The organism is Rhizobium sp. AB2/73, from assembly GCF_020871915.1.
GTDB lineage: Bacteria > Pseudomonadota > Alphaproteobacteria > Rhizobiales > Rhizobiaceae > Rhizobium > Rhizobium dioscoreae.
In genome coordinates this window covers 2,042,125-2,097,737 of sequence record NZ_CP067071.1, presented here as the reverse complement: position 1 = coordinate 2,097,737, position 55,613 = coordinate 2,042,125, and the positions used below count along the sequence as shown (strand labels likewise).

General features: G+C 58.2%; 55 protein-coding genes, 1 tRNA gene and 1 pseudogene (1 of these 57 running past the window's edge). 36 read left to right on the top strand and 21 right to left on the bottom strand.

Annotated features, from left to right (window positions below; all coding sequences use genetic code 11):
* Window positions 1-34: 34 nt before the first annotated feature.
* Entirely contained in the window at window positions 35-856 is an 822-nt protein-coding gene (locus I8E17_RS10415) for a LytTR family DNA-binding domain-containing protein (RefSeq protein ID WP_069612627.1), read from the bottom strand.
* A gap of 85 nt (window positions 857-941) precedes the next feature.
* On the opposite strand from I8E17_RS10415, the gene I8E17_RS10410 reads away from it, so the two are divergent.
* Both I8E17_RS10410 and I8E17_RS10405 read left to right on the top strand, forming a co-directional pair.
* Window positions 942-1,433, top strand: a complete 492-nt coding sequence (locus I8E17_RS10410; protein ID WP_069612626.1) for a DUF2306 domain-containing protein — start codon at window positions 942-944, stop codon at window positions 1,431-1,433.
* A 93-nt stretch (window positions 1,434-1,526) separates the two neighbouring features.
* Window positions 1,527-2,450, top strand: coding sequence for a neutral zinc metallopeptidase (locus tag I8E17_RS10405; protein ID WP_069612625.1), 924 nt, complete (start codon window positions 1,527-1,529; stop codon window positions 2,448-2,450).
* A gap of 51 nt (window positions 2,451-2,501) precedes the next feature.
* Here I8E17_RS10405 and I8E17_RS10400 read toward each other — a convergent pair whose 3' ends face one another.
* A complete protein-coding gene (locus tag I8E17_RS10400; RefSeq protein ID WP_069612624.1) occupies window positions 2,502-3,494 on the bottom strand; it encodes an aldo/keto reductase in 993 nt (330 codons plus the stop codon).
* Between the two features lie 121 nt (window positions 3,495-3,615).
* Between I8E17_RS10400 and I8E17_RS10395 the strand changes: the two genes are divergently transcribed.
* The 4 genes from I8E17_RS10395 to I8E17_RS10380 all read left to right on the top strand — a co-directional run bounded on the left by I8E17_RS10395 (window position 3,616) and on the right by I8E17_RS10380 (window position 8,153).
* On the top strand, window positions 3,616-4,527 hold the full coding sequence (locus tag I8E17_RS10395) for a LysR family transcriptional regulator (protein ID WP_069612623.1): 912 nt from the start codon (window positions 3,616-3,618) through the stop codon (window positions 4,525-4,527).
* A gap of 160 nt (window positions 4,528-4,687) precedes the next feature.
* Entirely contained in the window at window positions 4,688-5,944 is a 1,257-nt protein-coding gene (locus tag I8E17_RS10390; RefSeq protein WP_069612849.1) for a TCR/Tet family MFS transporter, read from the top strand.
* Between the two features lie 147 nt (window positions 5,945-6,091).
* On the top strand, window positions 6,092-7,489 hold the full coding sequence (locus tag I8E17_RS10385; protein WP_069612622.1) for an MATE family efflux transporter: 1,398 nt from the start codon (window positions 6,092-6,094) through the stop codon (window positions 7,487-7,489).
* Window positions 7,490-7,580: 91 nt separating this feature from the next.
* Complete coding sequence (locus I8E17_RS10380; RefSeq protein ID WP_069612621.1) at window positions 7,581-8,153, top strand: EVE domain-containing protein; 573 nt, start codon at window positions 7,581-7,583, stop codon at window positions 8,151-8,153.
* A gap of 115 nt (window positions 8,154-8,268) precedes the next feature.
* Here I8E17_RS10380 and carA read toward each other — a convergent pair whose 3' ends face one another.
* Entirely contained in the window at window positions 8,269-9,477 is a 1,209-nt protein-coding gene (carA, locus tag I8E17_RS10375) for a glutamine-hydrolyzing carbamoyl-phosphate synthase small subunit (protein ID WP_069612620.1), read from the bottom strand.
* 299 nt (window positions 9,478-9,776) lie between these two features.
* Here carA and I8E17_RS10370 point away from each other — a divergent pair, with 299 nt between their 5' ends.
* Entirely contained in the window at window positions 9,777-10,229 is a 453-nt protein-coding gene (locus I8E17_RS10370; protein WP_069612619.1) for a GatB/YqeY domain-containing protein, read from the top strand.
* Here the strand turns inward: I8E17_RS10370 and I8E17_RS10365 are convergent.
* The gene (locus I8E17_RS10365; protein WP_219510692.1) at window positions 10,210-11,112 is read right to left on the bottom strand and encodes a hypothetical protein; all 903 of its coding nucleotides are present in this window, start codon (window positions 11,110-11,112) and stop codon (window positions 10,210-10,212) included. The two genes, I8E17_RS10370 and I8E17_RS10365, sit on opposite strands and share 20 nt — an antisense overlap.
* A gap of 348 nt (window positions 11,113-11,460) precedes the next feature.
* Window positions 11,461-11,694 carry a hypothetical protein gene (locus I8E17_RS10360; RefSeq protein WP_069612617.1) on the bottom strand — a complete coding sequence of 78 codons (234 nt, stop codon included), beginning with the start codon at window positions 11,692-11,694 and terminating at the stop codon, window positions 11,461-11,463.
* A gap of 569 nt (window positions 11,695-12,263) precedes the next feature.
* Here I8E17_RS10360 and dnaG point away from each other — a divergent pair.
* Complete coding sequence (gene dnaG / locus I8E17_RS10355; RefSeq protein WP_069612616.1) at window positions 12,264-14,249, top strand: DNA primase; 1,986 nt, start codon at window positions 12,264-12,266, stop codon at window positions 14,247-14,249.
* A 7-nt stretch (window positions 14,250-14,256) separates the two neighbouring features.
* Window positions 14,257-16,137 (top strand): DNA helicase RecQ, encoded by a 1,881-nt coding sequence (gene recQ, locus I8E17_RS10350; protein ID WP_069612615.1) that lies wholly within the window; start codon window positions 14,257-14,259, stop codon window positions 16,135-16,137.
* Between the two features lie 38 nt (window positions 16,138-16,175).
* On the opposite strand, the gene I8E17_RS10345 is transcribed toward recQ, so the two are convergent.
* Window positions 16,176-16,946 carry an SDR family oxidoreductase gene (locus I8E17_RS10345; protein WP_069612614.1) on the bottom strand — a complete coding sequence of 257 codons (771 nt, stop codon included), beginning with the start codon at window positions 16,944-16,946 and terminating at the stop codon, window positions 16,176-16,178.
* A 260-nt stretch (window positions 16,947-17,206) separates the two neighbouring features.
* Between I8E17_RS10345 and I8E17_RS10340 the strand changes: the two genes are divergently transcribed.
* The 10 genes from I8E17_RS10340 to I8E17_RS10295 all read left to right on the top strand — a co-directional run bounded on the left by I8E17_RS10340 (window position 17,207) and on the right by I8E17_RS10295 (window position 29,909).
* Entirely contained in the window at window positions 17,207-18,394 is a 1,188-nt protein-coding gene (locus I8E17_RS10340) for a glycine C-acetyltransferase (RefSeq protein WP_069612613.1), read from the top strand.
* Window positions 18,395-18,415: 21 nt separating this feature from the next.
* On the top strand, window positions 18,416-19,453 hold the full coding sequence (gene tdh / locus I8E17_RS10335) for an L-threonine 3-dehydrogenase (protein WP_069612612.1): 1,038 nt from the start codon (window positions 18,416-18,418) through the stop codon (window positions 19,451-19,453).
* 449 nt (window positions 19,454-19,902) lie between these two features.
* Window positions 19,903-21,963, top strand: coding sequence for an RNA polymerase sigma factor RpoD (rpoD, locus tag I8E17_RS10330; protein WP_069612611.1), 2,061 nt, complete (start codon window positions 19,903-19,905; stop codon window positions 21,961-21,963).
* A gap of 101 nt (window positions 21,964-22,064) precedes the next feature.
* The gene (locus I8E17_RS10325) at window positions 22,065-22,865 is read left to right on the top strand and encodes an APH(3')-II family aminoglycoside O-phosphotransferase (RefSeq protein WP_069612848.1); all 801 of its coding nucleotides are present in this window, start codon (window positions 22,065-22,067) and stop codon (window positions 22,863-22,865) included.
* A gap of 235 nt (window positions 22,866-23,100) precedes the next feature.
* Window positions 23,101-24,543, top strand: coding sequence for a DUF930 domain-containing protein (locus tag I8E17_RS10320; RefSeq protein WP_069612610.1), 1,443 nt, complete (start codon window positions 23,101-23,103; stop codon window positions 24,541-24,543).
* 137 nt (window positions 24,544-24,680) lie between these two features.
* Window positions 24,681-25,658 carry a DMT family transporter gene (locus I8E17_RS10315; protein ID WP_069612609.1) on the top strand — a complete coding sequence of 326 codons (978 nt, stop codon included), beginning with the start codon at window positions 24,681-24,683 and terminating at the stop codon, window positions 25,656-25,658.
* A 92-nt stretch (window positions 25,659-25,750) separates the two neighbouring features.
* The gene (locus tag I8E17_RS10310) at window positions 25,751-26,557 is read left to right on the top strand and encodes an AraC family transcriptional regulator (protein ID WP_069612608.1); all 807 of its coding nucleotides are present in this window, start codon (window positions 25,751-25,753) and stop codon (window positions 26,555-26,557) included.
* Between the two features lie 81 nt (window positions 26,558-26,638).
* Window positions 26,639-27,370, top strand: a complete 732-nt coding sequence (locus tag I8E17_RS10305) for a phenylalanine--tRNA ligase beta subunit-related protein (RefSeq protein WP_069612607.1) — start codon at window positions 26,639-26,641, stop codon at window positions 27,368-27,370.
* Window positions 27,371-27,464: 94 nt separating this feature from the next.
* Window positions 27,465-28,694, top strand: coding sequence for an MFS transporter (locus tag I8E17_RS10300; protein ID WP_069612606.1), 1,230 nt, complete (start codon window positions 27,465-27,467; stop codon window positions 28,692-28,694).
* Between the two features lie 288 nt (window positions 28,695-28,982).
* Window positions 28,983-29,909, top strand: a complete 927-nt coding sequence (locus tag I8E17_RS10295) for a LysR substrate-binding domain-containing protein (RefSeq protein ID WP_069612605.1) — start codon at window positions 28,983-28,985, stop codon at window positions 29,907-29,909.
* A gap of 13 nt (window positions 29,910-29,922) precedes the next feature.
* Here the strand turns inward: I8E17_RS10295 and I8E17_RS10290 are convergent, their stop codons facing one another.
* Window positions 29,923-30,315: a GNAT family N-acetyltransferase gene (locus tag I8E17_RS10290; protein ID WP_069612847.1), complete on the bottom strand. Its 393-nt coding sequence runs from the start codon at window positions 30,313-30,315 to the stop codon at window positions 29,923-29,925.
* 137 nt (window positions 30,316-30,452) lie between these two features.
* On the opposite strand from I8E17_RS10290, the gene I8E17_RS10285 reads away from it, so the two are divergent.
* The 4 genes from I8E17_RS10285 to I8E17_RS10270 all read left to right on the top strand — a co-directional run bounded on the left by I8E17_RS10285 (window position 30,453) and on the right by I8E17_RS10270 (window position 32,382).
* A complete protein-coding gene (locus tag I8E17_RS10285) occupies window positions 30,453-30,806 on the top strand; it encodes a DUF1428 domain-containing protein (protein WP_069612604.1) in 354 nt (117 codons plus the stop codon).
* Window positions 30,807-30,887: 81 nt separating this feature from the next.
* The gene (locus I8E17_RS10280; protein WP_069612603.1) at window positions 30,888-31,313 is read left to right on the top strand and encodes a secondary thiamine-phosphate synthase enzyme YjbQ; all 426 of its coding nucleotides are present in this window, start codon (window positions 30,888-30,890) and stop codon (window positions 31,311-31,313) included.
* 177 nt (window positions 31,314-31,490) lie between these two features.
* A complete protein-coding gene (locus I8E17_RS10275) occupies window positions 31,491-31,796 on the top strand; it encodes a hypothetical protein (RefSeq protein WP_069612602.1) in 306 nt (101 codons plus the stop codon).
* 247 nt (window positions 31,797-32,043) lie between these two features.
* Window positions 32,044-32,382: a hypothetical protein gene (locus tag I8E17_RS10270; RefSeq protein ID WP_069612601.1), complete on the top strand. Its 339-nt coding sequence runs from the start codon at window positions 32,044-32,046 to the stop codon at window positions 32,380-32,382.
* A 119-nt stretch (window positions 32,383-32,501) separates the two neighbouring features.
* Here the strand turns inward: I8E17_RS10270 and I8E17_RS10265 are convergent, their stop codons facing one another.
* Complete coding sequence (locus I8E17_RS10265; protein WP_069612600.1) at window positions 32,502-33,245, bottom strand: SIMPL domain-containing protein; 744 nt, start codon at window positions 33,243-33,245, stop codon at window positions 32,502-32,504.
* Window positions 33,246-33,408: 163 nt separating this feature from the next.
* Between I8E17_RS10265 and I8E17_RS10260 the strand changes: the two genes are divergently transcribed.
* Window positions 33,409-33,484, top strand: a tRNA-Ile gene (locus I8E17_RS10260).
* Window positions 33,485-33,683: 199 nt separating this feature from the next.
* Here I8E17_RS10260 and I8E17_RS10255 read toward each other — a convergent pair.
* The 3 genes from I8E17_RS10255 to I8E17_RS10245 all read right to left on the bottom strand — a co-directional run bounded on the left by I8E17_RS10255 (window position 33,684) and on the right by I8E17_RS10245 (window position 36,594).
* On the bottom strand, window positions 33,684-34,196 hold the full coding sequence (locus tag I8E17_RS10255) for an N-acetyltransferase (RefSeq protein WP_069612599.1): 513 nt from the start codon (window positions 34,194-34,196) through the stop codon (window positions 33,684-33,686).
* Entirely contained in the window at window positions 34,197-35,639 is a 1,443-nt protein-coding gene (locus tag I8E17_RS10250; protein WP_069612598.1) for a hypothetical protein, read from the bottom strand.
* Window positions 35,640-36,417: 778 nt separating this feature from the next.
* Window positions 36,418-36,594: a hypothetical protein gene (locus I8E17_RS10245; RefSeq protein WP_162711786.1), complete on the bottom strand. Its 177-nt coding sequence runs from the start codon at window positions 36,592-36,594 to the stop codon at window positions 36,418-36,420.
* 5 nt (window positions 36,595-36,599) lie between these two features.
* On the opposite strand from I8E17_RS10245, the pseudogene I8E17_RS10240 reads away from it, so the two are divergent.
* Window positions 36,600-36,830: pseudogene (locus I8E17_RS10240) on the top strand (LuxR C-terminal-related transcriptional regulator); the annotation flags it as partial.
* A 67-nt stretch (window positions 36,831-36,897) separates the two neighbouring features.
* Here the strand turns inward: I8E17_RS10240 and I8E17_RS10235 are convergent.
* From I8E17_RS10235 to I8E17_RS10225, 3 genes are all read right to left on the bottom strand, one after another.
* Complete coding sequence (locus tag I8E17_RS10235; RefSeq protein ID WP_083258173.1) at window positions 36,898-37,293, bottom strand: DUF4440 domain-containing protein; 396 nt, start codon at window positions 37,291-37,293, stop codon at window positions 36,898-36,900.
* Between the two features lie 47 nt (window positions 37,294-37,340).
* Window positions 37,341-37,628, bottom strand: a complete 288-nt coding sequence (locus I8E17_RS10230) for a hypothetical protein (protein WP_229002015.1) — start codon at window positions 37,626-37,628, stop codon at window positions 37,341-37,343.
* A gap of 428 nt (window positions 37,629-38,056) precedes the next feature.
* Window positions 38,057-38,845 carry a LexA family transcriptional regulator gene (locus I8E17_RS10225; RefSeq protein ID WP_069612595.1) on the bottom strand — a complete coding sequence of 263 codons (789 nt, stop codon included), beginning with the start codon at window positions 38,843-38,845 and terminating at the stop codon, window positions 38,057-38,059.
* A 158-nt stretch (window positions 38,846-39,003) separates the two neighbouring features.
* Between I8E17_RS10225 and I8E17_RS10220 the strand changes: the two genes are divergently transcribed.
* The 5 genes from I8E17_RS10220 (at window position 39,004) to I8E17_RS10200 (ending at window position 40,901) form a co-directional block, all read left to right on the top strand.
* Window positions 39,004-39,210, top strand: coding sequence for a hypothetical protein (locus I8E17_RS10220; RefSeq protein WP_069612594.1), 207 nt, complete (start codon window positions 39,004-39,006; stop codon window positions 39,208-39,210).
* Window positions 39,207-39,413, top strand: coding sequence for a hypothetical protein (locus I8E17_RS10215; RefSeq protein WP_069612593.1), 207 nt, complete (start codon window positions 39,207-39,209; stop codon window positions 39,411-39,413). Before I8E17_RS10220 ends, I8E17_RS10215 begins: the two co-directional genes overlap by 4 nt.
* A 92-nt stretch (window positions 39,414-39,505) precedes the next feature.
* On the top strand, window positions 39,506-39,790 hold the full coding sequence (locus tag I8E17_RS10210) for a hypothetical protein (RefSeq protein WP_069612592.1): 285 nt from the start codon (window positions 39,506-39,508) through the stop codon (window positions 39,788-39,790).
* Between the two features lie 54 nt (window positions 39,791-39,844).
* Complete coding sequence (locus I8E17_RS10205) at window positions 39,845-40,261, top strand: hypothetical protein (RefSeq protein WP_069612591.1); 417 nt, start codon at window positions 39,845-39,847, stop codon at window positions 40,259-40,261.
* Window positions 40,236-40,901 carry a DUF6362 family protein gene (locus I8E17_RS10200; protein WP_219511509.1) on the top strand — a complete coding sequence of 222 codons (666 nt, stop codon included), beginning with the start codon at window positions 40,236-40,238 and terminating at the stop codon, window positions 40,899-40,901. The genes I8E17_RS10205 and I8E17_RS10200 overlap by 26 nt, the downstream gene beginning before the upstream one ends.
* A gap of 61 nt (window positions 40,902-40,962) precedes the next feature.
* On the opposite strand, the gene I8E17_RS10195 is transcribed toward I8E17_RS10200, so the two are convergent.
* Window positions 40,963-41,610 (bottom strand): 50S ribosomal protein L11 methyltransferase, encoded by a 648-nt coding sequence (locus I8E17_RS10195; protein WP_229002014.1) that lies wholly within the window; start codon window positions 41,608-41,610, stop codon window positions 40,963-40,965.
* Window positions 41,611-41,962: 352 nt separating this feature from the next.
* Here I8E17_RS10195 and I8E17_RS10190 point away from each other — a divergent pair, with 352 nt between their 5' ends.
* The 3 genes from I8E17_RS10190 to I8E17_RS10180 are packed head-to-tail and all read left to right on the top strand — an operon-like array spanning window position 41,963 to window position 45,032.
* Window positions 41,963-42,310 carry a hypothetical protein gene (locus I8E17_RS10190; protein WP_069612589.1) on the top strand — a complete coding sequence of 116 codons (348 nt, stop codon included), beginning with the start codon at window positions 41,963-41,965 and terminating at the stop codon, window positions 42,308-42,310.
* Entirely contained in the window at window positions 42,267-43,751 is a 1,485-nt protein-coding gene (gene terL, locus I8E17_RS10185) for a phage terminase large subunit (protein ID WP_176728008.1), read from the top strand. Before I8E17_RS10190 ends, terL begins: the two co-directional genes overlap by 44 nt.
* 48 nt (window positions 43,752-43,799) lie before the next feature.
* Window positions 43,800-45,032 carry a phage portal protein gene (locus I8E17_RS10180; protein WP_229002013.1) on the top strand — a complete coding sequence of 411 codons (1,233 nt, stop codon included), beginning with the start codon at window positions 43,800-43,802 and terminating at the stop codon, window positions 45,030-45,032.
* A 184-nt stretch (window positions 45,033-45,216) separates the two neighbouring features.
* On the opposite strand, the gene I8E17_RS10175 is transcribed toward I8E17_RS10180, so the two are convergent.
* From I8E17_RS10175 to I8E17_RS10165, 3 genes are all read right to left on the bottom strand, one after another.
* Window positions 45,217-45,423 (bottom strand): hypothetical protein, encoded by a 207-nt coding sequence (locus I8E17_RS10175; RefSeq protein WP_069612588.1) that lies wholly within the window; start codon window positions 45,421-45,423, stop codon window positions 45,217-45,219.
* 308 nt (window positions 45,424-45,731) lie between these two features.
* Window positions 45,732-46,028: a hypothetical protein gene (locus I8E17_RS10170; protein ID WP_069612587.1), complete on the bottom strand. Its 297-nt coding sequence runs from the start codon at window positions 46,026-46,028 to the stop codon at window positions 45,732-45,734.
* Window positions 46,029-46,159: 131 nt separating this feature from the next.
* Window positions 46,160-47,128, bottom strand: a complete 969-nt coding sequence (locus I8E17_RS10165) for a polysaccharide lyase (RefSeq protein WP_069612586.1) — start codon at window positions 47,126-47,128, stop codon at window positions 46,160-46,162.
* A 621-nt stretch (window positions 47,129-47,749) separates the two neighbouring features.
* Here I8E17_RS10165 and I8E17_RS10160 point away from each other — a divergent pair.
* The gene (locus I8E17_RS10160) at window positions 47,750-48,583 is read left to right on the top strand and encodes an ATP-grasp fold amidoligase family protein (protein WP_069612585.1); all 834 of its coding nucleotides are present in this window, start codon (window positions 47,750-47,752) and stop codon (window positions 48,581-48,583) included.
* A 59-nt stretch (window positions 48,584-48,642) separates the two neighbouring features.
* The gene (locus I8E17_RS10155; RefSeq protein ID WP_069612584.1) at window positions 48,643-49,131 is read left to right on the top strand and encodes a heme-degrading domain-containing protein; all 489 of its coding nucleotides are present in this window, start codon (window positions 48,643-48,645) and stop codon (window positions 49,129-49,131) included.
* 42 nt (window positions 49,132-49,173) lie between these two features.
* Here the strand turns inward: I8E17_RS10155 and I8E17_RS10150 are convergent, their stop codons facing one another.
* On the bottom strand, window positions 49,174-50,430 hold the full coding sequence (locus I8E17_RS10150; RefSeq protein ID WP_069612844.1) for an AGE family epimerase/isomerase: 1,257 nt from the start codon (window positions 50,428-50,430) through the stop codon (window positions 49,174-49,176).
* A 268-nt stretch (window positions 50,431-50,698) separates the two neighbouring features.
* Here I8E17_RS10150 and metH point away from each other — a divergent pair, with 268 nt between their 5' ends.
* Complete coding sequence (metH, locus tag I8E17_RS10145) at window positions 50,699-54,475, top strand: methionine synthase (RefSeq protein ID WP_069612583.1); 3,777 nt, start codon at window positions 50,699-50,701, stop codon at window positions 54,473-54,475.
* 129 nt (window positions 54,476-54,604) lie between these two features.
* Here the strand turns inward: metH and I8E17_RS10140 are convergent, their stop codons facing one another.
* Window positions 54,605-55,369: a GntR family transcriptional regulator gene (locus tag I8E17_RS10140; protein WP_069612582.1), complete on the bottom strand. Its 765-nt coding sequence runs from the start codon at window positions 55,367-55,369 to the stop codon at window positions 54,605-54,607.
* Window positions 55,366-55,613, bottom strand: partial view of a BadF/BadG/BcrA/BcrD ATPase family protein gene (locus I8E17_RS10135; protein WP_069612581.1) — the end only. It continues 637 nt past the right edge of the window; the window shows 248 of its 885 coding nt (coding positions 638-885); the start codon falls outside the window, past its right edge — the gene reads right to left on this strand; the stop codon is at window positions 55,366-55,368. The genes I8E17_RS10140 and I8E17_RS10135 overlap by 4 nt, the downstream gene beginning before the upstream one ends.

Here is a 55,613-nt window from a genome sequence, read left to right as displayed (position 1 = left end):
GGAATCGACATGAATTCTGCCGGCTTCGTCGTCATCAGCCGAAACGGCACCGGACCGCCTCGGCATAGGAACGGCTGACGGGCATCTCCGTACCGTCGCGGGCGACGACAAAAAGCTTGCCGTTGCCGCGTTTCAGGCCGGCAACATGATCCGTCGCAACCCAGTGTGATCGGTGCAGGCGGATACCCTCCGTATCGCCGAGTTCCGTAAGCGCATCGCCAAAGCGCAGCAGGATGAGTTCGCGCCCACGGCTTGTGACGACCTCGGTATAGTGATCGCGAACGGTAAGCCTTATCAGGGCTCCCCGATTTTCCGGCTTCAGGCGCAAGAGAATCGGCGGCTGCGATGCCGGCGGTTTATGCTCAGTCGCGAGGGATCGTGTCTTTGTCTCCTCGAACCCTGTTCCTCCAGTTGGGATCGCTATTTGCCCATGCATCGTCATGTAGGCGAGAATACAGAAGAGTGCGCAGAGGGGTATTGATCCGAGGGACTGGTGCAGGCCGCCGACTACCGTGGGCATTGTGCCGAAGAATGCAAAATCGACGAGCGTGATGCCGAAGCCGATCGGCAATGCGGCTTCGACGGAGCCGATCATCATCCGGGCGAACATGCTCGCCACATATCTCCGCAGCAGGATTTCGGCGACGATGGAGAAGACGATCGCGATCGACCACGCCATGGCATGCAACGCAAGCCAGTAGCCCAGTCTTGCTCCCGGCATCAGCCGGTCAAGGGTCCCATAGGGGCCGGTCAGCGCAAAGATCAGGACGATCGTGACGAAGGTCGCCCAGAAGCGCGGGGAACGCTGGATGACCTGCAATTCGCGAAGCGTGGACTGCAGAAAGGTGTGATCCACGAAGATGTCTCGTCTTTTGCGCAATTTCGGTTGAGAGAACAGTACTATTGCGAAAAGGCTCGATAAACTCAACCGGATAGAGATCATGACGTTCGAGCCGCTTTTTGATGCCCCAATCGCGATCCAGATCCATGTCGCGGCGGTCGTTCCGGCCGCCTTGCTCGGAGCTTATCTTCTTGTCAGGCCCAAGGGGACGTCGAGACATCGCCTGCTGGGCAAGATTTGGCTGGTCCTGATGGTCGTGACCGCGCTATCGAGCTTTTTCATCCATCAGATCAACATGTTCTACGGCTTCAGTCCCATCCATCTGCTCTCCATATTCGTTCTCTTCGGTTGCTGGGGAGCGATCGCAAATGCGCGCAAGCACAATATCGAGGCGCATAAGCGCATCGTCAGAAGCCTTTACTTCGGCGGCATCGTGGCGGCCGGGGCTTTTACCTTTCTTCCGAGCCGGATCATGAACGAGGTGGCCTTTGATGGCGATGAAACGGCGCCGTTTCTAGTGGCTGCGGGTATAGCCATCGCGCTTTTATGGCTGATGTCCAAAGAAATAAGGCAGCGGCGGCGTTTAAGCTGATGTTCTGTCGATAGCCAACTGGCTTTGTTGCACTTCCTGCATATATAAATGCCTCAAGGGACTTTGATTTTAGGCATCGCCAGGAGGTGCACTATGGATTGGAAGGGGCGTCGGCAATCCGACAATATCGAAGACGAACGCGGCTCATCGCCGATGGGCGGCGGGATGGGTGGCGGCGGCTTCCGGTTTCCGGGCGGAGGGATCGGTGGCGGTGGCTTGAGCTTCCGCACCATTATCGTGCTTATCGTGATCTTCCTGATCCTTAGGGCCATGGGCGTCGATGTCATCGGCCTGCTGCAGCAGAGCGGCATGCTGGAGGGCGGCGGCTCCGGATATCAGCAGAGCACCTCCAATAGCAGTGGCGGCGGGCAGCCGGCCAATGACGAGATGAAGCAGTTCGTCGCAACCGTTCTTGCCGATACGGAAGACACGTGGACCGGCATCTTCAAATCGATGGGCCAGACCTACACGGATCCGAAGCTGGTGTTGTTTTCCGGCAGCTTCCCTTCGGCTTGCGGTCAGGCTTCGGCGGCCACGGGTCCCTTCTATTGCCCGAGCGATCAGAAGGTCTATCTCGATATGGCCTTCTTCCAGCAGATGAAAGATCAGTTCGGCGCATCCGGCGATTTTGCGCAGGCCTATGTGATCGCACATGAGGTCGGTCATCATGTGCAGGACCTGCTCGGCATCCTGCCGAAATTCAATCAGGCCCGCCGCAACATGAGCGAAGTGGATGCCAACAAGATGTCAGTGCGCATCGAACTGCAGGCGGATTGCTTTGCAGGCATCTGGGGCAAGTTCACCCAGCAGAAAGGCATTCTGCAGGCCGGCGATCTCGAAGAGGCGCTGAATGCAGCTCAGCAGATCGGCGATGACACGCTGCAGAAGCGCACGCAGGGTTATGTCGTCCCCGACAGCTTCAATCATGGCACGTCGGCGCAACGCGTGAAGTGGTTCAAACAGGGCTTCGATTCCGGCAAGCTCTCGGATTGCGATACGCTGAACAATCCGGTCTAATCTTGCTTGCCCGCTGCCGTGATACCGGCGAGCGGGCAAGCCTTTGGCGCATTATTTCTCGCTGTCGAGATGCGTCAGCTGTGCTTCCGGATAACGGCCGCCGGCTGCAGCGTCTTTCGGGATCAGGCGTTCGATTGCTGCCATATCGGCTCGTGACAATTCAACCGAGAGCGCTCCCAGGGCTTCCGTCAGGCGATCGCGGCGACGGGCGCCGATGACAGGGACGATGTCTTTGCCCTTGGCTGCGACCCAGGCGATTGCGATCTGCGCGACGCTGGTGCCTTTCGCCTCGGCGATCCCGCGCAAAGCTTCCACCAGCTCCAGGTTCTTTTCGACGTTTCCCGCCTGAAAGCGCGGACTTATCGTGCGGAAATCGCCCTTTTGAACATTATCTTTCTGCCAGTGGCCACTGATGAGACCGCGCGAAAGCACGCCGTAAGCGGTGACACCGATCCCTAATTCACGGCAGGTCGGCAGGATCTTGTCTTCTATGCCACGCGATATCAGCGAATATTCGATCTGCAGGTCAACGATCGGATGGATGGCAGCGGCGCGGCGGATGGTGTCGGCGCCGACTTCCGACAGGCCGATATGCCTGATGTAGCCTGCCTTGATGAGATCCGATATCGCGCCGATCTGATCTTCGATCGGTACGTTCGGGTCGAGACGGGCAGGGCGGTAGATATCGATGTGATCGACCCCGAGCCGCTGCAGCGAATAGGCGACGAAATTCCGGATCGCCGCCGGCCGGGCATCGTAACCGAGCCATGCGCCGGAGGGATCGCGGAGTGCGCCGAACTTGACGCTCAGCAGGAAATCGTCCCGCTTCAATCCCTTGATGGCTTCGCCGATCAGCATCTCATTGTGGCCCATGCCGTAGAAATCACCGGTATCGAGCAGGTTGATCCCGGCGTCGAGTGCGGCATGGATGGTGGCGATGCTCTCAGTGCGATCGGACGGGCCATACATGCCCGACATGCCCATGCAGCCGAGGCCAAGTGCCGATACCTGCGGTCCGGTTCTTCCCAGTTGATGCTTTTCCATCGTTACTCTCCTTGGTTGGGCGTGCTTTCGTCTTCACAAGCCTCTATCGCATAGGTTTACTCCTTCATCCTCTGTGCGATAATCCCGGCAAATCGAAACGGGTCGTTTGGAATTTCGCACAATGGATGATTTGCCACTGGCCGATCTGGTTGCCTTTACTGCAGTTGCCCGCGAGCGCAGCTTTCGTGAGGCAGCGCGCAAGCGCGGCGTTTCCGCCTCGTCATTGAGCGAAGCGGTTCGCCGGCTGGAGGAGCGGCTGGCGGTCCGCCTGCTCAATCGCACCACTAGGAGCGTCACGCCGACGGAGGCGGGAGAGCGGCTGATGGAGCGCCTGACGCCGGCCATGAGCGAGATCGCCGTCGCGCTCGATGACATCAACAGCTTTCGCGACAGCGTCGGGGGGACTTTGCGGCTGAATGTGCCGACTGTTGCTGCCATAGTGGTCATGCCCGACATCATCAGCCGCTTTCTGAGGGAATATCCCGCGATCTCGGTCGAAATCGTCGCTGAAGACAGTTTCATCGATGTCGTGGCGGCCGGTTACGATGCCGGGATTCGCTATGACGAGCGGCTGGAAAAGGACATGATCGCCGTACCGATCGGGCCTCGGCACCAGCATTATATCACCGCCGCGGCGCCGGCCTATCTGGCTGTAAACGGCACGCCACAGCATCCGCGCGATATACTCGATCATCGCTGCATTCGTCATCGCTTTCTGAGCGGATCCGTCGTTCCCTGGGAGTTCGAAAGGAAAGGCGAGACGCTCTTCATTACACCGCCGATGGTCGTCGCGACGAATTCGATCGACATCGAGCGCAGCGCGGCGGTGGCTGGATTGGGCATCATCAGAACATTCAAAGAGTTCCTTGCGCCGCAGATTGCCAGCGGAGAATTGGTGGCGATCCTGGAAGAATGGGATACGGAATTTTCCGGTCCGTTTCTCTATTATGCCAGCAGGCGCCACATGCCGGCGCCACTCAGAGCCTTCGTCGACTTTCTCAATCGAGAACAGCGGCGCGGTCGCGACAGATAGTCGCTTTTCTGCCGAGGATCAAAAAAAGCGTTCGATTAATCAATAGGATTGAAGCGTTCACGCATTGTTTCCGCCAAAATCTTTATGTATGGGGGACGCACCGGTTTTTCGTTCACGTTCTGTCTCTTTCGTCGAGGCGGAGCCGCCAGAAGGCATCTCCATGATCGATCAGAAATTCGCCCGTCGAGGCTTGTTCCTCGTCTTCCTTATCCTCTTCCTCGACGTCATCGGCATTGCGATCATCATGCCTGTCATGCCGAAATATCTGGAAGAGTTGACGGGTGCCTCGGTCAGCACGGCGGCAACCGAGGGCGGCTGGCTGCTGCTGGCCTATGCCGGCATGCAGTTTCTGTTTTCACCGTTGATCGGCAATCTAAGCGATCGGTATGGCCGCCGGCCGCTGCTACTGGCCTCCGTGCTGACCTTCGCCATCGACAATTTCATCTGCGCGATTGCCGGCTCCTACTGGATGCTATTCGTCGGCCGCATTCTTGCAGGCATCAGCGGCGCAAGTTTCTCGACCTGCTCGGCCTATATCGCCGATATCAGCAATGACGAGAACCGTGCGAAGAATTTCGGCCTGATCGGCATGGCTTTTGGCGTGGGCTTCGTGCTCGGTCCCGTCATCGGCGGCTTCCTCGGTGAATTCGGTCCACGCGTGCCATTCTACGGCGCGGCGGCTCTGGCCTTTCTGAATTTCGTCGGCGCCTATTTCCTCTTGCCGGAAACCTTGGATGCCAAGAATCGCCGGTCTTTCGAGATCACGCGCGCCAATCCGTTCGGCGCGCTGAAGCACATGCGCCGCTACCAGGGTATCGGCTGGGTCTGTGTCGTGATGTTTTTGAATTGGCTGGCGCACGGCGTCTATCCGGCGGTCTGGGCTTTCGTCACCTCCTATCGCTATGACTGGAGCGAAGGGCAGATCGGCTTCTCACTCGCTGTCTATGGGATCGGCGCCGCCATCGCCATGGGTCTGGTACTGCCACGGCTGGTGCCTCTGCTCGGCGAGTGGAAGACCGCGGTGCTCGGAATGGTGTTTTCCTGTCTCGGCCTGATTGGCTACGCTTTTTCATGGCAAGGCTGGATGGTTTACGCCGTTATCGTCCTGACCGTCATCGAAAACGTCGCGGATGCGCCTTTGCGATCGATTGCAGCCAGCAAGGTTCCGCCTTCCGCGCAGGGTGAATTGCAGGGGGCGCTCGGTAGCCTCACGAGTATTACCGCCATCATCGGGCCGGTGCTGTTTCCATATATGTTCCAATATTACACCGCGCCAACCGCACCCGTCGTTTTTGCCGGTGCCCCCTTCATCATGAGCGCAATCCTGGTGGTTGCCGGGCTTGTGGTACTCGTGATGAAGGTTCGCAAGACGGAACCGAAGGCGGTATCCCAACCCCAGGCGGGTGAAGCGGCCTAAAATATCATCAGATATTTTGATGTTCTGATGAATTCTTTAGCATCATAGGCTTGTCTGCTGGCTTTTTAACCTAGGTTGCGTTAATGCGACGGGCTCGCGCACCCTTGGGTAGGACGTTTGCGCGATTCTAAAGATCGAGTCTTCGCTATGGATATGCCGGCACCTGCGCGCGCTTACGCGCATGACAATGATAATTCGTGGTCTGCACATGTGCGCGCAACGCTTGCGCTGGGCATTCCGCTGATCGGTGCGCAATTGGCGCAGCTCGGCATCAACACCACTGACGTGATGATCGTCGGGCGGCTTGGTGCCGAGCAGCTGGCGGCAATGGTACTTTCCGCGCAGTTCCTGTTCACGATTCTGGTTTTCGGTTCGGGCTTTTCCATCGCGGTTATGCCGCTGGTGGCACAGGCCTATGGCAGAGGCGACGTTACCTCGGTGCGCCGTGCGCTGCGTATGGGCCTGTGGGTCGTAACGGCCTATTGGCTGTTGGTGCAGCCGGCATTTTTCTATTCCGAACAGATTCTGCTCGCGGCCGGACAAAAGCCTGACGTCGCGAAATTGGCTAGCGGCTATATCGACATCGGCCACTTCGCCGTATTGCCGGGGCTGCTCTACAATGTCATCCGGGCGTTGGTCAGCGCCATCGGCCGTGCCGGCATCATCCTCAAGGTCACCATCGCCATGCTGGTCATGAATGCCGTGCTGGCCTATATCCTGGTGCTCGGACATTTAGGCCTGCCGGCGATGGGGCTGCATGGCGCGGCCATTGTCTCCGTCGCCGTGCAGACGGCCGGATTTCTCTTCATCGTCGGTTACGTGCAGGCCCACCAGGAAACGCGGCGCTATGAGATCTTCGCTCGATTCTGGCGGCCCGACTGGCATGCTTTGTGGGATGTCATCCGGCTTGGTTTTCCGATCGGTGTGACGGTTCTGGCTGAGGTCAGCCTGTTCACGGCGGCATCGCTGCTGATGGGGCAGATCGGCACGATCGAGCTTGCTGCCCACGGTATCGCGCTGCAGTGGGCTTCGATCGCCTTCATGATCCCGCTCGGCCTCAGCCAGGCGGCGACCGTGCGCGTCGGCGTCGCGCACGGCCAGGGCGATCATTTCGGCCTGAAGCGAGCGGCCATCGTGGTGCTCATCGTTTCGAGCTGCATTGCGGTTTGCGGCAGCATCCTGTTTGCAACCGTGCCATCTTGGCTGGCAAGCTGGTTCCTGGACGTCCATTCGGCCGAGGCCCCGCAGGTGCTTGCCTTTGCCGCACCGCTGATTGTCGTCGCCGGTTTCTTCCAGCTCGTCGATGGGCTGCAGGCGATTGCGAGCGGCCTGCTGCGCGGTCTGAAGGATGCGCGCGTGCCTATGATTCTGGCGCTGATCGCCTATTGGCCGATCGGCTTCTTCCTCGCCTGGCTGCTTGCGTTTCCGCTCGGTTTCGGCGGCATCGGCATCTGGTTCGGCTTCCTGCTCGGCCTTGCTTCGGCGGCGGCGATGCTTTGCGCCCGGTTCTACATTCTCGTGCGGGCTGAGAAGGCTGCCGCCTGATTGCGACGGCCTCGTTGCGTTGCGACACTACTGACAAAACTTGACAGCATGGTCGTCTATATTGGTGACATACCAAAGACGGGAGACGACCATGTTATTCAAGGCAAGCAATCGTAATGATGCCGCGCTTTTCCCGCGGGAGGACCAGATCAATCGGGGGGCGGCTGTACGCCTCCTGCCGCACGCTAACACTTCGTCCCGGCGACCGGAGCCGGAGCAGAAATCCTATTGGCTGGCGGTGGCCAGTGCCGAGCACGTACGCATTGGGCGCAAGCAAGGCTTCATGCAGGTGAATCACGGCAAGCGAGCCCCTTTGATGCGGATCAAGCCGGGCGACGGTATCGTTTACTACTCTCCCTCAATTAAAATGGGAGAAAAGGATGGCTTTCAGAGTTTCACGGCCATCGGCTTTGTCCGTGAAGGCGAGCCCTATCTGGCTGAAATGGGCTGCGGAAAAGCCTATCGCAAGGATGTGGATTGGCTTGATGCGCCCGAACAGCCGCTTCGTCCGCTCCTTGGCTGGCTTGATTTCACTCAGGACAAGAATTGGGGCTACAAGCTGAGATTCGGCCTCGTTGAATTCGGGCAGTCGGATTTCGAGTTCCTTGAAGAAATCCTGATGAGCGAGCTCGAAGTGGTCAAGCAGCGCCGCCTGCAAGCCTGAGCTCGGGCAAGCACGAACATATGTGACGAAAGACCTCCCAAGTTGACGCACAAAAAGAAAGCCTCGGATTGGCACCAATCCGAGGCTTTCTCATGCGATTGGATGGTCGGCTTTATCAGGCGCGTTCGGCCAGGGCTTCTTCGCCCTTCTTTTCGCGCACCAGATTGATGAAGCGGCGGAAGAGATAGTGGCTGTCCTGCGGGCCGGGAGAAGCTTCCGGATGATGCTGCACGGAGAAGACTGGCTTGCCGGAAACACGAAGACCGCAATTGCTGCCGTCGAAGAGCGAAATATGAGTCTCCTCAACGCCTTCCGGCAGCGAGTTGGAGTCGACTGCGAAGCCGTGGTTCATCGAAACGATTTCGACCTTGCCCGTCGTGTGGTCCTTCACCGGATGGTTGGCGCCATGATGGCCCTGATGCATTTTCGCAGTCCTGGCGCCGAGCGCCAGACCAAGCATCTGATGGCCGAGGCAGATGCCGAAGAGCGGGATTTCGGTCTTCAGCAGGTCCTTGATGACCGGTACGGCATATTCGCCCGTCGCAGCCGGGTCGCCGGGACCGTTGGACAGGAAGATGCCGTCCGGCTTGAGACCGAGCACGTCATCCGTCGAAGCCGTCGCCGGCAGGACTGTGACCTTGCAATCGAGCCCGGCAAACAGGCGCAGAATGTTGCGCTTGACGCCGTAATCGAGGCAGACGACGTGGTACTTGGCGTCATCGGCGCCGAGTTCACCATAGCCTTCGTTCCAGACCCAGGGCGTCTGCGACCATTGCGAGGACTGACCCGAGGAGGCGACCTTGGCGAGATCGAGACCTTCGAGACCGCTCCACGCCTTGGCGTCCGCCTTCAGCTGCTCGATGTCGAAGACGCCGCTCGGATCGTGAGCGATCACGCCGTTCGGCATGCCGTTCTCGCGGATCCAGGCGGTCAGCGCGCGCGTGTCGATGCCGCAGAGACCGATGATGCCGCGGGCTTTCAGCCACTGGTCGAGGTGCTTGGCGGCGCGGTAGTTCGAAGGATCGGTGATATCAGCCTTGAAGATGACGCCGACAGCGCCGTGACGGGCGGCTGGCGTCAGGTCTTCGATGTCTTCTTCGTTCGCGCCGACATTGCCGATATGAGGGAAGGTGAAGGTGACGATCTGGCCGAGATAGGAGGGGTCGGTGAGGATCTCTTCATAACCCGTCAGTGCCGTGTTGAAGCAGACTTCGGCCTGGACCTTGCCGGTCGCGCCGATACCCTTGCCTTCGATCACGGTGCCATCCGCGAGAACGAGGAGGGCGGTCGGGTTTTCAGTGGTCCATGGGGCTGTGGCGGTCATAGTCATCCCGTTTCCGGCGTCGGGCGCGGCCTTGAAGAGACCGGCGGTTCCGCCATGTTTGTAGCAAGGTGCGGCCGTCGACCTAAGTCGCGGCTTGAGATCTTCCTATCGATCTAATGTGCAGGTGATGGACATAGCTAAACAAGGCGAGCCGGTCAATGCGCGCTTTCGCTTTCCTGATAGGGAATTAGGGCTCACGGGCGCAATTGCGTTGATCGGCAGTGTTGGTTTAAGAGACAGCAACATGACATAAGTGGCCGGGGCGATGGTCGCCGGCCTGCTTCAAGGAGTTTAGAGACATGATCCGCGAAACCCTTTCCAATGCCCAGAAGGACGCCATGAAGGCAAAGGATACGGCGAGGCTTTCGACCGTCCGTCTCATCCTTGCTGCGATCAAGGACAAGGACATCGCCAATCGCGGTCTCGGCAAGGAACAGGCGAGCGAGGATGAGATCCTGCAACTGCTCGCCAAGATGATCAAGCAGCGCGAGGAATCGGTGAAGATCTACATCGACGGCGGTCGCCCGGAGCTCGCCGACAAGGAGCGCGAAGAGATCGCCGTCATCCAGGGCTTCATGCCCGAGCAGCTTTCCGAAGAAAAGGTGCGCGAGATCTGCGTTGCCGTCGTCGCCGAACTCGGCGCGCAGAGCCTGAAGGATATGGGCAAGTGTGTGGCCGCCCTGCGCGAGCGCTATGCCGGCCAGATGGATTTCGCAAAAGCCTCGGCCATCCTTAAGGAACTGCTGAAGTAAAACTCTGTTTCACCCTCGGCATGCGGACCGGCCGCGTGCCGAGGACAGTTTGCCAAGCGGCGTCTATGATGGCGAGCTTCCCCGCCTGATAGTTCCGATATTCCTCGATGAAAGCGGTGGAGAGCCAAAGCTGGCTCCGTCCCGGCGATCCCATCCATCCGACACTTTGCATTTTTATGGCCTTGTTTATGAGCCGCTTTGCATTGGTCCTGGAGATGAGAAACCGGTTGCAGATATCCGTAAAGGCCACCGGCCCGATGACCGCTTTCTGAGTCGTCGTGTTGATCATGACGATGCGGGAGATCAGATAATCCATGATGATGCCGCCTGAATTTGCCCAGGTGAACAGATCGAACGTTTCTCCCGGATTGCGCAGGTCGTCATTTTCTATGATGCCGACCGAGATCGGGGGCTGTAGCAGACCAATGAGCTCCGGTTTTTTGCTGAACAGGGCGTTGCGCTTGCCGCCATCCAATCGATCCAGCACGGAAAGATGGATGCTCAGCCATTGCGCAAGCTGCTTTGCGGCCTCTTCCGTGGGCTGCATCGGCCGCACACGCCTGTCGCTCGTGACCGGCAGATAGCGCAGAAAACCGAGAGCCAGCATCTCCTGAATGAAGCTGAGCGCGGTGTTGTGGCTGGCGATTTCATGTTCGACGATATAGTTGGCGAAGCGATTGGCATGAATGCCGGGCGGCTCTCCATCGATGCCGCCGCAATAGAGGGCGAAGCCGGCGAGCGCCATCAGCCAGCGCTGCTGTGAAGCAAAGACGGAGCATACGCGCTGATTCTGATCGTAAGTGGATAAAACCTCTCGAGTATAGTCGAGGATTTCCGCGAAAAATTTCGGGTTTTGTGTAAGTTCCTTTGTAGACAAAGACATGCAATCGTTTCCGATCAACTGAACTAAGTTACAAATTGTCTGACGAGATAATTAATAGATCGCATATATGTAGATGATAAAAGATATCGATCGATATCGTTGCGTCAAGATACTCGCCGCAAGGAACCAAAGATGGTCCGCGGCTTATGTTCAATACGCGTGCTGTGGCGAATGGAGATGGGCTAAAATTTGAGAAGGCAGGAGCTGGGGGAGCTCCTGCCTTCTTGCGCTTTGCTGACATTTGATGACGCAGGGTGGGGCCCAAAAAATCAAACGTCTTTTGCAAAGGCACTCAGGTGGGGCGGCGCCGGGGGTAGGGATGGTGCCCCACCTGAGTATCTGGTGAACTTATCTGAAAATCCTGATCTGCTGGGGCAAAGCCAATGCCTGCGGCGGCAATCCGGACATTTGAATTTTTATGCCTGCCGTAAGGGCAGGAACTTTCATATTCGCCGGCAGCTGATATCCCGCACCGGCATAGAGCACATTCTTTTCGCTGGCGCCGTTGTCCATCGTGGCCGAGCTGTAGGTCGCTGTGGCGAAGATGGCTGCTGCTGCCAAGGGTACGATCAGAATGCGCATTTCCCTCTCCTAAACTGAAAGCCCGTACCTGGTGGCTTCCGGTTCGTCAGGGCGTCTCGGCATGTCGCGTCGCAAAGAAGTTTCTTCGCCGGCTTGTCTCGCCCTGTGAGAAGAACGCTATTGCGGCGCACACGAACAATCAAATTACAAAAAAATAATGTTTGGCTTACAAACCTTGCCGCAAATGCGCCGTCAGAGAATGTCCCGCGGGCGTCATTGCTTTTCAGCCATTGATTGTCTATTGCAGTGCTCCTGTTCGCGTTTGTCGACAATAGGCTGTGCAAGCCTTTGCTTTTTGGCGGATTTTTGCGGACGAAATAGTTACTCCTATAGATATAACCCTACCAGTTCCGGTCACGGCGAGGCGATTTTTGAGCGTTTCAGGCCTGTCAAACGCAGCCGTAGAATTCGACGCGAATGCGGATAAATGTGTCGCCGTGTTCACGGAGTTGTGATCGAAGCGCGAAAATGCAATCGCCGACAAAGGGCTGTGAATAGCGTGGGAGGCGGTCGGGTCGTCGTGGCAATGCCCGGCATTCCTGTTTATATGGGATGAGCCAGAGGTAGCCATGCGATTTTCCAATACGTTTCTCGACGAGATTCGCGACCGCGTTTTGATTTCGGACGTGATCGGTCGTCGTGTGACCTGGGACAGGCGCAAGACAAATGTGCCGCGCGGCGATTACTGGGCCTGCTGCCCCTTCCACGGCGAGAAGTCGCCGAGCTTCCACTGCGAGGATCGCAAGGGGCGTTATCATTGTTTCGGCTGCGGCGTGACGGGTGATCATTTCCGCTTTCTCACCGAATTGGAAGGCTTGAGCTTTCCGGAAGCGGTGCAGCAGATCGCCGACATGGCCGGCGTTCCCATGCCCGTTGCCGATCCGATGGAGGCGAAGCGCGAGAAGGAACGCACGTCGCTGCTCGATGTCATGGAAATGGCGACTCAGTTTTTCCAAGATCAGCTGCAGACCGCCAATGGTGCACGGGCGAGGGCTTATCTGCGTGATCGCGGCCTCAGCGGTCGCACTATCGAAACGTTCCGCCTCGGGTATTCGCCCGATAGCCGCAACGCGCTGAAAGAGCATCTTGCCGGCAAGGGTGTGCTGAAGGAACAGATGGAGGCCTGTGGCCTTGTCGTGCACGAGAACGTGCCGGTTTCCTATGACCGGTTTCGCGACCGCATCATGTTTCCGATTCTCTCTTCCAGAGAAAAGGTGATCGCCTTTGGCGGCCGCGCCATGTCGCCGGATGCGCCGGCGAAATATCTGAATTCCAACGAGACAGAGCTCTTTCACAAGGGCAACGTGCTCTACAATTTCACTCGCGCCCGCCGCGCTGCTCAAGGTGCCGACGGCGCTGGCACGATTATAGCAGTCGAAGGTTATATGGATGTCATCGCGCTGCATCAGGCCGGCGTCGAGAATGCGGTTGCGCCGCTCGGCACGGCACTGACGGAGAACCAGCTCGATCTCCTGTGGAAGATGACGCCGGAGCCGGTGCTCTGCTTCGATGGCGATGGCGCCGGCATCCGTGCCGCCAATCGTGCTGCGGATCTGGCGCTGCCGCACATCAAACCGAACCGCACCGTGCGCTTTGCGCTATTGCCCGATGGCAAGGACCCTGACGATCTCGTGCGGCAGGATGGGCGCGCGCCGTTCGACAAGGTTCTGGCGCAGGCAAAGCCGCTGGCCGACCTGATATGGGCGAGAGAGGCCGGCAGTGGCACCTTCGAAACGCCTGAGGCGCGGGCGGAGCTGGAAGCGCGGTTGCGGCGCATTGTTTCGGTCATTGGCGATGAAGATGTGCGCCGCCATTATCAGCAGAATATGCGCGAACGGCTGAACGGGCTGTTCCAGCCGCAGTTCCAGCGGGGCAGCCAGCGGGGGCGCGGTTTTTCCCGTGACGGCAATGGCCGCAACTTCGCAGGTCGCGGCGGGCAGGCACGGGTTGGGGCCGCAATGACAACGACGGCATCCGACCGCCTGCAGCGCTCGGCCATGATCAAGGGACATCAGGATATTCCGAGCCTTCGCGAAAGCGTGCTCGCTTTGACCATCGTCAACCATCCGGCACTGCTGCAGGACGAATATGACGAGATTGCCGCGATCGATTATGACAGCCGTGAACTCCAGCGGCTCTGGTCCGCGGTTCTCGGAGCGGCCGCAACTCTGGTCGGGCCTCAGCTCGTCCGCGAGCGACTGATCGAGCAATTGGAAGAACAGGATTTCGGCGCCTTGCTGAAGGGTCTGGAGCAGCAGATTCGCAATGCCCGTCTGTGGACGGCGACCGAGGAGGCCGCCATGGAGGATGCGCGCGAGGGGTATCGCCAGGCGCTCGCGCTCCACAAGCGTTCGAAAGCATTGCGCTGGCATAAGATCGAGCTGGAGGGTGCTATTGCCGAGGCGACGGAAGAAGGCGACGGTGAAGCGATCGAGCCATTGATTCGCGCCTTGCAGGAAGTGCAGCTCGAGGCACTGCGTCTGGAAAACCAGGAAGCGATCATCGATGGCTTCGGCGTGCTCTCCGGTCGCGTCAAAGGTGCCGCTGGAAAATAGGGAATAGATGCCTCAGCCTGAAAGACAAGAGCCGCGATTTTCCGCGGACGACGCATTGTTCGCCGAGCACACCGGTGCGCCGGCGCCGCTCGATGTCCTGAAGCGCGTTTATGGCTATTCCGCCTTTCGCGGCAAGCAGCAGCAAGTGGTCGAGCATGTCGTTTCCGGCGGCGATGCGGTCGTGCTGTTTCCGACCGGTGCCGGCAAGTCGCTGTGCTTCCAGATTCCCGCGCTCTGCCGCGATGGTATCGGCATCGTCGTCTCGCCGCTGATTGCGCTGATGCGGGATCAGGTGGAGGCGATGAAGCAGCTCGGCATTCGGGCGGCCGCCTTGAATTCGTCGCTGTCGCGCGAGGAGGCCAGCGATGTCTATCGCGCCATTTCCGCCGGCAAGCTCGATCTGCTTTATGTGACGCCGGAACGCATCGTGACGGAAGGCTTCTGCCAGATGCTCGGCAGAGCGAAGATTGCGCTTTTCGCCATCGACGAGGCGCATTGCGTCTCGCAATGGGGCCATGATTTCAGGCCGGAATATCGCGATCTCGGCAGGCTTGCAGAACTCTTTCCCGGCGTCCCGCGCATCGCCCTGACGGCAACGGCCGATCCCCATACCCGCGACGACATTATCGAGCGGCTGGCTCTCGACAATGCCAAGGTTTTCACCACCAGCTTCGATCGTCCGAATATCACTTACGAGATTGTCGAACGCGACCAGCCGCGACAGCAATTGCTGCGTTTTCTAGAGGGTCATCGTGGCGATAGCGGTATCGTCTATTGCCTCTCCCGCGCCAAGGTCGAGGATACGGCAGAATGGCTCAATGGGCAGGGCATTCGCGCACTTCCCTATCATGCCGGCATGGATCGAGCGCTTCGCGATGCCAATCAGGACGCCTTCTTGAAAGAGGAAGACCTGTGCCTCGTGGCGACGGTTGCCTTCGGCATGGGTATCGACAAGCCGAATGTGCGCTATGTCGCCCATCTCGATCTGCCGGGATCGGTGGAGGCCTATTACCAGGAGACGGGCCGCGCCGGGCGCGATGGGCTGCCCTCGAATGTCTGGATGGCCTATGGCATGGCCGACGTCATCCAGCGTCGGCGGATGATCGATGAAGGCGGGGCATCCGAGGAGATCAAGCGTGTCGAGCGGGCAAAGCTCAATGCGCTGCTCGCCATTTGTGAAACGGCCGGATGCCGGCGGCAGTCGATCCTCGCGCATTTCGGCGAGGCGCACGGCGGCGGCTGCGGCAATTGCGATACCTGCCTCAAGCCTGTCGAGACTTGGGATGGGACGGAAGCGGCGATCAAGGCGCTCGCCGCCGTCTATCGCACCGGCGAGCGGTTCGGCACCGGCCATGTCATCGATGTGCTGATGGGCACCGTCAACGAGAAGACCGAGCGCTTCGGCCATGTCGACATGCCGGTTTTCGGCGCGGGAAAGGATATTCCCGCCCGCACCTGGCAATCGATCTTCCGGCAATTGCTGGCGAACGGGTTCATCAGCATCGACCACACGGCTTTCGGTGCCATGAAGCTCGAGGAGCAGGCAAGGGCTGTCTTCAAGCGAGAACGGCAGATCTTCTTCCGCAAGGATCGGGCCGAAACGGGCCGTCGCGGCAAGAAGGCGGGACGACCGGAGAAGCAGGCTCACGGTCTTACCGGCGAAGACCAGCTTCTCTTCGATGCGCTGCGGGCCGAGCGCACGCGGATCGCCAAGGAACTGGGCGTGCCGCCCTATGTCGTCTTCCCCGACACGACCCTTATCGCCTTTGCGACGGAGCGACCGAAAAATCATAAGGCGCTTCTGGGGATTTCCGGTGTCGGTCAGTCAAAACTCGAACGCTACGGCGATGCGTTCCTTGCTGTCATCTCGGATTTCATCGGTCGTTGATCTCTGCGGCAGAGCGTGCTGGTCAGGCGGTTTGGCAGCTACATGCGCACCGTCATGCCTCCATCGACGGTCAGGACAAGGCCGTTGACGAAGGATGCAGCGTCGCTGGCGAGGAACAGCGCAGCACCCGCAATCTCGTCCGGACGTCCCCAGCGCTGAACGGGGATGCGTTGGCGCACGATGGGGATCAGGTCTTCGTTCGCGACCATGGCGGCATTGGTTTCCGTTGCGAACCAGCCTGGTGCGATGGCGTTGCTTGTGATGCCGTAAGGGCCAAATTCCACAGCCATGCTGCGCATAAGACCCGTGAGCCCCTGCTTGGCGGCGGGATAGACACAGTCACCCGGCATGACGACCTGCCCGCTGATCGAAGTGACCGAGATCAGCCGCCCATGATTGTTTCGTTTCATCAAGCGCGCGGCATCGCGGGAGAGCATGATCGAGGCGGCGAGATCCGTGTTGAGCAAGGCGAGAATCGCCCCGTCGTCGAAGTCGGCCAGCGGGCGCCTGTCGCGCGCACCGACGTTGTTGATCAATATGTCGAGCCGGCCGTGGTTGTTTTCGATGTCGTTTATTGCTGCGTGCTGAGCGTCGCGATCGGAAATGTCGAAGGCGGCGGCTTCTGCGGAGCCACCTCTCGCCTGGATGATCTCGACTGCCGTATTCAATGTCGCTGCGGTCCGTCCATTGACGATGACGTGAGCGCCGGCATCGGCAAGAGCCTTTGCCATTTCGAATCCGAGCCCGCGTCCGCCTCCGGTGATGAGGGCGACCCGTCCTGCGAGGGAGAATCTATGGAATATGCTCATTGCTCTCCCTCATTTTCAGAGTAACGCCAATCTGCTGCGAAATGCTGGACTGAGTCAAGTAATTTTTGCGATAACCAGCAATGAGGCTGGCTGGAAAGTTGCGTGATTTCCCTCTGCTTCGACAGATTCTGTCGAAACTGTCTCCTATCGCGCAGACGTCACGGCGTTGCGTATTTTTGCCGCTGTCGGATGCAGCAACAGGCCGGATCCTATGTTATTCCTTGATGAATAGGCCCTTTGACCAGCATCGGAATGCGACCATGACTTCAGCGTTCATATCTCATTTGCGCAACGAGCTTCTCGGCCTGAAAGAAGCCGGCCTTTATAAGGCCGAGCGCGTAATCACCTCCAAACAGGCTGGCGAAATCGCCGTGCTTGGTGGTGCGCGCGTCCTCAATTTCTGCGCCAACAACTATCTCGGCCTCGCCGATAACGAAGAACTTGCCGACGCCGCGAAGAGGGCGCTCGACCGCTATGGCTACGGAATGGCCTCGGTACGTTTCATCTGCGGCACGCAAGAAGAGCATAAGCAGCTCGAGGCGCGGATCTCAGCCTTTCTCGGCATGGAGGCGACGATCCTCTATTCCTCTTGCTTCGATGCCAATGGCGGGTTGTTCGAGACGCTGCTTTCGGAAGAAGATGCCATCATCTCGGATGCCCTTAATCATGCCTCGATCATCGATGGAGTCCGGCTCTCAAAGGCCAAGCGCTTCCGCTACGCCAACAACGATATGGCGGCCCTGGAAGAAGAGCTGAAGAAGGCCGAGGGCAGCCGCTTCAAGTTGATCGCCACCGACGGCGTCTTCTCCATGGACGGCATCATTGCTAATCTCGGCGGCGTCTGCGATCTGGCGGAAAAATATGGCGCGATGGTCATGGTCGATGATAGCCACGCGGTCGGCTTCGTCGGCGAGCATGGCCGGGGCTCGGCGGAATATTGCGGTGTCGAAGGCCGGGTGGACATCATCACGGGCACGCTCGGCAAGGCGCTTGGCGGGGCGTCCGGGGGCTATACGTCGGCCAGGGGCGAGATCGTCGAGTGGCTTCGGCAGCGCTCGCGACCTTATCTGTTCTCGAACACCTTGGCGCCCGTTATCGCGGCTACCTCGCTAAAGGTCTTCGATCTGATCGAAAACGGCGCTGACCTGCGCGCGCGCCTTCAAGACAATGCCGAACTCTTCCGCCGTGAGATGACCAAGCTCGGCTTTACGCTTGCCGGTGCCGATCACCCGATCATCCCCGTCATGCTCGGCGACGCGAAGCTCGCGCAGGACATGGCGGCGCTCATGCTGCAGAAGGGCGTCTACGTCATCGGCTTTTCCTTCCCCGTGGTGCCGAAGGGCCAGGCGCGCATCCGCACGCAGATGTCGGCTGCCCACTCGAAGCCAGATGTCGAAAAGGCGATCGCAGCCTTTGCCGAAGCCGGAAAAGAACTCGGAATCATTTGAATTGGTTGGAGAGAACCGATCATGTCGAACATGATGAAAGCGTTGGTCAAATCCAAGCCGGAAATCGGGCTGTGGATGGAGCATGTGCCGGTTCCCGAAGTCGGGCCAAACGATGTCCTGATCCGGGTCAAGAAGTCGGCGATCTGCGGCACGGATGTCCATATTTGGAACTGGGATCAATGGGCGCAAAAGACCATTCCCGTTCCGATGGTTGTCGGCCACGAATTCTGCGGTGAGATCGCCGAGATCGGTTCCGCCGTGACGAAATATCATGTCGGCGAGCGCGTCTCGGGTGAAGGTCATATCGTTTGCGGCAAATGTCGAAACTGCCGGGCGGGCAGGGGCCATCTCTGCCGCAACACGCTCGGCGTCGGCGTCAACCGTCCCGGCTCCTTCGGTGAGTTCGTCTGTATTCCCGAATCCAATGTCGTGCCGATCCCCGACGATATCCCGGATGAAATTGCCGCGATTTTCGATCCCTTCGGCAATGCCGTGCATACGGCGCTTTCCTTCGATCTGGTCGGCGAAGATGTACTGGTGACCGGCGCGGGGCCGATCGGCATCATGGGGGCCATGGTCGCCAAGCGCTCGGGTGCGCGCAAGGTCGTCATCACCGATATCAATCCCATCCGACTGGCGCTTGCCCGCAAGGTCGGCATTGATCACGTCGTCGACGCTTCCAAGGAAAACCTCGCTGATGTGATGAAGTCCATCGGCATGACCGAGGGGTTTGACGTCGGTCTGGAAATGTCGGGCGCGGCTCCCGCCTTCCGCGACATGATCGACAAGATGAACAATGGCGGCAAAATAGCCATTCTCGGCATTGCGCCGGCAGGCTTCGAGATCGACTGGAACAAGGTCATCTTCAAGATGCTGAACCTCAAGGGCATTTACGGCCGCGAGATGTTCGAGACTTGGTACAAGATGATCGCCTTCGTGCAAGGCGGTCTCGATGTATCGCCCCTCATCACCCATCGTATCGGCATCGATGATTTCCGCGCTGGCTTCGAAGCAATGCGCTCGGGCAATTCCGGTAAGGTCGTCATGGACTGGAATTGATGCCATTCGGACACACTTCCGGCCTCAGTAATACCTGCCGATGCTGGAAATGTGAGGCTTTGCTCAGGATGCTCTTGTCATCGCGTGGGGACTTCCTAAATACGGGAAACATTAAATCGCTGCGTGCGGAGCCTGTGGATAAGGCTTTTTCGCGCATTTAACGGGCTTTTTTGCTGGAAAAGCTTGACGAGAACTAAAATTCTGGGAATCACCGTTTGACTTCGGAAAGAACGGTAAAACTGGATCAAGCGGATCACCTGATATCATGGCCGGAAATCCAAACGCAATCCAGCTTTGCACTCCGGTGGCGGTGATCGTGGTTAATCGGGCATTAAAGGTCATTCCGTTAGGTGTTCGTCGGTGAGTCGCGGCTGGTGCAGGCGCGCCAGTCAGTGTGATTGTTTCACCGCGTGTAAGTTTGCAGCGTCAGGGAAAGCGACGATATAGAGATGGCAACAAAGGTCAAAGAGAACGAAGAAGCTGAAGTCGAGCGCGACGGCACCTCCGACGGCCCGCTTCTCGATCTTTCCGACGACGCGGTCAAGAAGATGATCAAGGCCGCGAAGAAGCGCGGCTATGTGACGATGGACGAGCTCAACGCCGTTCTGCCGTCCGAAGAAGTGACGTCCGAACAGATCGAAGACACGATGGCCATGCTTTCGGACATGGGCATCAACGTCATCGAGGACGAAGACGTCGAAGAGGCTGGCGCTGCGGCCAGCGACGACGACGATGCCGGTGGCGACGACGAGAGTGAAGGCGGCGAATTGGCCCCGTCCACGGGTTCTGCGCTCGCCACAACCAAGAAGAAAGAGCCGACCGACCGCACGGACGATCCGGTGCGCATGTATCTGCGCGAAATGGGTTCCGTCGAGCTTCTGTCGCGCGAAGGCGAAATCGCGATTGCCAAACGCATCGAGGCCGGCCGCGAAACCATGATCGGCGGCCTCTGTGAGAGCCCGTTGACGTTCCAGGCGCTGATTATCTGGCGCGACGAACTCAACGAAGGCACCACGCTGCTGCGCGAGATCATCGATCTCGAAACCACCTATTCCGGTCCCGAGGCCAAGGCTGCGCCGCAGTTCCAGAGCCCGGAGAAGATCGAGGCTGACCGCAAGGCGGCCGAAGAGAAGGAAAAGGCACGTCGCGGTCGCGCGCCCTCTGGCGACGACGACATCACCAATGTCGGCGGCGAAGGCTTACCGATCGAGGAGGAGGAAGAGGACGAAGACGAGTCCAACCTCTCTCTCGCCGCGATGGAAGCCGAGCTTCGTCCGCAGGTCATGACGACGCTCGACATCATCGCTGAAACCTACAAGAAGCTGCGCAAGCTGCAGGACCAGCAGGTCGAGCAGCGCCTGTCGGCCTCCGGCACACTGTCCTCCGCCCAGGAACGCCGCTACAAGGAACTCAAGGATGAGCTGGTCAAGTCGGTCAAGTCTCTGTCGCTGAACCAGAACCGCATCGACGCCCTCGTCGAGCAGCTCTACGACATCAACAAGCGTCTCGTTCAAAACGAAGGCCGCCTGCTGCGTCTGGCTGAATCCTATGGCGTCAAGCGCGACTCGTTCCTGGAACAGTATCAGGGTGCCGAGCTCGATCCGAACTGGATGAAGTCGATCGGCAATCTGGCCGCGCGCGGCTGGAAGGAATTCGCCAAGAGCGAAAACACGACGATCCGCGACATTCGCCAGGAAATCCAGAACCTTGCGACCGAAACCGGTATCTCGATCTCGGAATTCCGCCGCATCGTTCACATGGTGCAGAAGGGCGAGCGTGAAGCCCGCATCGCCAAGAAGGAAATGGTCGAAGCCAACCTGCGCCTCGTCATCTCCATCGCCAAAAAGTACACGAACCGCGGTCTACAGTTCCTCGACCTCATTCAGGAAGGCAATATCGGCCTGATGAAGGCGGTCGACAAGTTCGAATATCGCCGCGGTTACAAGTTCTCGACTTACGCCACCTGGTGGATTCGTCAGGCGATCACCCGTTCGATCGCCGACCAGGCGCGCACCATCCGCATTCCGGTGCACATGATCGAAACGATCAACAAGATCGTTCGCACATCGCGCCAGATGCTGCACGAAATCGGTCGCGAGCCGACGCCTGAAGAACTGGCCGAAAAGCTTGCCATGCCGCTCGAAAAGGTGCGCAAGGTTCTGAAGATCGCCAAGGAGCCGATCTCGCTTGAAACCCCGGTGGGTGACGAAGAAGATTCGCATCTCGGCGATTTCATCGAGGACAAGAACGCGCTTCTGCCGATCGACGCCGCGATCCAGGCGAATCTGCGCGAAACGACGACCCGCGTTCTGGCATCGCTGACCCCACGCGAAGAGCGCGTGCTGCGCATGCGCTTCGGCATCGGCATGAACACCGACCACACGCTCGAAGAAGTGGGCCAGCAGTTCTCGGTTACGCGCGAACGTATCCGCCAGATCGAAGCCAAGGCTCTGCGCAAGCTGAAGCACCCGAGCCGCAGCCGCAAGCTCAGGAGCTTCCTCGACAGTTGAGGTCTGGCGCAAGCCGACATCGGTAGTTTACGAAGCCAGGCCCGGTTCGCGAAAGCGAGCCGGGCTTTTCATTGGCGATGTCGGACTCAAAGAGGGTGATCATGGCGAGCAAGCCGCAATTCATTGAAACAGCCATCCCAATGCGGCTACGCGATGGGTTGGCTGGATATGAATGGCGGCAGGATGTGCTCGGGCGTTCTTCAGCTCATGTCTTCCGGCTTGAAGCCGATGGATGCGTGCCTGTTTATCTCAAGACCGAGCTGGCCGACCCCTTGGGTGAATTGGCCGGCGAGGTTGCTAGGCTGCGATGGCTCGCCTCGCAGGGCCTTGCGTGCCCTGATATCATTGCCCATGAGAAGGACGGCGAACGCGAATGGCTTTTGATGAGCGCTCTTCCCGGCAGCGATTTCGTCAGCGCCGAGTGGTTACAGCCGCTTGAACGGGTGCGGCTTTTTGCGGGTGCCTTGCGGCGATTGCACTCAGTCGATATCGCAGCCTGCCCCTTCGATCATCGGCTGGAGAACAGGATCGGCAAGGCAAGAGCACACTTGCTTGCCGGCCGCGTCGATGAGGACGACTTTGATGAGGCGCGGCTCGGAAGGTCGGCGGCGGATCTTTTTTGCGAACTTCAGGCCACGAGACCGTCGACGGAGGATCTTGTCGTCACCCATGGCGATGCCTGCCTTCCGAATTTCGTAGTCGATGGCGATAGATTCAGCGGTTATATCGATTGCGGCCGCCTCGGCGTGGCTGATCGCCATCAGGATATCGCGCTGGCCTGCGGTAGCGTCGAGCACAATTTCGGACAGGAATTGGTTGGCGAGTTTTTGAAAGCCTATGGCGATTTTGAACCGCAGGCCGAAAAGATGGCCTACTATCGGCTATTGGATGAGTTCTTCTAGCGGGAGATGCGGCTATCCCGCGCTGCGCGATCACGCAGGTTTGTTTTTGCACCATTGCGGATCGCGCGGATGCCTGACAAGTTCAATTTCGGCCGATACCTCTTTCCCGGCGTGTGGTCGGCTACCATATGTCAGCGACCGAAAAGTCTTCTGATCTGTTTGCCAGCAAGGATCGAATGAATCGATGCGCAATTTCCTCTTGATTGCTTTCTCTGCGCGAGTCCTCGGCTGAACGATGGAAAAGGGTGCGGAAAAACGGGATAGGGAGATAAGGCCGGGCTTTGTCCTGTCGATCCTTCTGCACGTCCTGTTTGTCGCGCTTTTTTTGCTGCCGCTATTTCCCGCGCCGCCAGAGGCCAAGCCCGAGCAGAGCGTCAATGTCGAGCTGGTGCCGCAGCAGGAGGAAAAACAGGAACTGGCGACGAAGGCGAATGAGAAGCCCGACCAGCCTCCCAAACCGACGCCAAGACCTGACGAGAAGCCGGCAGAACAGACGGCGGACGCTCAACAGGAGCCGCAGCAACCGGAGGGAAAAAAAGCAGACGAACAGCCACCGAAGCAATCCGATCCCAACGGCAAGAAGCAGGCAGAGAAGCCTCCCGCCAAACCAGATGAGGCCAAATCTGATAAGCCGGTAGAGCAGGCGAAGTCCGAACCCAAACCTGATGATCCCGGCGCTGAGAAGCCTGTTGAAAAAGCGGAACAGCAGCCTTCTGCGACCGAAACGCCGCTTCCGGACATGAAGGGCGATCAACAGGATCCGACGACCACGCAGCAGGCAGACGCGTCGGAACAGTCGAAGGACGATACACCCCCGACGCCTCCGAACGATGCTGCGGCTGAACAACAAGCGGAGGCTCAGGCGGCTGCGGAAGTCGAGGCTCAGGCACAGGCGGCGCAGCAGGCGCCGGAAGCCCAGCAGCAAGTTGACGCCAAGGATCAGCAAGCAAACGCGGCGCAGCCGCCGGCGAGCGATTCGAACGCCCCGGCTTCGTCTACCGCACCCGATATCCTGGCGACCAACGAGCCTTCGGACTCGCAAGTGCAACAACCGCAGGTGCCAGCGGTAGATCAGAATAATCCGCAGGCACAAGCACCATCATCCGATCCGCAGCCGCAGTCTCCGGCCGGGCAGGCCACGGACGAAGCGAAAGACCCGCCGCAGATTGTTGTTCCGGCTGTGAAGCCATCTCCTTCACAGCAGAGTGCTCAAAGCCAGTCTGCTTCGGGAGGCCAAAGTAACCCGGCTGAAGGCGGCACTGCATTGGTTACCGAGCCGCAAGCTCCCAAATCGGTTGCGCCGAAGCGAGCTATTCAGGCCAAGAAGCTTTATTCAAGTGCCGAGATAGCGCGTCTGTCCAAAAGCGAATATGATGCTTGGAAGAAGCTGCCACGGCGCCAACGCGTGGCCTATCTCTGCAATTCGGAGGAAAAACTTCAATACCGCCACGATTTGCAGGCTGTTGGCTATGTAAATTCCGCGCTATCGCAGGCGATGGTTTCCGATACTGCTCTGTTTGGAGACGGCGTCGCCGTGCAGACTCCCAATGGCTGGCAGAGAGTAGCATTCACCTGCGAAGTCGATAGTGATGCATTGAAGGTTACCGCTTTTTCCTACACCGTCAGGGGGCGCGTTTCTCCTAGCCAACTCGACAAGCTGGGCTTTCTTGGAAATTGATTTGGCTGGGTCGCCTCAAGCGTCTGGCTGAAACAATAGTTTATTCCCAACCCGATCGAAATTCGGTCCATTTCATCATACAATTGCTTGCATCTGACTGATTCAGTGTTCTTCCACCGCTTTTTCTTAAGATTCCAATGTCCTCGATTACAGCCGATTCCAGTTCTGCGGCAGCCGGCCGCTCCGCCCTGCGTGGTGTCCTTGTGGCATTCGCGTCCTATGCCGTCTTCGCCTTCAGCGATGCGTCGATCAAGATCCTGCATGGGGTGATCCCCTCCTATCAGGTCGCTTTCATCGGTGCGCTCTTCGGTTTTGCCGCCATACCTTTCCTGAAAAAGCGGGAGGATGGCTGGCTGGATATGGTGAGGACGTCGAACCGTCCCTTGTGGCTGCTGCGCTTCGTCTGCGGTGCGACTGGCGCCATCTGCTCCGTCGTCGCCTTCACCAAACTGCCAATGGCGGAAGCCTTTGCGTTGCTGTTCTTGCTGCCGTCCTTTGTCACCATTCTCTCGGTGATTTTTCTTAAAGAGGATGTGCGTTGGCAGCGCTGGACGGCGGTCATTCTCGGGTTCGTCGGTGTGCTGATCGTCCTGCGGCCGGGTTTTCGCGAGCTTTCGATCGGTCATCTCTGCGCGGCGATCGGCGGTCTTGCGGCGGCGATCTCCATCGTCGTCAACCGCGCGCTTGGCTCGAAGGAGAAGCGCATCTCGCTCTATGGCGCAGGTCTTTTCGGAACGCTTATCGTCAGCGGCGTTCTCATGCTGTCCGAAGTCACCGTGCCCACGCCGACGCAGTGGATATTCCTTGCAAGCTACGGCCTGCTTGGCGCGTGCGGCAGCGTCTTGCTCTTGACGGCTGCGCAGATGGCGCCTGCCAATCTGGTCGCGCCGCCGCAATATAGTCAGATGCTCTGGGCGATCGCCTTTGGCTATCTGCTGTTCAACGACAGCATCGATGTGCCGATGGCCGTCGGCATCGTCCTCATCATCTTTTCCGGCCTGCTGACATTGGCGCGGGAGCGCAAGCGCGGTACGCCGCTGCCGACGGCGGTTGCCGGCAATGCGCAGGCCGCATTGGTGACGGCGGAGGAGGACAAGGCTGCAGGCGGCGTTTAGTTCTTGTGTCCCGATTGCGGGTAGGCAACATTATCGCTCGTATGGGACGCCATAGCTGATGGAGCGAATAGGCGGGATGAGAGGCACCAGCGATGAAGTCCGGTCAATTCAGGATATACCGTTCTCGCCTTGCCGGCATCGAGGCAGTCCGGGCCGAAACCGGCCACAGCTTCCCCAAGCACACGCATGACCAGTTCGGCATCGGAGTGATCGAAGCCGGCGCGCAGAGATCGCTGAGCGGGCGAGGGACGGTGCAGGCAGAGGCCGGAGACGTCATCAGCGTCAATCCAAATGAGGTGCATGACGGCATGCCCATCGGCGAAAGCCGCGCATGGTCCATGCTCTATTTCGATCCCCGGCTGATCGGCGATCTGTTGCACGATGTGGGCGAGGGCAGGTTCGGGGCGAGGGAATTTCCATCGCCTGTCATCCGCGACGGCGAGATGGCCGGGCATTTCAGAACCCTGTTTTCGCTTTTGACAGAGGACACGGCTGAGAATCTTCTCCTGCGGGAGGGACTGCTGCTGTCGCTTCTTGCCGCGGCGATGCGCGAAGGAGCGGGCGGCTTGCGTGGGGATGCGGTTCTCGCTGATATCAACAGGGCGCGCGAGCTGATTGATGACGATCCCGCCGCTCCCTTGACCCTTGCCGAACTTGCGGAGCTATGTGGATTGAGCCATTTCCGTTTCCTGCGTGCCTTCACCAGGGCGACGGGACTGACGCCACACGCCTACCTCATGCAGCGCCGCATTCATGAAGCGCGGCGGCTGATCGCGGCGGGCACGTCCCTCGCGGAAGCGGCCTTTACCAGCGGCTTTTCCGATCAGAGCCATATGACGCGCCTCTTCGTCCGCAATTTCGGCGTCTCGCCCGGCGCCTATGCGGCGGCGATCGGCTGAAGCTTCTGCAATTTTATTCAAGACCGGAGGACAGCGGCGAGGTTTTCTGCTGCGCCAAGCAGATGCCTATCAGGAGGTGCCATGTTTTTCCGCCATTCGAAGGGGATGTGGAGCGAGTTTCCCGAGCTGGTTCCCGGCGTGCTGTTTGCCGAAGGGATCACCTCGACTGTCGATGTCGAAGATCGGATTGCTAAGTATCATGCGATTGCCGCAGACCGGCTAAAGCAAGGTCCCGAGGGGGAAATGGCTGAGATCCAGGCCTGGCGTCGTGCTTTCTCCAAAATCGGCTTGAAGCCGACACAATATCGGTGCGCATCCGAAGCGCTGCTGCGCCGATTTCGCCAGGAAGGGTCGTTGCCGCGGCTGCACCCGCTCGTCGATCTTTGCAATGCCATTTCGATCGCTTTTGCGATTCCCGTTGCCGTTTTCGATCTTTTGCAAATCTCCGGCGATCTCGAAGTGCGGCATGCGAGCGGCAGCGAAACCTATTTGACCTTTTCCGGCGAGATGGAGCATCCGGAGATCAGAGAAGTGATCTTTGCCGATGGAGCAGGACAGGCGCATGCCCGGCGCTGGACCAATCGCCAGAGTGGTTTGTCCGCCGTGCGCGATAATACATGTTCGGTGCTGATCGTCGCGGAAGCGCTGCACGAATCGGCAGGCAGCGATGTTCCGAGGCTGATCGATGCGATTGCGTCGGAGTTGACGGCCATCTGGTCGATCGAGGCCACGCAGGGTCTTCTCAGCCTGTCATCACCGCGATTTGATCTATCGGCCGCGATGAATTTGCAGCTGCAGCAAAAACGAGATTGACAGAAGGCGCGTTGAGGCAGAGCAGGGACTGTAGAATTTCCGACTATCGAGAAGCATGTCTGCAAGCGTCCGTGGCGGCAGACTAAGAAGGCTCATGGATACCCTGCAGACTCAAGACCGGCCAGGCGTGCTCGGTCACCCCGGCTATCGTTCATTCGCTGCGTCGCGTGTCTTTTCCTCGATAGGCTTTCAGTCTGTCACGGTTGCCATGGGCTGGATGATCTACGATCAGACCCACAGCGCTTTTTTCCTCGGTCTTGTCGGCTTCTGCCAGTTTCTGCCGATGGTCATCCTGACCTTCGTCGTCGGGCATGTCGCCGATCGGTTCGATCGGCGCCGCATCGGCCTTGCCTGTCAGCTGATCGAAGCGCTGACCGCACTGGTCCTTGCCATAGCTGTCTGGTTTCATTGGATAGGACCTGCCGGTATTCTAGCCGCCGTTGCCATCATGGGTGCGGCGACGGCCTTCGAACGTCCGACCATGGCGGCGCTTTTACCCAACATCGTGCCGTCGTCGCTGCTGCAGGTTGCCATCGCGACCTCCACCTCGATGATGCAGACCGCCTTTATCATCGGGCCGTCGCTCGGCGGTCTGCTTTATGGCGTCAGCCCCGTTGCGCCGTTTGCCGTTTCGGCTGCGTTGTATGTCATCGCCAGCATCAACGTTATCTCGATCCGGGTCGAACGCGAGCAGCCGTCGTCGCGCGAGCCGGTGACGCTGAGCTCCGTCTTTGCCGGCGTCTCCTTCATCAAGAGCCGGCCGGTCATGCTGGGGACGATCTCGCTCGATCTCTTTGCGGTGCTGCTTGGGGGCGCGACGGCGCTGCTGCCGATGTTTGCGCGCGATATCCTGCATGCCGGACCCTGGGGACTTGGCCTGTTGCGCGCCGCGCCGGCCATCGGCGCGCTCGCCATGTCCATCTGGCTGGCACGCCGGCCGCTGCAGAGCGACGTCGGCAAGAAGATGCTGTTTGCGGTCCTCATTTTCGGGATCGCCACCATCGTCTTTTCGCTATCGAGCAACATCATCCTTTCGGTCGCCGCGCTCTTCGTCGTCGGTGCTTCGGATACGGTCAGCGTCGTCGTGCGCAGCTCACTTGTGCAGCTCTTGACGCCGGATGCCATGCGCGGCCGCGTCAATGCCGTGAATTCGCTTTTCATCGGCACCTCCAATCAGCTCGGTGAATTCGAGTCCGGCATGCTGGCCACTGCACTTGGGCCTGTCCTCACCGGCATCGTCGGCGGCGTCGGAACCATCGTCGTGGTACTTCTCTGGATGCGCCTCTTTCCGGACCTGACCAGGGTAAAGACGCTCAGAGGTTAGCGATGTCCGTTTTCGGATCGCTCTTCCGCAAGGTTGTCTAGCCCGACATCTCGCAGCAGATGTTGGTTTGCCTGAGGCAGCATGTCTCGCTTCCGGGCACTCTCCACATGCGATCGCCGTTCCGTGGCCCGTCGTCGGGTCAGGCGCTGGACGATGCATACTTTCCAGCTTTTAATATGAAGAATATTCATATATCTATGACCTCGAAGTGCTTGGCCAATAGATAGATGCGCATAGAATAGAGTGATGTATAATGAAATCTCGGGCTGCAAAGCATGAGGGATTTTCATGGGAAAAAGGCCGCTGCCACCGCTCTCGGTGCTTCAGACATTCTGCGCCATTGCCGAGACTGGCGGCTTCGGCCGCGCTGCGGAGCGGATCGGGCAGACACAGACCGCCGTCAGCCATCAGCTTGCACAGCTGGAAGGATGGATTGGCGGGCGCCTGTTCGACCGAGGCCGAAATGGGGCGCGGCTGACGCCGTTGGGTGCGCGCCTGCATCCCGCAATCTCGGGGACGATCACCGAACTGGAAGCGGCGCTATATCAGACGCGCGCGAGTGTTGCGGTTCGCAGCGTCGCCGTATCCGTCTCGCCGGAGTTTTCCAGCCAGTGGCTGGCGGCGCGGCTGCCGGATTTCTGCCAGCGCTATCCAGACATCGAGGTGAAGCTGGCCGTCGGCTACCAGCGCCCGGATTTTCAGCCTGATGGCACCGATCTTGCCGTCTGGCTCGGCCGTGCCGACGCCGGTCTTACACATGAGGAATTGCTGACGGACGAGGAGTTCGTCGTCAGTTCACCGGAGCTGTCCAAACGACTGCCGCCGCGCTGGGCCATAAGGGCCGCTCCGCTTTTGCGTTACTCCGGCATGCGGCACACGATTCTGGATTGGCAGCGCTGGCATGAGCAAATTACCAGCGGGCTGGATGATGAGGCAGAACCGCATTTCGACATCGCTCGGGCGGTCGAGGAGGCTCTCTTATTCGATTCTTTCGCCGAAATGCTGGAGGCCTGCCGGCGGGGCCGCGGCTTCGCCCTGGTGCGAAGCTCGCTGGTGGCACGCGACCTCGCGGAAAAAAAGCTGATCAGATGCTTCGTCGAGGTGCAGCCGGCTGCTGTCAGCTATAGTCTGGTCTATCCGCCGAATGCCTTGGTGAACCCGGCTGCGGCCCTGTTTCGCAACTGGCTGCTCGTCCAGAGTCGCGCATCCGTCTAAGACAGGCATGCCGTCAATCTCGCAGGCGGATCAGGCCGGCCGCCGTCGAGGCGAAACCAAGTCCGCGATAGAAGCTGGTGAGATGCGGCTCGAAATCGACATGCAGCCATTCGGCTCCGCGCTCGCAAGCCACAGCTTTTGCTCGTTCGACCAGAGCGCTTGCGATGCCTCTCCGCCGAAATTCCGGATCGACGCAGGTATCGAGGATGAAGGCGTGACTGCCGCCATCCCAGGCGACATTGATGAAACCGACCAGCCTCGTGCCGGCGAATGCGCCTACATGAGCGAGATTTCGGGATAGGATGGGCTGGAAATCCCGTGGATTGGGACTGTTCCATGCGGCCGCCCACAAGGCATTGAGCGCCTCATTTCCCAGATCCGGATCATCCCTGTATTCTATAGGCATCAGCATCCCCTCGCGTGATCCTTCGGCACATTCGTTCTGACCGCTCGCAAGGCGTGAGGAAAATCACTGCCGGCGATGTCGGATCTTGCCGCCCTCAATCGTCCTTTAATAGCGAACATAGAACAGAGGAGGCAGAAATGTCCTATGTCGATGGTTTCATCGTTGCCGTGCCGAAAGATAATATCGAGATTTACAAGGCTTTGGCGCAAAGGGCTGGGGAGGTTTGGCGGGAATATGGTGCACTTAGCTATGTCGAAGCCATAGGCGACGATGTACCCTATGGCGAACTTACCTCTTTTCCGCGTGCCGTTCAGGCGAAGGAAGATGAGGTCGTGGTGTTCTCATGGATCACCTATGAATCTCGAGAGAGCCGTGATGCGATATTGGCCAAGGTCATGTCCGATCCCCGGATGAATGACGAGATGAAAAACATGCCTTTTGACGGCAAGCGCATGATCTATGGCGGCTTCAACATCGCCATCGAGCTTTAATCCCCAGTGGTGGCCGGGCTTGACATTCCGGCCACTCGCCCGACCTGATGCGGATCGCTATCGCCATGCCCGGAGGATGCCATGCCGCAAACAGTGTTGACGCTTTCGACTCATGGCCAGGGGCTCTATGAATTTACCGATCAGGCGGCGGAATTCGTCCGCACGGTGGCGGCACGCGGTGAGGGGCTTTTGACCGTCTTCGTCCGCCACACCTCCTGTTCCCTCTTGATCCAGGAAAATGCCGATCCCGATGTGAAGACTGATCTCAAGGCCTTCTTCAGCCGACTCGTGCCTCCATCCTCGGACCCCTCGATGCGCTGGATCGTGCATACGATGGAAGGACCGGATGATATGCCGGCGCATATCAAGGCCGCACTGACGCAGGTCTCCATCGGCATTCCGGTGACGAACGGTCGGCTGGCGCTCGGCACCTGGCAGGGCATCTACCTTTTCGAGCATCGCGACCGGCCGCATCGCCGCGAAGTTCTGCTGCATTTTTCCGCCTGAGCAACACCCATTCTCACGTCAATAGATTGTTAACCGTCGTGAATGCAATCTGAACGGCCAATTCGTGTTCGGTTCAGCTTGGCTGACCTAACGTGGCCCCAATCCCGAGGCGCTGCGATGGCAAGGCCAATAACGGGATTGCAACGATCCGCAGCAAGGATTTGAAGGAGAAACACCATGACCAATCTTTTCGCCAAGGCAGGTATTGCAGCTCTCATCGCGCTCGGCGCCATGTCCGCAACGGTCGTCACGGCCTCCGCCAACGACTTCCATCCCGGTATTCAGCAGGCTCGCTATGACCATCCGCGCGGTCGCATGTGCTCGCCGCGTCTCGCCGTCGAGAAAGCACGCGACATGGGTCTGCGCCGCGCCCGCATCGACAATGTCACGCCGCGCCGTGTCGTTGTCGAAGGTTTCGGCCGCCGTGGTCCGGATCGGGTTGTCTTCGCCAACGCACCGGGTTGCCCGCTGATCCGCCGCTAATCGCAGCGCTCCCAAGTTTTCCACATCTATTCGATGGATTCGAAGTCGCCTCTGAAGGGGAGGCGGCTTTATTTTTTATGTTGTGCTATTATCGGCCATCTGGTTTCCCTTTAGCGTTCAATGTAGCTGAATAATGGATGAATGGCTGATTCTGAGCTCATTCAGCATAGCGCCGTTACCTCTTGGGCACTCGCTCAGCAAATATTGCAGGCGTGAGAAAGAAGCCCTCTGCTTCATGGAGAACATAATGAAACAAATGCTGGCAAAGTTGGGAGTCGCCGCCTGCGTCGCAGTGACCGCCCTGTCGGGTACGGCGGACTTTGCCTCCGCACAGGGCGTGGATATCTATGTCAATCCGGGCCGTCATCGCCCGCCACCGCCGGACTATGACCGTCCGCCGCCGCGTTTTGACCGCCGGGGCTGCGATCCTCGTCAGGCCGTGGATGTTGCACGCAGTTATGGTCTTCGCCGCGCCCGCGTCGTGGATGTGACACCGCGCCGTGTTATCGTTGATGGATTTGGCCGGCGCGGTCCGGATACGATGATGTTTGCCAATGTTCGCGGTTGCCCGCTCCTGGGCCGCTGATAAGCAAAGCGGGCGCACGAGGCGCCCGTTTTCACTCTCTGACCTTTTCGCCCTTTGGCGGGGGCCGCGGAACCGCCCTTTGCTCGATCGGATCTGAGCGGAGGGCGGTTTTGTTTTGATTACTGCTGGATCGCGTAGGTGATGCTCACCGATGCGTTGTATTCGTTTTCTCCGGTGGCGACGGGAACTGCCTTGTCCATCGGCGCAGACGCCGCCATGGCGCGCATATAGGGCTGCGGCGGCGCTGCAACGACGCCATCGTGAATCGCGATGATACGGCCGAGCTTGACGCCGGCGGCATCCGTCAAGATCTTTGCTTTGGCGGCTGCGTCGGCGACTGCCTTCTTGCGGGCCTCTTCGATCGTGGCGTCGGGCTTATCGTTGGTGAACTGGATATCGCCGCCCTGATTGATGCCGAGCTTAACCGCCTGGTCGAGCAGCCCGCCGAGCTTGGAGAGATCGCGCACGCGAACGGTCAAGCCGTTCGTCACCTGATAGCCGTTCAGAACCGGCGGCTGGTTGTGGCCGTCCTTGTCGTTCGGATAGGTATATTGCGGCTGGATGGAAAAGCCGGAGGTCTGCAGATCGCGCTCTGCAATGCCGCTTTCCTTCAGCGTTGCCAGCACGGCGCCCATGGCCTTGTTGTTCTGATCGAGTGCATCCTGGGCCGCCTTGGCCTGCTGAACGACTGCGAGCGTTACGACAGCCATATCCGGCGCGACGGAAGCATGTCCCTCACCGGTGACGGTGATAACGGCCTCGCGCGGCTTGGCATCTTCGGCAAAGGCTGCAGCCGCAGGCACGAAGAAAGTGGCGCTGACAAGAGCGGCAAGAGCAAAATCTCTGGTTTTCGTCAGAAGCATGATTCGTTCCTTGGTTGATGATCCCTCGAGATCCGCTTTTGCGGATTGATTGTGAAGGTATTACGGCAGTCCCTTGTCGGAAAACAGAAATTGGGTTAGAGCCAAGTCGTCTTCGGGGAACCATTGCTCCGGAGTCGCAAGCGCGAAGTGTCAATCTTGCGCTGGGCCTGTAGCTCAATGGTTAGAGCCGGCGGCTCATAACCGCTTGGTTGGGGGTTCGAGTCCCTCCGGGCCCACCATTTGTTTTTAGCTTACAAAACTACGATGATCTCTGCGATGCGGCTGTCCAAGCGATGCAAGATCGCTTCAACAACATGGTCAGCGCTATTTCCGGCTAGTCCCTGGTCGCGTTAGGTCTTCCCCGCTTCCGATGCCTGCGGCGGTTGCCAATAGACTGCCGAATCCGCAGCCGCACCTCTCCTGACGGCTTGGGTTCTCCTACGCTACGTCAAAGCCTGCGTGGAACACAACCGCCCCTTTTGGGGTTGGTCCCTTGAACATGATCCGCTGAAAATACTCGACCGGTACGTCAGCGTAATGAAGGGTTCCGTCGCTCGTGAAGCCGAAACGGCTGTAGTAGCGGGGATTGCCCAGGACCACGCAGCCGTTGGCGCCCCGCGCTCTCAGTTGTGCCAGTCCGTTTTCAATCAGAGCCTTTCCGATGCCTTTGCCCTGTCGGTCGGGGCGGACGGATACCGGGCCAAGGCCGAACCATTTTTCGGCTCCGGATTCGATTGTCACGGGTGAGAAGGCTACGTGACCGACGATCTCATCGTTCTCCACGGCGACGAGGGAAAGGGTCAGCGCACCGGCCGTTCGTAGCGCATCGACGATTGCCGCCTCGGTGCCGGAACTATAGTTCTTTCCTTCGAAGGCGGCAGAGGTGATTGCATGAATGGCGTCGATATCTTTGGCTTCTTCTGCGCGAATATGGGTCAACGATATCACCATTCAAAACCTCCTCTTTTTCGAGCCTTCGCGATATGGATCCCTATGCCATTGCTCTTTGCTCGGGACGAGTGACAGCAATCTATCCACATCGAAATCGGTATTGGCCTCGCGCACGCGGCGTACGAGCGCATGCGCCCCGTCCTGATGTCCCAGCACCCCCAAGCTTGCAGCCGCGAGCCTGTCTGCGAGGCTGGGATCGATCATCTGGCCGATATAGTCGAGCGCGCCGACAAGATATTGATGGTAGGCAACGGGGTTGTCCTCGAAATAGGCACGCGCCGTCTCGTGCCGCTCGACTTCCGCCGCGGCGGCGAGCACGATCTGCCGCGAGATTTCGCGCTTATTGCGCGCAAGATCAAGCGTGCCGAAATTGAAGCGCTCTGCCCACAGGATCTCGCTGCCCGGCAGGGAGACGAGTTGTGTGAAGAGCGAAAGGTCGTCATTCGGCCCGCTCAAACTGGTTTCCAGGACATAGTTGATGTCATATCGCTCGAAAAGCGCAGCTTGATCCTCGGCTTGGCGGCCGATCTGGATAGTGGAGTAGTGGGCAATCACTCGCAGGCTGTGCAGGGCACAAAAGCCGAGAGTGATGTCTTCTATGAGCGAGGAGACGATCATGGTTGCGGTACCATCGAGGCCGTCGTTGCCTGGCGGCAGCAAGGCAAGGCGAGGGATGCGCAAGACAGGTTGCGTGGCAGTATCCTGCTCGGATATGGCCGGCGAATGCGCCGGTGCAACTGGTATCGGAGAGCGGGGCGATGCCGCCAGGGTTGCCAGCCAAGGCGAGACAAGATCCTTGCGACGCGCGAATATGCGCTTGAGCTGGTCGACGCCGCCTTCGGCGTCAAACGCCTTCAGCAATATACGGCGTGTGGCCTCGTCTTGCGGTTCGGCTTCAAAAAGAAGGAGGGCGGCCTCCTTGATAAGCGCGATATCGCCGGACGACGCGACTGGAGTCGTCACCGCAGCATCCAGCACTTCCTTTAACATGGCGAGGTGTCGGCTTCTTTCGCTCTCTCGCCAATCGATGAACGCTCGGGTTTGGCAGTTGGCTCTTTCCAGGAATTTTAACTGCGAGCGCTCCATCAAGGTGCGGAGGTGCTCGGCTGGATTCCCAGTCGTACTTACCGGCGTCAAGACAATATCGCTCGTGAACGAGCCATTTGCGATGTGAATGTCGGTATCATCAAAGGTCAGAAGTTCCACGTTCAAGTCCCATTGCCGGCCCTTGATACGGGAAACGAGCTTGCGAAGGTTTGTCAGCGAATTCGCCAAGTCACCTTCGCCCCAAAGAAATCGCGCCATGTTTGTTCTGCTGACGGACTTGCTGTCGCTCGCGAGCAAATAGGCAATAATCAGAAGCGCCTTCTTCGGAAACGCTATTTGGCGTTCGTCGCTATCCAGAAGAGCGATTTCACCAAAAGTTCTGAGTAAAAATTTCATCGCGCCTTCTATATTGTCTTAGATATATAATGGCCGTCGTCCTCGGCGACACGCCTGGATAAACGCCGAAACGACAGTGGAGTCGCTTATATATTTCTGATGCAAGGCATGAATATTTGCAAATTAACTATTCTCTTGCCTCTATTTTGAAAGTTATTGTTGCACAAAAGCTCGGTTTTCGGCTCCATTTCCGTGGAGCGCCGTAAAGCAGTTTCACATCGCGCCTGCGGAGAAACGCTTCAGCTTCGTTGAGCGATATCTTCCTCGGTGAGGGCTGGGCGATCGGAGCATGGCTCGCCGCTGCAAGGCTCGGAGATTTGCGGATTTTCACGTGCTCTCTCGCGATGGTACCGTTGAATACAAGCTTCCATTGTTTGCCGCCGCGCGTCCGCCATCGAGATCGTGCGGCATATACTTTGGTATAATGGCGGTGCACCATCGCCTGATTGACCGCTCTTGGTGGCTGTGACAATACGGCCATGTCTTCGCAACGCAATGCGAAGGCTAACGAAACCAACAGATCAAGAAACCAATGGACAGCTACTCTAGTCGCTGTCCGGTTGCGGCGTCATGCTGCACCCGGACGGTCGTCGCAACAACCTGGACCGCTGCCGGCATTCGCCGGGCGAGCGTCGGTCGGGCCTAGCCTGTCCGGCTCGTCCTCCGGATCTGCCGTCAGGTGGGCCGAAGAGGTGAGCCATGAACAACATCGTTCTTTTCTGCGGGCGCAGGTTCGCAGCCAAGTTTTCCGCCCCGAACACTTTCGCGATTTCGGTCGTCAGCCGTCGGCTGAGCGCTCCGTGCCGCCGCAGCGTCCGCGCCTGATGGCCACCTGGCACATCAATTCCCTTACGGGAAAGCTCGAGTGCTTCTGGACGACAGAAGGCGAGCCGGGCAGGCGCTCGAAATCGATCGCGCCCGCTTGCGCAAGTAGGCGGCGGAACTCGATCTTCATGAGCGTTTTCGACGCTCACGTCGCGCGAACGTGAGGTGATGGCGCTCGTTGCGCAAGGCCTCCTGAACAAGCAGGTCGCCGCCGAGATCGGCCTTAACGAAATCACCGTAAAGGCCCATCGCGGTCAGGCCATGCGCAAGATGTGGGTCGACTCCGTTGCCGATCTCATCCGGATGGCGGATAACCTCGGCCTCACAGACGGTAAAGCCAACGATACAGCGCCTGGGCTCCGCTAAATTTAGCGCATTTACCCCGTCACAAGGATTTCATGGCTTGCAAATGCGGTGGCTCCGAGCTTTGGATTCAATCCTGCGAAACCGTGGGCGTTCCCTGATGAAAGATCATCTGCCATCGCCCATCGATGCGCTGCCAGATCGAGCTCCGTAAAGTATGCCGCTCCTCGCCATTCTCTCGAGCCTGTCGGATGCTTCGATAAGTGACGAGGACGGCATCCGGTGAGATCGATCGAAAGGCATAGTCGCGGGAAATAATGGGCGGAGCGGCTTCTTCCGATTTTTCTGCAGCCAGACCGGCGATTAGTTCCTCTCTATCGTCATAGACCATTCCGGAGCTGCCGAATTCAACGAAGCCTTCCGCCAATAGTTCTGCCACGATCGCCGGCGATTGCCGGATTTGAGGGAGATGCAGCTTCTGCTCCAGTAGGCGGATCTCTTCAAGCTCGTGTTGGGTGACGTCCATGGTCTCGGCAACCTCCATTGGGTGTTGATGCTCGGCTGCAATGGGCGTCAATGTGTTGGTGCGAGCATCTCCAGGTTTCTTTCCTGTCTGATTTTGTGGCTTTGGTCATGGTCGGCTTGCCGGGATTGTTCCAATTCGATGGCGAAAAGTTCGGCGGCGTGACGGCCTGCCTGTGTTCCGTCGTCTTCGATGACGGCAGCTATTCTCCGAAACAATTCGGACTCGAAGCCCCCTGCATTGTTCGAGGCATTCGGCCGCGCAAGCCTTGCGCCGCCATCCAATCTGATTGCCGAAACGTAGAACTCATCCTCGTAATCGGCACCTGCCGACGTCAATTCAGCGCATCCATATAATAGCAATCCGGTTTCCCAGCGATCGCATAGGCGGATGTTGAGCTCATCAAACGAATATTCGCAGGAAAATTCCCGAGCGTACACCGTCATTCTCCCGTCTTGGCGATCGGCGATATCCCGGGAATACCGGTTCCCCTCAACGCATCGGTCGGTGCGATGATGAAAGCATTCGGCTTTTTCGGCATGAATGGCACTCTCCTTCGGTGGCCTTGTAGCCTTTTCAATCGTAGCGCCTGGTACGTCCGGTTTCGCTGACTTCGGGCTAGATCCTACGCTTGCCCGGGCTCATTCCATTCAGGACCAATGGCTCTTATCGACGAAATTGCCATTCAACACGATATATGTCAACACTATTTGTGTTTACATCCGCGATTGGAACACCGAAGGTGTTTGCGGCCTATATTTGCTTTCTATTTTCGGGCAATGTGGCCGCAGATTCTGCCGATAATGGTCAGTCGATCCAGCTCGACGGTGAAGGTCTCCAGGGCTGGATTGTCGGAAATGATCTTGACCTGGCCCGGATGGGTGAAGGGAACTCGCTGCAGGCGCTTGATCTGCGGCTCCGTATAACCGTCGCTGATCGCGTACACGGTATCGGTGGTCATTTGGTTCTGTGAGAGATCGACGATGACGCGATCGCCCGGCATGTAGGTTGGCTGCATGGAATCGCCGACGACTTCCATGATGATCGTGTGGTTCGGCGAAGCCTTTGCCTCGTTTCGTAAATAGCCGGTGGGGATAAGCCATTCCGCGACGATCTTATGCCCGGCGACATTGCCTGAGCCGACGGGAAGGTTGATGACTTCGCCCACAGTGCCGCTACCGGCGCCAAGCTTGACGTCCACCTCGGGCATTGCGCCTTCTATATGCGGCTTCCAGTGCTCGCGGCTGTAGCTGAGTTCGTCGTCACTCTCGGCAAATCCGTCCTGATCCTGCTCGTCTGGGTCGAATGACATGACGATGTTCGGCGACGGACGTGCGGCTTTGCGCAGGCCTTCGCCAGTCAGCAGGTAGGCCGCCGTCGTGCCGAATTTCTTCGCATATCGATTGGCGACTTCGGCACTGAATTCGTTCTGGCCGTTTTCATGCGCGCGATAGGTGGACAGGCTGACGCCCAGCGCTTCTGCCGCCTTCGTGGCTGATGGATAGTTTGCGGCTTCGCGGGCCGCTCTCAGTCGTTCGCCCATGGATTTCTGCATCGCTAGACCCTCGCAAAATTTTTGACATAAATAATGTTGACATCACCATTATTATCAACATAATTTATGTCTATCAAGTCGGCAGCGGTATAATCCGCGGCTTGGCTGTCAAACGGGTTAACGCTGCATATGGCAGGTAATGTTTGAGGGATGTAGGCATGGTCACAGGCAGCAGGAGGAGAACGGCGGCTTATCGCGCAGGATGTTTCGATCGCTTCTGGGGATGCTCCGGCTGCCTCCGAATTCTGTCGATCGCGGAGATTATCGAACAGCATTGCGAAGATTGTGATGCAGCTGTCGAGCCGATGGAGATGGTGGAGGCGAAGTCCGCAGTGCAAACAGCCGAGCGGGAGATGTTGCCATGATCGAAATGTTTCAGGGCCTTCTCGCTTGCATCGGCGGGGCGTTGTTTTTCGTCGCTATGGTGATCGCGATAAAGTCGGTCATTTGGAAGTCGCCAACGCCATCCCTCGAAGATGAAGATTCCGGTGCTCCGGAAGGAGACCAATTTCACTTCCGCATCGTTGAAGATCCATGCTCGAACTCAGGCAGCCGGCACGGTTGGTGAGGCTTCGCGGACGGTAGGCGGGTATCGAAACGTAAAAATCCAATCGGAAACTCTAAAGATAAACCTGGCCAAGCGAGCCGGGGGAGGTTGCTATGAACGAATTTCAAATCGGAACAGAAGCCGTCGCCGGCGGCCATCTCGGCTGGATTCGCAAGGTTCACCGGGCGACAAACGAGATCCTCCGGGATTGTCGAGGTGAACCGATTGTCTTTGCAACGCAGGATGCTGCGAAGGCTGCGGCGGGCGAGGCGATGGTCGCCTATCTCAATACGCCCATGCTGCGCGACGGAGCGCGGGTCGAAGCCCTTTCCAGGGCCGAGGCTTTCTTCAAGCCCAGATCGACCAAAATCGCCGGTGAGGCCGAAGGCGTCATATGATCTCACGGGAATGGAAGAGGCATCAAATTCACCAACGAAAGGAGTTAAACTGTCATGACCAAAGGCAGGCTAGACCTTCTTCTCGATGGGCTCGGCATCAAGCTGGTTCCCGTCCATCGGCGCCGCGCACCTGCGGAGAGCCACGCGCGCGGCACGATGCAGGAAATCCGAGGCCGCTACGGCGATGGCCATCTGGTCTTCGTTCTGCGATGCATCCGGCAAACGGGGAGCAATCGCGACGAGCTCTGGTCGGACACGATCGGCGCCGTGTCCGATGTTCTGGCGCAGCGCCAGGATTGGGCGCTGCAACGTCCAGGTGATCTCTTAGGCGCCTTTGACGATATCGCGCTCGCCACGTTGCGCACGGATGCGGTGGCGCGGCGGCCTTGGCCAGTTCGGGCGACATTGCGAACGCTGATTTATCAGGAATTGGAGAAACGACTTGATGCACCGGTCCGCCTTGCAGTTTGACGACCTGTCCCTTCGCACGGCCGAGATCGCCGATCTGAGCCTGATCATCCGTGCACGTTTCGTCGAAGCTGCCGATACGATGGTTCATCTCGACGTACGCGGCATCCGGCCCGACAGGATGCGGACGCTCTGGCCGGAGGTTTTGCCCGAACCGATGGATCAGGCCGATATCCGCGTTCGCTATCGTCCGAGCGCTGCGGCGATCAGCCGGGCAGAGGAGGTCTTGCAGGAATGGCTTCGGGTTCACGTCAAGGATGAGGAGCGGCGCATCTTGCTTTCGCGATGGTCCATTTGCCTTGCCGCGCCCTATATCGCCGGTTCGTTTCGGGATTTTTGCGGGCGGACGGGGCGCATCCGGCGCACGGCCGAACGACGTATTCAGAGCGAATTTCAGAGTCTTGCAGGTGCGCTCCTTGTCATCTCTCCGATCTTGCAAGAGCCTGATTGGTCGCGCATTGCACCGATGATGCCCAACTCGCCGGGCGGCATCGAACGAGTGAAACCAGCGGCACCCAGGCATGAGACGCACTGGTTGCCGGATGATGCGCGGCCTATCTTCGATGCGGCAAGTCCCGAACTTGCCGAACTGGCCAAGCGATTGGAGCGGGAAAACCGCAGGCGTGCCAAGATGAAAGCCTGAGCCGTCGCAATGACGCGGTCCGAACCCGCAATCATTGTGACGCGCCAATATCTCCGTTTGGTTACCTTGCTCTCCCAAGCACAAAAACGCCGGCTGGGCGGGTCCTTGTGGTGACCTCGCCGAAGTCTGGGACGGCGTATTCTGCGAGAAGTCGAAGCCGCGCTGTCGGCAGATGAGCCCGCCAAGGATCGCCGATCAGAATCATGATTTCCCGAGCCAGGCAGTGGTCCAGAAAAGCAATGACGCTCTCCGCGAGCGCTGCCTCATAGAAAAGATCTCCGACGCATATGACGTCGACCTCAGGCGGCTCGCTCTTCGTCAGGTCTGCGAGTAGGCGATCGATCATCACCTTATTGAGTGTGGCATTGAGTTCGATAGCTGCAATTGCATAGGGATCAACGTCGGCGGCATATACCTTCGCCGCGCCGGCCTTGGCAGCGGCAATCCCGACAATTCCCGAGCCGGCGCCGAGATCTAATACGCGGTGACCAGCCACGCTTTCGGGCCTGTCGAGAAGATAACGAGCCAGGACCAGGCCTCCTCCCCAGTAATGCGCCCAATAGGGTGAGCCGAATTGCGGATCGCGTTCGGCGAGATGTCGCAACCCGCTTTGTGGACCTGCCTTATGTAGGCGAATTTCGGGGATGCCGGGAACAGGCAGGACCGGGTGATTGGCGGCGATGAACTGCGGAACCGAATCCAGGCTCACGGAACCATCCGGATCGTCATCTGGTGCAGATCTGCTCAAGAGCCTTCCCTCGACTGAATTTGATCGCTCATCCCAGATGTTTCGAAGCCAACGGGTAAGGGATGAAGCGTATATCGTTCAATTTGTCGGACCTCAAAATTCAATATTTATATGCAATTTCAATAGCTTGTTTTCTGCCTCCGTCAAAGTCCTCATTCCTTGCGCGGCAATCGGCCTTCAAGGGTGTCGCCAAATCGACCGAAATGCGGTATCTATTTTGGCATGATGAGAACAGTTGCAGCGACGCACTGTCGATCGCAAGCGTTGATTTGAACTGCTTGTTTTCTTTCAAAATTCCATCGGAATCTGAAGCATGACCAATGCCGACAAGCCGGTCGCGCCGCGCAAACCGCGTGCGCGCCGTCGCAAGGCTGTTTCCGCCGACGACACGCCGCTTGATTACATGTTGAAAGTAATGCGCGACGACGAGGCGGACCAGAAGCGGCGCGATGAAATGGCGAAGATCGCCGCATCCTATGTTCATCAGAAACCCAGCGAGCGCTCCGGCGCCGGGGCCAAAGGAGGCCGCGGCGTCACCATCGACCTAACCAACGCCACGGATGAGCAGCTTGCGATACTCGAATCTCTCTTCGGTCCGCTTGCCGGATTCGGCGACGATGATGGCAGCAATCCAAGAGGAGAAGGCGAGGCGGAGAGCTGAGCGCGAGCAAGCCGCGCATACCAGGCAGCTTGCGATGGACGCGGAGCAAATTCGAGCCAACTGCCAGTCGTTGAGCGGGTTCGTGCGAGAGGCCTGGCACGTCGTCGAGCCTTCCGTTGACTATGTTCATGGCTGGCATATCGATGCCATCTGCCAGCATCTCGAGGCCGTCACTTCAGGTGAGATTACGCGGCTTTTGATCAATGTCCCGCCGGGCACGATGAAATCGCTCCTATGCGGGGTCTTTTGGCCGGCATGGGAATGGGGGCCAAAAAGCAAACCACAGCTGCGTTACCTCGGTGCCTCTTACTCGGAACATTACGCCAAGCGCGACAATAGGCGCATGCGGGACCTCGTTGCCTCCGAATGGTATCAGGCGCTTTGGGGTGACGTCGTCAAGCTGACGAGAACGGGTGAGATGGCTTTCGCCAATACCCGCACGGGCTCGCGGCAGGGTGTGCCGTTCTCCAGGTTGACGGGCGGCCGCGGTGATCGTGTCATCATCGACGATCCGCATTCCGTCGATGGAGCGGAATCGGAGGCCGAGCGCCTGTCCACGGTCCGCACCTTTCGTGAATCCGTTCCGACGCGGCTCAACGATCCTCAACGCTCGGCGATCGTCGTCGTGATGCAGCGACTGCACGAGGCGGATGTCTCCGGTACCATTGCGGCGCTGCGGCTCGGCTATGAGCACCTGATGCTGCCGATGGAATACGAGCCGGAGCGCCGATGCCGAACTTCGATCGGATTTGCTGATCCTAGGACTGAGGAGGGCGAATTGCTTTTTCCGCAGCGTTTTCCTCGTGCGGTGGTCGAGCGGGATAAGATTCCGCTCGGCTCCTATGCGGTGGCCGGCCAGTTTCAGCAGCGGCCTGCACCTCGTTCGGGCGGCCTATTCCAGCGCAGCGATTTCGAGATCGTCGAAGTGCTGCCTGCAGGTGCAAAGCGTTGCCGCGCCTGGGATTTCGCGGCTTCGAAAGCGCGTCCCGGTCGCAAGCCGGACTGGACCGTCGGTCTACGCATGGCTTTGATCGGCGGTGTTTTCTATGTCGAAACCATCGCGCGCGGGCGCTGGTCGCCCGCCGAGGTGGAGCGTAATCTCAGGAACACTGCGTCGCAGGACGGGCCGACGGTGACGATCCGCATGCCGCAAGATCCCGGTGCGGCCGGCAAGGCCGATGCGGAAACCAAGATCAAGCTGCTCGCCGGCTTTCCTGTAAAAACCATATCGCCAACCGGTGACAAGGCGACGCGCGCCAAGCCGGCCTCGGCGCAGGCTGAAGCGGGAAACGTCAAGCTCTTGCGCGGGGACTGGAACGAAGCATTTCTGGATGAGGTCTGCGCCTTTCCGAATGGGCAGTTTGACGATCAGGTCGATGCCTTCGCTGACGCTTTGAACGAACTCGCGCTGAGTTCGTCCTTCAGCTTCAGAAACTTCTAGGCTCGCCTCGTACGAGCCTCTTCATCACATCATATCAAAGGACAATCCATGGGGCAGGTATTCTCGATGGTTCGCGACGGATTGGTGAGCCTTGCATCCCGCATGGGCACCGAACGCGACAAGGCGGCATCAGTTTTCTACACGCAGCCGATCCTGACGGACGAGCAGATCATTGCCGCCTATCGCGGTTCCTGGCTGCCGCGCAAGATCGTCGACATTCCGGCGCTGGATAGCTGCCGGAAATGGCGAAACTGGCAGGCGGCGAGCGATCAGATCGGCTTGCTCGATGCGGAGGAACGCCGTCTCAATCTACGCGGCAAAGTACTGGAAGCAGCGACGAAAGCACGTCTCTTCGGTGGCGCTGCCCTGTTCATTGGCGCAGAAGATGCCGATCCAGCGTTGCCACTTGAGGCGGAGCGGATCGGGAAGGGTGGCCTCAAGCATTTGACGGTGCTGACGCGCCGGCAACTGGCTGCTGGCGATATTGATAGTGATCCGACCTCGGAATGGTATGGCAAGCCCAAGTTCTATACGTTGACCGGTGCCAATGGCATGCAGGTGACCATCCATCCCTCTCGGCTCGTCATCTTCAAGGGTGCGATGACGCCGAATGAAGAGTTTGCGGGAATGGGTAACCAGGCTTGGGGCGAAAGCGTGCTCGCCGCGACATTCGACGCGATCAAGAATGCCGACAGCACGGCCGCCAATATCGTCAGCCTGGTCTTTGAAGCCAAGATCGACATCATCAAGGTTCCGCAGTTCTCTGCCAATATCGGCAATCAGGCCTACGAAGATGCCGTGCTGCGCCGCTACGCGCTCGCCAATACCATCAAAGGGGTCAACGGCACCCTGATCCTTGACGCTGAAGAGGAGTACGACAGCAAGAGCGCGCCACTCTCCGGCCTGACTGACATTTTGATGGCCTTCCTGCAGATCGTCGCCGGCGCGGCCGATATTCCGGTTACCCGATTGCTCGGTCAGTCTCCCGCCGGCATGAATGCGACCGGCACGGCCGATATGAAGAAAACTGGTTTAACCTGTTACCGGGACCGAGGGAGGTCAATCGGATTCTCGATGCTTTGCACGGCAAAGTCGGCCTCACCGGTGATTTCGGCAACTGGGAGCGGGACGGTAAATACGAAGATCTTGCAAAGATCATGGGCCGGGCCGAACTCTGTCATGCAAAGGGGCGTTATTCAGCAACGGGTCTTGATGCAGAGGATTATGTCCGGTGCATTAAGCTTTCCAACGCGGCTGGCTATCAAGGTCCTTTCACGCTGATCTACGACTCTACATATTATCAGGATGAATGGTCCGGAATTCTCGAAGAGCGAGACTGTATCGCTAATGCCTTCAAAGAAAATGCGGCATAAAGCAGCGGTCACTACCGCCGCATTTTTCGATCCGTTCCCTAAAGAAATTGTGCTCAGGTTTTAGATGCAAAGCTGAATGTCCGGGCGAGGCATCAATGAAAATCGTAGTCATGCAGTGCGCCAAGCAACTGATCTTGTGTTTGATAGCCGGCATTATAGAGATCTATGGCCAGATTGGCTGCCGACAGACCTTCCTGACTTTGTAATTTAATACTGCGTTCGGCACACCATGCAAAAAGTGCGCCTGCGAGAACATCGATGTCATCGGGGTAAAGCGGCGCATTGACCATCATAGACATTCGCTACACCATTCATTGCTGGAGCTTGGCATCGGGTGGGTGAAGCGAACATTGCTTGGGTTTTGGAAATTTGCAACCGAGTTCATCGCGCGACGTTAACGGCAGCCTGATATGGGACAGACTGCGTGTGTCTTAAGGTGACACAGGTCTATTCTTGGGCACATTATTGCCGATTTTGATGCCCGCCGGGCGATGCGAAGGAAGGGACAATCTTCACCGCTGTATCGTGTGGTGCAACAACAAGAGGACGCCGAGCGTAATTGCCAGCGCCACTAAGAGGGACAAAACCAGCCTTGGCCGAGAAGGCATCATTGATGGATTGGGTGCGACGCCTTAACCGCGGCCTCAATCAATTCCTCGGCGTATAAAAGTGCCGATGCCGTATCGTCGCCGTCAAGTTTCAAGTCCTTGCATTTGCGATGCATCGCTCTGCGGATCTGGGCCAGCAAGGCCGCATCGATGTCGACTTCACCTTCGTCGAATACATGTGTCAGCGCAGACTGGGCGACAATTTCCAGGACCGCAACTCGCCCTTCAATTTCACCTAGTGAGGGTATCGCATTCCTCTTCACATGCTGTTTGCAATCGCGATGGGTAGTAAGCATTTCGGTCACCTCCTTCACGAAGGAAGATAACTATCGAGAAAGGAAAAAGTTCGGCCATTTCTCAAAAAAAGCGCACTCTCGGGATGTGGGTCGCTCAATTGATCTAGAGGCACGCATCCTTGGCAACCTTGTCACTTCCAAGGGCAAAGGCTGGGATCCGATAATACATCGGCGCAGTGGGGTGAGCGGCGAAAATCATCATAGTAAAGCGTCCATACTGTTGTATCGGCGGCGCGATAAGGGCCGAATTTGAAGTATTGATTCTTTCCTAATCCATGGTCGGCATGTCCTATATGGCCGCTAACTGTAACGATCCATTTGTTGTTCGCGAATATCTCAATGTGGCCCGAGCCATCGGGGCCGGGTTTGCTGTAAATGGCAAAATCGATCCAGCCTGATGTCGGCGCTGGCAACTTGTTTCCACGATTTATTACTTTTATGGCGTCTGTGCAGCCTGTAAATTCTTGCCCGTCGGATACGCCCCAGTTGTCATCGGTGGCCACCAATGCGCGCATTTGATTGGTGTCGGGACGGAACCAGACCGGCGCTTCGTCATCGCTGCAGGCTTTGCCGTTGCTTTCGGGCTTGTGTTTCTTGATGGGCGCAACGTAGTTGGTTTCAACGGTTGCGAAGAGTTTGCCATTATTGAGCCGTAGTGCGAGGAAGGGGCTGAAATCCCCTTTAGCGTTCGGCCCGATTTCTCGCTTCCATTGCGCGATAAGGTAGCGATGGTCGCCTGAGGGTACGGGATCGGCGAATTTTACGGCAAAACCGTACCAAACCCCCTGGTCGTATGGAACGCGATATTTTGTGCGCTCCCATATTTCGGCTCTCTCGCTGCAGTTTGCTTTACCCGGCGGGCAGAATGGTCTGACGCTCAATTTCAATGCGCCGGTTCCAGAATGCTTGACTTCCGATTGAAATTCGATCGTTCCGGCCTTTTGCTCGAAGTTGTCGCGATAATAAAGATGGCCAGAGGGGGCGAAATCTGTGCCGTCGAAACCATCACGCAGCACCATTTGTGAGGGGCTATCGGCCAGAACCGGTGTTGCGGCGCAGGTGCAGGCCAATATGGCGGGCAGTGCGTACTTTGCATTCATGCTGGGCTATTCCTGTGGCGAGACATTCGTAAGGCTTTATCAATGACCTGTTCGCTTCCCACAGGCAAGCGAGAGCCGTGTTACTTTAAAAGGCCGGGTTGATGACCCACTGTTCAATTCTGATCAATTCCAGGCCGGCTGCAGCCTATGAATGTGATGATTGATGATACAACTTTAACCGCATATTAGGCGCTTGCGGTTCATATCCCGCGGAATTGGGCTTTGGTTGCGGCTATCAATGCCCCGGACATGACTGTTCGTCGCTGCGACCTCATCGATGTTTGAATGTCGGTCATGACATAAACCGGCTGAGGTCGCTGTTGGGGACGCCTTTGGCAAATGGTGAACTAGAGCTGGGCAGCAGAGAGGCGCAGCTACGACGAAAAATCGTGATCTTGACGTCGCATGCGTTTTTGCGCGGCTACCGCAAGGCGTCAATTCACTTCATTGCATCCCGCTGGGCCGAGCAGGGGCATGAAGTCCATTTTCTCACTATCGGCCACAGCTGGCTCACTTTGCTTAAGGATCGTCGGCGCTTTCGTGCTTTGTCCCAAGATCAGGCAAACCGGTTTCAGACCATCGCTGCTAATTTGAGAGCCGGCGCATATCTCCCTCCACTACATGCTTTCAGTTCCGGTAACCGCGCTTAAGTATCGCGCCATTCGCGGCAAATTCCCTGATTTATCATCCCCTCAAACCTTTACCGAGAAGGTACAGGCGCGCAAATTATACGATCGCAACCCTCTCTTTCCGCGGCTCGTAGACAAGGCCGATGCGAAAGCGTTGATTGGAGAAAGGGTTGGCAGCCACTATGTTATCCCGACGCTTTGGGTTGGGAACGATCTAGCCTCCGTGGATTGGTCAGGGATTTCATTGCCGGCCGTTGTGAAGCCAACCCATGCAAGCGGTGTGGGGCGATTTCTCTACGGTGAAGCCGACGTCGATCGTCTCCTTAAGAACGATCCGTCCGGCGAGTGGCTGGCAATCAACCATGCCCGTTACAACAGAGAGTGGGCTTACAGCCAATTAAAGCCTCGTATTCTCATCGAAAGCATGCTGCTCGTTGATGGGCGAGTTCCGTGGGACTACCGGTTCTTCACGTTTGGCGGGAAGGTCTCGCATATCGAGATCGACATACGCGAAAATGGTCGACGCTATTCGTGCAACTACACTCCCGACTGGCAGAAGCTGCCGTTCTATGACCGGGATTATCTCGGTCTCTATCCAGGCGAAGTAGCCCGCCCGTCGTGGCTCGAGGAGATGATTCACGTCGCTGAAACGGTCGCTCGCGATATCGACTTCGTTCGTGTCGATCTCTATGCGTCGGTAGAGTGGGTTCGCGTCGGGGAGCTGACCTTCTATCCAGGCGGAGGTTTCGAGGCATTCGAGCCGGATGAATATGACTTCTCGATCGGTCAGAAGTGGCAGCTTGGCTTCGAAATACCGAAGAGATAGGTGGACAAATCATTCTCTGCGCGTTTGATAGGTCGATCTATTTTTAAAGAAGGTTTTCCATGACGATCGACCAGGACCTTGCTCGAATCGAGTTGCAAGAGGAAACGCTGCGTTTCGATGCTTTTGACCTTTCGACCGCTTGGGTGCTCGGCAAGCTGTTGCGCGACCTCGCCAGCGAGCGCAACATGGGTGTTGCTATCGATATAACGCTTCATTCCATGCCGGTTTTCTACATAGCTTTGCCCGGTTCGACGCCCGACAATTCCAACTGGATCCGTCGGAAGCGCAACATGGTGCTGCGTTACTTCCGAAGCAGCTACGCCAGCGCGTTGCGGCTGCAGCAGCAGGGCAAAACGATTGAAGACAACGGGCTTTCCAGCACCGAATATGCCGCTTCTGGTGGCAGCTTTCCGATCTTCGTCAACGGCACGGGCTGCATCGGCGCCGTCACCGTTTCTGGGCTGCCGCAGCGGGAAGACCATAATCTCGTTGTCGAAGCCTTGGCTCTCACTCTCGGCCACGAGCTTTACAATCTCAGCCTTGCATAAAGCGGCGAGGCGGCGCACCTCGATTGGGCGCCGCCGCCGATTTCAGATCTTGCCGCCAGCCTCCGCGATGACTTTGGTCAAGCTTCCTGTTGCCGGGAAGAGGGGGATGAGGCATGCCTGCAGGGCGTGATAGATATCGCCCTTGCCTGGGAACAGCGTGTGAGCGGGAACGAGATCTTCTGTCAGTTCCTCATGCCAGCCGCCATTGGCACGATCGATAAAGGCCTGGCCGATTAAGCTCCAGATCTTGCGGTAGCTTTCTTCGTGGAAATCGCTCGGGACGTGTTCATTCAGATAGTGAGCCGCACCGGCACCCTCGCATGCAGGCCACCAAAGCTTGTTGCGCTTTGCCGGCACATCTTCCCAGTCGAGTGTATAGAAGAATCCATTCTTCTTGTTGTCCCAGCCAAGTGACATGGATTGGGAGAACAGACCCTTGGCTGCTTCCGGCATCCAGTCATGACGCTTTTCCCCAAGCGCCCAGAGTTGCAGAATGAGACGCGCCCATTCCAGCCAATGCCCTGGCGTCGTTCCCGATGGGCGGAACATCTCGTTGCCGCGGTAATTCTTGTCGAGCACCCAATCGGCATTGAAGTGTTCGGCAACGCGCCAGCCGACGGATCCAGCCGAACGGCGAATGACGAGATCGGCGATACTTTCTGCTTTTTCGAGATATGTCTTGTCGCCGGTCGCTTCGAATGCGGCCATCAGGGCTTCCGTCAGGTGCATGTTGGAGTTCTGGCCGCGATAGGTGCCTCCGTCGATCAACGACCAATCCCGATTGAATTCCTCGGCAATCGCTCCGTGCTTCGCTTCCCAGAACTTAGTATTCAGTATTTCCGTGACATCTGCCAACATGCCATCGGCCAGTGGATGGCCGATCGTCTTTGCGGATGAGGCAGCAAGCAGCACGAAAGCATGGCCGTAGCCCTGCTTGCTGGAATCGACGGGGCCGTCATTGTTCAGCGACCAAAAGTAGCCGCGATGGTCCGTGTCGCGATGATGATTCCATAGATAGTTCATGCCGTGGTCGACAATTTCGTTTGCGCCGGGACGACCGAGCAATGACCCGATCGAGAAGCAGTGCACCATGCGGGCGGTCGAATGAATGCCGCGCACGGGATTTGCCTTATCCAACGGCTTTCCGGCATCGTCCATGTCGTAGAAGCCGCCTTTGGGATTGACGGCGCGGAACTGGAAGAAATCAAAAAGCGCGTCCGCTTGCTCAAGCAGCCAACGCCGATGGTAGGCGCGCGTGCTCCAGTTTCCGAGCGCTGCGGGTTCAACCTGTATGTTCATGCCATCCTCCATGGATTCTTTTCCTGACGCCGTATAGCGCCGCCCGAAAGCGCTGTCATGGCGTTATGGACGAAACTGTGGCGTTGGCACTGCGTTGTCCATGGTCGGATCGGCAATTAGTCCATGGTGCGGTTATTTTCCTGAAACGGCGAGAAGGATGGACGCATCGTTCTTGCTATCGAGCGGTTAAAAGCATAGATATGTTGACATAAAGATATCTTTATGTGATCTGATCGTGAAGTCGCAATCAGGCCAGAGGAGTTCGCTTATGTTTGACAATCTTTTTGGTTCGGGAACGGCGAAGCGCGACGGCAGTGAAGTGTTCGAGGCCCTGACAAAGGCTGCAAGCGAGCGAATCCTTGTGCTTGACGGCGCCATGGGCACGCAGATCCAGGGGCTCGGGTTCGATGAAGATCAGTTTCGCGGCCATCGGTTCATCGGCTGCGCGTGCCACCAGAAGGGCAATAACGACCTCCTCATTCTGACCCAGCCTGGTGCGATTGAAGAGATACATTATCGCTATGCCATGGCGGGCGCCGATATTCTGGAGACCAACACCTTCTCTTCCACCCGCATTGCGCAGGCGGACTACCAGATGGAAGGTGCGGTCTACGATCTAAACAAGGAGGGCGCGGAAATTGTGCGCCGAGCGGCGATCCGGGCCGAGCGTGAAGATGGCAAGCGCCGCTTCGTTGCGGGCGCCATCGGTCCGACCAATCGGACCGCCTCCATCTCTCCCGATGTCAACAATCCTGGCTATCGTGCGGTCACTTTTGATGAGTTGCGTCTTGCCTATGGCGAGCAGATCGATGGCTTGATTGACGGTGGCGTCGATATTATTCTGATCGAGACGATTTTTGATACGCTGAACGCAAAGGCGGCGATCTTTGCCTGCGAAGAGCGTTTCGAGGTCAAGGGCATTCGTTTGCCCGTCATGATTTCGGGCACCATCACCGATCTTTCCGGGCGCACGCTGTCCGGTCAAACGCCGTCGGCCTTTTGGAATTCCGTGCGCCACGCCAACCCCTTCACGATCGGCCTCAATTGTGCGCTTGGAGCCAATGCCATGCGGCCGCATCTGCAGGAGCTTTCCGCGGCCGCGGACACCTTCATTTGCGCCTATCCTAATGCCGGATTGCCGAACGAATTCGGTCAGTATGACGAGGCGCCCGAGATGATGGCCGCTCAGGTCGAGGAATTCGCCCGCGAAGGTCTGGTCAATATCGTTGGTGGCTGCTGTGGCTCCACGCCCGAGCATATTGCGGCGATCGCTCAGGCGGTTTCGAAATATCCGCCGCGCCAGCTTGCCGAACATCGGCCGTTCATGTCGCTTTCCGGTCTCGAGCCATTCGAGTTGACCAAGGATATTCCGTTCGTCAATGTCGGCGAGCGCACGAACGTCACCGGCTCGGCGAAATTCCGCAAGCTCATCACCAATGCTGATTACACGGCTGCACTTGCCGTCGCCCGCGACCAGGTCGAGAACGGTGCGCAGGTGATCGACATCAATATGGACGAGGGCCTGATCGATTCCGAAAAGGCGATGGTGGAGTTTCTCAACCTCATCGCCGCCGAACCGGATATTGCCCGTGTTCCCGTCATGATCGACAGTTCCAAATTTTCGATCATCGAGGCCGGCCTAAAATGTGTACAGGGCAAACCAATCGTCAATTCCATCTCCCTAAAAGAAGGCGAGGAGAACTTCCTTAGGCAGGCTCGCTTGATGCGGATGTATGGCGCGGCCGTCGTCGTGATGGCGTTCGATGAACAAGGGCAGGCAGACAGCTATGAGCGCAAGGTCGAGATTTGCTCGCGTGCTTACAAACTGCTGACGGAAGTGGCAGGTCTGCCGCCGGAAGATATTATCTTCGATCCGAACATTTTCGCTGTGGCAACGGGGATCGAGGAACACAATAATTACGGCGTCGACTTCATCGAAGCGACGAGGACGATCCGGAAGACCATGCCGCTGGTTCATATCTCCGGCGGTGTCTCAAACCTGTCCTTCTCGTTTCGCGGCAACGAACCCGTCCGCGAAGCCATGCATGCCGTATTCCTCTACCACGCTATCCAGGCGGGCATGGACATGGGCATTGTCAATGCCGGGCAGCTCGCCGTCTACGACAATATCGACCCGGAACTGCGGGAAGCCTGCGAGGACGTCGTGCTCAACCGCCGTCCGGACAGCACAGAGCGCCTGCTTGAGATTGCCGAACGGTTCCGCGGTTCCGGCAGTAAGGAGGCTAAGGCACAGGATCTTTCCTGGCGCGAATGGCCGGTGGAGAAGCGGCTCGAACATGCGTTGGTTAACGGCATTACCGAATATATCGAGGCCGATACAGAGGAAGCGCGCCAGGCTGCTGAACGGCCGTTGCATGTCATCGAAGGCCCGCTGATGGCCGGCATGAATGTCGTGGGTGACCTTTTCGGTTCGGGCAAGATGTTCCTGCCACAGGTGGTGAAGTCCGCCCGTGTGATGAAGCAAGCGGTTGCCGTGCTGCTTCCCTATATGGAGGCCGAGAAGCTCGCCGATGGCGGCGACGCAGAGAGGAAGTCGGCCGGTAAGGTGCTGATGGCGACCGTCAAGGGTGATGTCCACGACATCGGCAAAAATATCGTCGGGGTCGTGCTCGCCTGCAACAATTATGAGATCATCGATCTTGGCGTCATGGTGCCGGCGACGAAGATTCTCGAAACCGCGATCGCAGAGAAGGTCGATATTATCGGTCTGTCGGGGCTCATCACGCCGTCTCTGGACGAAATGGTGCATGTCGCTTCCGAGATGGAGAGGCAGGGCTTCGATATACCATTGTTGATCGGTGGCGCTACGACGAGCCGCGTCCATACCGCCGTGAAGATCCATCCCGGCTACCACCGGGGACAAACGGTCTACGTTACAGATGCGAGCCGTGCCGTTGGCGTCGTATCCGCTCTGCTATCGCAGGATGCGCGGCAGGGCTATATCGATACCGTTCGGGCTGAGTATTCCAAGGTTGCGGCCGCCCACGCGCGCAGCGAGGCCGAGAAGGTGCGCCTGCCGATCGCAAGGGCGCGCGAGAACGCCGAAAAGGTAGATTGGTTTGATTACAAGCCGGTCAGACCGCAGTTCTTCGGAACCAAGGTGTTCGAGAGCTACGATCTTGCCGAATTAGCGAAATATATCGACTGGACCCCATTCTTCCAGACTTGGGAGCTCAAGGGGCGTTTTCCGGCAATTCTCGAAGACGAGAAGCAAGGCGAGGCCGCACGACAGCTTTACAGCGATGCGCAGGCGATGCTGGAAAAGATCATCGCGGAAAACTGGTTCCGCCCACGCGCCGTCATCGGTTTCTGGCCGGCGGGCGCGGTCGGCGATGATATCACGCTGTTCACCGACGAAAGCCGCAACGAGGAACTTGCGACTTTCTACACGCTGCGTCAGCAATTGTCGAAGCGGGACGGTCGTCCGAATGTTGCGTTGTCGGATTTTGTGGCGCCGGTTTCCAGTGGTGTCGGCGATTACATCGGCGGCTTCGTTGTTACGGCCGGTATCGAGGAGGTGGCCATTGCCGAACGTTTCGAGCGCGCCAATGACGATTATTCATCGATCCTCGTCAAGGCACTGGCCGACCGCTTTGCCGAAGCCTTCGCCGAGCGGATGCATGAGCGGGTGCGTCGAGAGTTCTGGGGCTATGCCGCGGATGAGAATCTTACGAGCGAGGAGCTCGTTCTCGAAGCCTATGCGGGTATCCGTCCAGCACCGGGCTATCCGGCGCAGCCCGACCATACCGAGAAGGATACGCTTTTCCGCCTGCTGGATGCCGAAGCGGCAACGGGCGTAAAGCTCACGGAAAGCTATGCGATGTGGCCGGGTTCTTCCGTTTCGGGTATTTATATCGCTCACCCGTCCTCCTACTATTTCGGTGTCGCCAAGATCGAGCGCGATCAGGTCGAGGATTACGCTGCCCGCAAGGGCATGCCGGTGGGCGAGGTGGAGCGCTGGTTGGGTCCGGTTCTCAATTATGTGCCGGAGAAGCGCGAGGCCGCGGTCGACGACGCGGCGTGATCGCAAGTCATGTCAAAGACTTGCGGTGTTTAGCTAGAATTTGATTCTCTATACAAGCGCCACCTCAGCCATTCGGTTGGGGTGGCGCTTTTTTTGATTCTGGGATTTTTACGGTCTTGCAGACGTAAGCTAATTCGCGCCAATCGTCAGTTCCGCGACGAAATCATAGGCGTCGCCGCGATAGAGCGACCGGGTGAATTCCACTGCGCGGCCGGAACCGAGATAGGAGATACGCTCGATTGAAAGGCCGGCAGCGCCGACGGGAACGCCGAGCAAGCCCGCATCGGCCTCCTTCATGTTGGTCGCGGATATGCGCTGCACCGCACGAACAGGGCGCACCTGACGCTTTTCCAGCTCTGCGTAGAGCGATGTGGTTACGACAGACGGATCCGGCAGGAATTCGCCGGAGACACTCGCATGCTCGATTGCCAGTGGCTGGTCGTCGGCAATGCGGAGACGGCTCAGCCGCGATACCTTGGTGTCGGCGGCAAGGCCGAGGATCATCATCTCATCCGGGGAGGGCGTGTGGATACCCTTATGCAGCCATTCGGAGCGAGCTGTCATCCCGCGCCGCGCCATGTCCTCGGTAAAGGATGTCAGCTGCGACAGCCGCTGCTCCACTTTTGAAACGGGTTTTGCGACGAATGTGCCCGAGCCGTGGCGGCGGACGAGTATGCCTTCGGCGACGAGGTCGTCGATTGCCTTGCGGACAGTGACGCGGCTGACCGCAGCAAATTCGGCAATGTCACGTTCCGGCGGCAGTGCATCCCCATGCTTCAGCCTCCCTACCTTCACTGCCTCCTCAAGCGTGCGGCGCAGCTTGACGTAGAGCGGGCCTGTGCCGCCCACGGAAAGGCGCTCCGGCGAGAAAATTGCACTCAAATCTTCGGTCATGCCCCGTTTTCCTCTCCGCCCCGCAGTAGTTTTGCTGCCAGTTCCACGGCGCCGCGCAAGACATCGCCCTTGGGTTCGGCGAGAATCGCCTTGTGACGTTCGTCGAGCCAGGGACGATAGGCCCGAGCGACGCCGCCGAGAAGGCAGATCGAAGGACATTCCGGCCAAAGCAGCGCGTCCAGGCTTTCGGTTATCGATTTCGCCGCAGTTCTCACGATGTCGATGGCGACCGCATCCTCCATTC

Coding starts and splice junctions, on each gene's coding strand:
- I8E17_RS10205 (WP_069612591.1), top strand. CDS start 39,845: ATGACCAAAGGCAGGCTAGACCTTCTTCTCGATGGGCTCGGCATCAAG.
- I8E17_RS10210 (WP_069612592.1), top strand. CDS start 39,506: ATGAACGAATTTCAAATCGGAACAGAAGCCGTCGCCGGCGGCCATCTC.
- I8E17_RS10315 (WP_069612609.1), top strand. CDS start 24,681: ATGTCCTCGATTACAGCCGATTCCAGTTCTGCGGCAGCCGGCCGCTCC.
- I8E17_RS10180 (WP_229002013.1), top strand. CDS start 43,800: ATGGGGCAGGTATTCTCGATGGTTCGCGACGGATTGGTGAGCCTTGCA.
- I8E17_RS10395 (WP_069612623.1), top strand. CDS start 3,616: ATGGATGATTTGCCACTGGCCGATCTGGTTGCCTTTACTGCAGTTGCC.
- I8E17_RS10150 (WP_069612844.1), bottom strand. CDS start 50,430: ATGAACATACAGGTTGAACCCGCAGCGCTCGGAAACTGGAGCACGCGC.
- I8E17_RS10340 (WP_069612613.1), top strand. CDS start 17,207: ATGACTTCAGCGTTCATATCTCATTTGCGCAACGAGCTTCTCGGCCTG.
- I8E17_RS10400 (WP_069612624.1), bottom strand. CDS start 3,494: ATGGAAAAGCATCAACTGGGAAGAACCGGACCGCAGGTATCGGCACTT.
- I8E17_RS10380 (WP_069612621.1), top strand. CDS start 7,581: ATGTTATTCAAGGCAAGCAATCGTAATGATGCCGCGCTTTTCCCGCGG.
- I8E17_RS10405 (WP_069612625.1), top strand. CDS start 1,527: ATGGATTGGAAGGGGCGTCGGCAATCCGACAATATCGAAGACGAACGC.
- I8E17_RS10220 (WP_069612594.1), top strand. CDS start 39,004: ATGGTCACAGGCAGCAGGAGGAGAACGGCGGCTTATCGCGCAGGATGT.
- I8E17_RS10285 (WP_069612604.1), top strand. CDS start 30,453: ATGTCCTATGTCGATGGTTTCATCGTTGCCGTGCCGAAAGATAATATC.
- tdh (WP_069612612.1), top strand. CDS start 18,416: ATGTCGAACATGATGAAAGCGTTGGTCAAATCCAAGCCGGAAATCGGG.
- I8E17_RS10215 (WP_069612593.1), top strand. CDS start 39,207: ATGATCGAAATGTTTCAGGGCCTTCTCGCTTGCATCGGCGGGGCGTTG.
- I8E17_RS10265 (WP_069612600.1), bottom strand. CDS start 33,245: ATGCTTCTGACGAAAACCAGAGATTTTGCTCTTGCCGCTCTTGTCAGC.
- I8E17_RS10325 (WP_069612848.1), top strand. CDS start 22,065: ATGGCGAGCAAGCCGCAATTCATTGAAACAGCCATCCCAATGCGGCTA.
- recQ (WP_069612615.1), top strand. CDS start 14,257: ATGCCTCAGCCTGAAAGACAAGAGCCGCGATTTTCCGCGGACGACGCA.
- I8E17_RS10370 (WP_069612619.1), top strand. CDS start 9,777: ATGATCCGCGAAACCCTTTCCAATGCCCAGAAGGACGCCATGAAGGCA.
- terL (WP_176728008.1), top strand. CDS start 42,267: ATGATGGCAGCAATCCAAGAGGAGAAGGCGAGGCGGAGAGCTGAGCGC.
- I8E17_RS10175 (WP_069612588.1), bottom strand. CDS start 45,423: ATGTCTATGATGGTCAATGCGCCGCTTTACCCCGATGACATCGATGTT.
- I8E17_RS10290 (WP_069612847.1), bottom strand. CDS start 30,315: ATGCCTATAGAATACAGGGATGATCCGGATCTGGGAAATGAGGCGCTC.
- I8E17_RS10160 (WP_069612585.1), top strand. CDS start 47,750: ATGCTTTCAGTTCCGGTAACCGCGCTTAAGTATCGCGCCATTCGCGGC.
- I8E17_RS10200 (WP_219511509.1), top strand. CDS start 40,236: ATGCACCGGTCCGCCTTGCAGTTTGACGACCTGTCCCTTCGCACGGCC.
- I8E17_RS10270 (WP_069612601.1), top strand. CDS start 32,044: ATGAAACAAATGCTGGCAAAGTTGGGAGTCGCCGCCTGCGTCGCAGTG.
- I8E17_RS10305 (WP_069612607.1), top strand. CDS start 26,639: ATGTTTTTCCGCCATTCGAAGGGGATGTGGAGCGAGTTTCCCGAGCTG.
- I8E17_RS10140 (WP_069612582.1), bottom strand. CDS start 55,369: ATGACCGAAGATTTGAGTGCAATTTTCTCGCCGGAGCGCCTTTCCGTG.
- I8E17_RS10255 (WP_069612599.1), bottom strand. CDS start 34,196: ATGGTGATATCGTTGACCCATATTCGCGCAGAAGAAGCCAAAGATATC.
- I8E17_RS10385 (WP_069612622.1), top strand. CDS start 6,092: ATGGATATGCCGGCACCTGCGCGCGCTTACGCGCATGACAATGATAAT.
- I8E17_RS10280 (WP_069612603.1), top strand. CDS start 30,888: ATGCCGCAAACAGTGTTGACGCTTTCGACTCATGGCCAGGGGCTCTAT.
- carA (WP_069612620.1), bottom strand. CDS start 9,477: ATGACCGCCACAGCCCCATGGACCACTGAAAACCCGACCGCCCTCCTC.
- I8E17_RS10410 (WP_069612626.1), top strand. CDS start 942: ATGACGTTCGAGCCGCTTTTTGATGCCCCAATCGCGATCCAGATCCAT.
- dnaG (WP_069612616.1), top strand. CDS start 12,264: ATGCGATTTTCCAATACGTTTCTCGACGAGATTCGCGACCGCGTTTTG.
- I8E17_RS10275 (WP_069612602.1), top strand. CDS start 31,491: ATGACCAATCTTTTCGCCAAGGCAGGTATTGCAGCTCTCATCGCGCTC.
- I8E17_RS10295 (WP_069612605.1), top strand. CDS start 28,983: ATGGGAAAAAGGCCGCTGCCACCGCTCTCGGTGCTTCAGACATTCTGC.
- I8E17_RS10345 (WP_069612614.1), bottom strand. CDS start 16,946: ATGAGCATATTCCATAGATTCTCCCTCGCAGGACGGGTCGCCCTCATC.
- I8E17_RS10155 (WP_069612584.1), top strand. CDS start 48,643: ATGACGATCGACCAGGACCTTGCTCGAATCGAGTTGCAAGAGGAAACG.
- I8E17_RS10360 (WP_069612617.1), bottom strand. CDS start 11,694: ATGCGCATTCTGATCGTACCCTTGGCAGCAGCAGCCATCTTCGCCACA.
- I8E17_RS10310 (WP_069612608.1), top strand. CDS start 25,751: ATGAAGTCCGGTCAATTCAGGATATACCGTTCTCGCCTTGCCGGCATC.
- metH (WP_069612583.1), top strand. CDS start 50,699: ATGTTTGACAATCTTTTTGGTTCGGGAACGGCGAAGCGCGACGGCAGT.
- I8E17_RS10190 (WP_069612589.1), top strand. CDS start 41,963: ATGACCAATGCCGACAAGCCGGTCGCGCCGCGCAAACCGCGTGCGCGC.
- I8E17_RS10170 (WP_069612587.1), bottom strand. CDS start 46,028: ATGCTTACTACCCATCGCGATTGCAAACAGCATGTGAAGAGGAATGCG.
- I8E17_RS10390 (WP_069612849.1), top strand. CDS start 4,688: ATGATCGATCAGAAATTCGCCCGTCGAGGCTTGTTCCTCGTCTTCCTT.
- rpoD (WP_069612611.1), top strand. CDS start 19,903: ATGGCAACAAAGGTCAAAGAGAACGAAGAAGCTGAAGTCGAGCGCGAC.
- I8E17_RS10300 (WP_069612606.1), top strand. CDS start 27,465: ATGGATACCCTGCAGACTCAAGACCGGCCAGGCGTGCTCGGTCACCCC.
- I8E17_RS10250 (WP_069612598.1), bottom strand. CDS start 35,639: ATGAAATTTTTACTCAGAACTTTTGGTGAAATCGCTCTTCTGGATAGC.
- I8E17_RS10235 (WP_083258173.1), bottom strand. CDS start 37,293: ATGGACGTCACCCAACACGAGCTTGAAGAGATCCGCCTACTGGAGCAG.
- I8E17_RS10365 (WP_219510692.1), bottom strand. CDS start 11,112: ATGTCTTTGTCTACAAAGGAACTTACACAAAACCCGAAATTTTTCGCG.
- I8E17_RS10225 (WP_069612595.1), bottom strand. CDS start 38,845: ATGCAGAAATCCATGGGCGAACGACTGAGAGCGGCCCGCGAAGCCGCA.
- I8E17_RS10165 (WP_069612586.1), bottom strand. CDS start 47,128: ATGAATGCAAAGTACGCACTGCCCGCCATATTGGCCTGCACCTGCGCC.
- I8E17_RS10320 (WP_069612610.1), top strand. CDS start 23,101: ATGGAAAAGGGTGCGGAAAAACGGGATAGGGAGATAAGGCCGGGCTTT.
- I8E17_RS10245 (WP_162711786.1), bottom strand. CDS start 36,594: ATGAAGATCGAGTTCCGCCGCCTACTTGCGCAAGCGGGCGCGATCGAT.